Source organism: Vreelandella neptunia, assembly GCF_022489065.1.
Taxonomy (GTDB): domain Bacteria; phylum Pseudomonadota; class Gammaproteobacteria; order Pseudomonadales; family Halomonadaceae; genus Vreelandella; species Vreelandella neptunia_A.
The window spans coordinates 1-57,671 of record NZ_JAKVTW010000010.1; the positions used below are offsets into that span (position 1 = coordinate 1).

The following is a 57,671-nucleotide window of genomic DNA, read 5'->3' on the forward strand; positions in this document are numbered from 1 at the left end:
ATGAAAGCGAGTTGCTATTTGTGAAACTTCTAGCTCGCTGGATATCGAATGTTCTAACTAACAGTCTTAGCAGCGAGCGCCTCAGCAAGTTAACCGCGCAACTTCCCGGCGTCACTTATCAATTTCGCCGCTTTGTCGACGGACGCAACACCTTCCCCTTTAGCTCACCGCAAATTCAAGAGCTGTATGGCATAACACCAGCACAGGCCGCTGAGAATGCCACACCCGCCTTTGAACGGATACATCCCGACGACCTAGAAGCCATCCGTGTGTCCATCGAACACTCAGCAAATACACTCTCACACTGGCAGGCGACATACCGTGTTAAGCACGGAGAGAACGCATATCGCTGGATAATGGGCCAAGCCACCCCAGAGCGACTTATGGATGACAGCATCCTGTGGCACGGTTATTTGCAAGATGTGCACGAGCAAGAACAGGCACGCATAGCGTTAGAAAATAACGAAGCCCGCCTACGTGCCCTATTTGAGTTTTCACCCATAGGCATGGCGCTAAATGATGTTGAAACAGGTCAGTATATCGATTTAAACGACGCATTGATCGCACCGATGGGCTACACCCGCAATGAGTTTCTGGCATTGAGTTATTGGGATGTCACGCCCAAAACATATCAACCCGAAGAAGAGCAAGCGTTAACCAGTTTGAAGACAACAGGCCGTTATGGGCCTTTCGAGAAAGAGTATATCCGCAAAGATGGCAGCCTCTACCCGGTGCGGCTACAAGGCATGCTCAACCAAGAAAGCAATGGCCGACAAGTGATCTGGTCATTGATTGAAGACATCACTGAGCGGCGCAAGCTGGATAAAATGAAAGATCAGTTTATCGCTACCGTTAGCCATGAACTACGCACGCCCCTTACGTCAATAAAAGGCTCACTTGGCCTCTTAAATGGCGGGGCAGCAGGAAAGCTGCCGGATAAAGCACAAGCACTCGTCAGTACTGCCGAACGCAATGCCCAGCGGTTGGCCTTATTGATTAACGACTTATTAGATATGGAAAAACTGGTAGCAGGCAAAATGCCTATTAACTTAAGCATGCAGCTGCTGGCCCCACTATTAAATGAAGTCGTTGAATCCATACACGGGTATAGCGAACAGCATAATGTACTTATTCAAACGCCTGAAGTTTTGCCTACCGTTCAGGTTAAGGTTGATGGCCCTCGCTTAATACAAGCGCTAGCTAACCTACTCTCCAATGCCATTAAATTCTCTCCCGAGGGTGAATCCGTCGAGTTAAGCGTCGAATTACATGAAAAAACGGTAGAAATTTCAGTACGCGACCATGGCTCGGGGATTAACCCTGCATTTCGCGAAAAACTGTTTCAGCGTTTCTCTCAAGCGGACAGCAGCGATACCCGGAAATTACCTGGCACAGGCCTTGGCTTGGCGATTAGCCGAGAAATCTGCCAGCAAATGGGGGGAGAAGTTGGCTACCGCGACGCGATAGGCGGTGGAGCCAACTTTTATATTTTATTGCCTAAGGAAGACCAATAATGAAAGTCCCGCTAAGCGTTCGTATTGTGCTACTTGTGCTGATCACAAGCGGGATTTTAGTGGGGGGAATTGTGCTGACTGTTCAGAAGTTGTTGGTAAGCAACTACGAAACCATCGTGGCAGAGCGCGAATCCGCCGAAATAAACCGCTTAGCTTCTGAACTTGAATTATCTCAGCAGCAGCGGATTTTGGGCTTGGAGTCATTCGCACTGCGCTTAGTTACCGATGCAGGTCAACTACGCAGCGACCAAGAGCTGCAATCGCTATTGCAGCAGCCTTCTGTCGCCAGCGAGCTATTCCCTGATGGTTTGCTTGTGTTTAATGCTGGTGTCACGGCTATCGCAGAAAGCCGTCCTGTTCCAGGGCGTTTAGGGGCTAACTATTCCGACCGATTTCACTTTCAACTTGCCAGACAAACCAAAGAGTCAGTGATTTCCGAGCCGATTATGGGACGTACCACTGGGGTACCGCTGATTTCATACTTACAACCGATTTTGTCTTCCAATAACGAAATTATTGGCTATGCCAGCGGAATACTGGATCTCGCAAAGACGCCGCTACTTGCTTCGCAGAACTTAACCGAAACCGAATCTAGTACAACAACCATAGTTATTGACCCGCGACACCGCCTGTTTGTATCCATGCGGGAACGCTTTGACGCGCCCCAGCCCCTGCCGGATGAGGGCACTGACGCGTTAGTAGACGCCGCACTATCACTAAGCCCCGCAGGCACGGTGGTTGAGTATCAGCAGCAGCGCTATATCGTTGCCAGCCAACAGCTGGACTCAGTGGGCTGGATTGTGCTGCGCGCGCTGCCTTACAACGAGGCCATTGCCCCGGCCCAAGCCTCCTTCCGGCAATTTTTATTCATCGCACTGATAGCCATGGCACTGGTGGGGTTAATAGGGGCATGGGTGGCGAGAAGCCTAATGCGCCCATTAGAAAAAATGACTCGCCGCATTGATAGCATGGCCGACAATTCACGCTTTGATAGTGATTTTCAGGAACAGGGTGGCCCCGAAGTAGCCGCGCTGGCGCGCGCCATGAACCGCTTAGCCAATGAGCGGAAATCCGCAGAGATCGCTATTCATGAAGCTGAACGTTTTTTATACGGCGTGCTTGAAGCGGCTTCTGAAGTCTCCATTATCGCAACTGACAGTGCCGGCATCATCACAGCCTTTAATAAAGGTGCTGAGAATATGCTGGGTTATAGCAAAGAAGACATGGTGGGCAAACAAACGCCTGCCATGTTGCATTTGAAGAGTGAGCTAGATGTCAGGGCAGCCCAGTTAAGTGCTGAGTTAAAACGCCCTGTTGAAGGTTTTAAAGTGTTTGTGGAAAAAGCCGAACACCAAGGCTCAGAGACCCGGGGGTGGACGTACGTTCATAAGGATGGTCATTATGTACCCATTTCGCTGGTGGTTACCCCGATGAGAGATAGTGCCGGTAAAACTATCGGTTACTTAGGTATTGGTGAGGATATTACCGAGCGACAACGTGCTGAAAAGTTAAAAAATGAGTTTATATCGACTGTTAGCCATGAACTTCGCACTCCCCTTACCTCTATATCTGGAGCGCTGGGGTTAATGGTCGGCGGCGCATTTGGTGAGTTGCCCGAAAAAGCGCAAAAACTACTGACGACGGCCCACCGCAACAGCAAGCGTTTGGCTCTCTTGATTAATGATTTACTGGACATCGAAAAGATCGCGGCCGGTAAGCTGCATTTTGATATGCAGCGGCAACCTCTATTACCGCTGGTTGAACAAGCGTTAGACTCTAACCGCCATTACAGTAGTGACAGAGGCGTAACGCTTACCTTGGATTACAATGCCCCAGGTGCGCTTGTGAATGTTGACCAGCAGCGTTTGATGCAGGTGCTCGCCAATTTATTATCCAACGCGATTAAGTTCTCACCCGATGGGGGCGAGGTAATACTTAGGGCTGTTACGTCAGACAATAAGCTGATCGTCAGTGTTATTGATAGCGGCCCCGGCATTGCCGAGTCATTTTACAGTCAAATTTTTCAGCGATTTGCCCAAGCCGACTCGTCTGACACTCGTGCCAAAGATGGCACGGGTCTTGGGCTAGCCATTACGCGAGAACTAGTAGAACAGATGGGCGGCCGCATTGGTTTCGAATCCACCAAAGGAAAGGGGTCGCGCTTCTTCTTTGAACTACCCTTAATACAAACGGCGGCTAACACCTCTCTACAGGCCTTATTGACCTCTGACCAGCACCCAGCTCCCCATATTTTAGTGGTTGAAGATGATAGAGATGTAGCTAACTTACTCAGCATTATGCTCAGTGAAGCGGGCTATCAAGTCGATATCGCCTATAGCGGCTCAGAAGCATTAACCAGATTGCAACAAGCGCATTATGACCTGATTAGCCTAGACTTGATGCTACCCGACATCAGTGGGCTAAATATTATCCGTATACTGCGCGAGCAGCCCAATACCGCTGACCTACCGATAGTCGTGGTCTCCGCTAAGGTAGAACAGGGTCGTTTAGCCATCAACGGCGATGCTACCAACATTGACTGGTTAGCCAAGCCTATTGACCAACATCAGTTAATAGATATGGTTAAGCGAAAACTATCGACCCAACACGAACAATACCTCCGGGTACTGCATGTTGAAGATGACCTCGACTTACATGAAGTCGTATCCGCCATGGCTGGAGATTGTTTTACGTTTGAGGCAGCACATACCCTTAAAGATGCGCAAGTACGTTTAAAACAGCAGACATTTGACGTCGTGCTGCTTGATATAGGACTGCCTGATGGATCAGGGTGGGAGCTAGTGCCTCAGATCCGCGCTTGCCAGCCTGACGCAAAAGTAGTCATTTTATCGGGAGCCGATATGACTCACCAACAACATGACCAAGTTGAAGCCGTTTTGCTTAAATCTCGTTTGTCGACAGAGACGCTGATTGATGGCATCAATGCACGTATTCAAGAATCTCGTTCAACCAGAAGCACGTTCAAAAAATAGCCAGTCATTCTCTTCTGACTAAGCTCTGAGCGGCAGCGCGGCACCAATGGCAACAAAGATGCCGCCGCAGGTGCGGTTGAATCCTCGGCCCACGCGTTTTAACCAGTGACGGATGCGGTTGGCCATATTGGCGAGCAAGCCTTCCACTAAACATTCGATAGTCACGAAAGTGCCTGCCAGCACGAAAAACTGCAGCATCAAGCTGCCCTGGGGGTCGATAAACTGTGGTAAGAAGGCGCTGAAAAACAGCAACACTTTGGGGTTAGTAATTGAGGCCAATACGCCCTGTCGATATAGGTGCCACACACTCGTTTGGCTTACACTCATATCAATCTCACCGGTAATCGGTGGTGAACGCCATACTTGAATCCCCAGCCAAATCAGATAGGCCCCGCCGACCCATTTCAGCACCGTTAGCCATACCACCGATGACTTAAGCAGCGCTCCAATGCCAAACATGCACAAGGCAATAATCAGCATAAATCCGGTTGCACCACCGACAATGGTAAACAAGGTTTTACGGCTGCCATGCATGGCGCCATGGGTCAGCGCCAACAGGCCATTTGGCCCTGGCGAGAGCGATAGGCCAATGCAGGCGATAAAATATAAAAGCCAAGTGTCTAACAGCATCTTACTTAATGCCTCACCCGTGGAAAATGCGCGCGCAGTGCCAGCATGTCACCGTTGGTTGGCGTTTTCCATTCGATAATGCACAGACAATAAAACGCCTCCTGGGTGACGTATCCCCAGGAGGCGTTTGGCTTACTACGTTCGTGCGTCGTTCATGCGGTTACATAACGCTTAAGCGAAGACTTCAGTCCACTCGTTGCGCTTGGCCAGCAAATTGAGGGCTAGTTCCTGGGCGCCTTCCAAGCTATGGCTGGCGGCCCAGCCGCACTGCATTTCGTTGCAGGCGGGCACTTCGGTGGCGACGAGAACATCGTTCAGCGTCTGTTCGATGATAGTGATCACGTCATCATAGTCGTCGTGATTGATCATCGCGATATAGAAGCCGGTCTGGCAGCCCATCGGGCTGATATCGACCACTTTATCGGTATGGTTGCGGGAAAGCTCAGCCATCAAATGCTCAAGAGAGTGCAGCGCGGGCATCTCCATGTGCTCTTTGTTGGGCTGGCAGATCCGCAGATCATATTTGTGAATGCGGTCGCCGTTCTGGCCTTCTTTGATATCGGCTAAACGTACGTACGGGGCTTTGACCTTGGTGTGATCCAGGTTAAAGCTTTCGACGTTCATCTTTTTATCGGTCATGTTGGCTCCTTTTCCGTTCAGCTTCTGTTTAGCTCGTTGGCCTATTCTACACGCTTGGGTTATACCTTGGGCGCGTCAAAATTCCATGGCTCATCGGTGTAAACGCACACGTTAGCATCTTCGATATCGCCATCGGGTGACTCAACGTGCTTGGCGAAGAAGTCTTGAATCTCTTTGCGCTGGCAGTGCGCTTCGAACTCTTCACGGCTGGCCCAAATCTCGTGAAAAACGATTGGATAACTGGTGCCTTGAGCGAAAGGATTATCGATCTGACGCGTGACCGTATAGTGAACGCACGCATCTTCGCGGTGGGTATTTGGCTCTAATGACTGAAGCGCTTTAAACACCGCTTCTTCTTTACCTGGTTTGGGTTTAAAGCCAGCAACACAGTAAATTTTTTCTGACATTTCTATATCCTAAATCGTTTAGCGTGCGTCATTATGCGCTGTCATGTGGCTGGTTGACAGTCTAGCGGATAATGCGTTCAGCCAATGCTTCTAGATCGGTGACCGTCATATCAGGCTCAATACCCCATGGGTCGAAAGGTGCATCCGACCTGCGCCGTATCCAGGCGCTGCGTAACCCGGCATGGGTGGCGCCAATCACATCGAAGGGATTGCTGGATATTAGCCAGGTTTGCTCGGGGCGGGTCTCTAATCGCGTGCGCAAATGGGAATATACGGCGGGGTCCGGTTTAAAGCGCTTTACTTCATCCGCGCTGATAATGTCATCCATATGGCTTTCAACCCCCGCTCGAGTTAGTAGCTTAGTCACAGCATCAGCCGTGCCATTGGAAAACGCCACGCAGCGGATACCCGCATCGCGCAGTTGGTCGAGCGCAGGCACTACATCGTCAAACGCGGGTAGCTCGCCGTACACCGCCATCAAATGGTCGTGATCGTTATCAGCAAGCCCTGTTTGTAGCGCCCGATCAACAAACACCAGCGCCTCTCGGGTACACTCAGAAAAGGGAACATAGGCGCCCATTACTCCATGGCGAAAACTGTATTCGAGCTGCTTATCGCGCCAGCGGCGGGCGAACTCGCCTGCTTTAGAAGCATCCTTCAAGCGTCGTTCTAGCTCAACCGTGACTCCCTGGGTATCAATCAGCGTGCCGTATACATCAAAGGCTAATACCGGTTGCATCGTTGGCTACTCCTTGACTATCGAATGGCTTACAGCTGAATTCAGCATAAGGGTCTTAAGCATAGCTGGCCCCTTCAAAAACAAAAACGCCGCTGTACATGGCAGCGGCGTTGAAGAGGCTATACCGAGCTATCAGACGGTAAACGCAGCCTCTTGATGGCCGGTTTTTAAATCACCGGAGCGCACCAGTTCATCGGTGATACGGTCAATCGCTCGCTTGGCGCGGCCAACCATCTCATCCACTTCACCACGGTTAATGGTCAGTGGCGGCGCGAAGCCGAGAATGTCGCCTTGGGGCATAGCGCGGGCAATCAGGTTCTCTTCCATGGCTGCAGCAGCCACACGTGGGCCAACTTTTAGTGCAGGGTCAAAGTGCAGACGCTGATTGGCATCTGGCGAGAACTCCAGCGCCGCCATCAGACCAACACCGCGAACGTCGCCTAGCAGCGGATGGCCTTCGAAGTTAGTCTTCAACTGCTGCTGAAAATAGGCACCGGTTTCAGCGGCATTGCCCACCAGGTTTTCACGCTCGATAATATCCAGGTTAGCAAGCCCTGCCGCACAGCCCAGCGCGTGGCCTGAATAAGTCCAGCCGTGGCCGATGGGGCCGTATTCACCAGTGCCCTGCTCCAGCACTTGCCAGACTTTCTCACCCACAATCACGCCAGAAAGCGGTTGATAAGCACTGGTTAAGCCTTTGGCGATGGTGACCAAGTCAGGCTTCATGTTGTAGTGATGGCTGCCGAAATCGGAGCCGGTACGGCCAAAGCCGCATACCACTTCATCGGCAATTAGCAGCACATCGTACTTCGCCAGTACGGATTGAATCGCATCCCAGTAACCTTCCGGCGGCGGCACGATACCACCGGTCCCCAGCACCGGCTCACCGATAAAGGCGGCCACAGTATCCGGGCCCTCTTCCAGAATCATCGCTTCCAGCTTGTCGGCGCAGTAAGCAGAGAACTCAAGCTCGGTCATGCCATGCTGTTCGGCGGCGCGCAGGTAGTAGTGCGGCGCTTCGGTGTGGCGAATGGTATCAATCGGCAGATCGAAGTGGTCATGGAACGCTTTCAGGCCGGTCAGCGAGCCAGAGGCGATGCCTGAACCGTGATAGCCGCGCATGCGTGAGATGACTTTTTTCTTCTGCGGGCGGCCGAGCACATTGTTGTAGTAGCGCACAATCTTGAGCTGGGTTTCATTGGCGTCTGAACCGGACATGCCGTAGTAGACCTTCGACATGTTCATGCCAGCGATTTTCAGAATACGCTCGGAAAGCTCAATCTGCGGCTCGTTGGAGTGGCCTACGTAGGTGTGGTAGTAGGAAAGCTCTAGCGCTTGCTTATAGATCGCTTCAGCGACTTCGGTGCGACCGTAGCCGATATTAACGCAGTAAAGCCCAGCGAAGCCGTCGATAAACTCACGGCCATCCTTATCCACGATGTTGATGCCTTTACCGCCGGTAATAACGCGGCCTGGTGAATCGCCGTGGGCGAAATCACGCAGATGGGTAGAGGCGTGGAAAGTGACTTTACGGTCGCGTTCGATCAGATCCTGATGCAAGCTCATAGCGTTCTCTCTATACGGTAAACCTCCCCAGCGTTGGGGAGGGTGTTTTAAATTATTTTCGACTTGGCGACTAGCTGCCAGAGACTGAACCGAGCGCACCCAGGCAGTAGTACTTGGTTTCGAGATACTCATCGATGCCGGTAGCGCCACCTTCACGTCCAAGGCCGGACTGCTTCACGCCACCGAAAGGCACCGGCGGGCCGGTCATCTTCACCGAGTTGACACTGACCATGCCGTACTCCAATGCGCGCATTAGCTTCCAGATGCGGCGGATATCGTGGGTATAGATGTACGCGGCCAGGCCGTACTCGGTGTCGTTGGCCATTTCGATTACTTCGTCATCGGTGCTGTAAGCGGTAATACCGGCCACTGGGGCGAAGTTCTCTTCCCGCCACACTTTCATTTTTGGCGTTACGCCGGTCAGCATCACCGGCATAAAGAAGTTTTCGCCAGGTGCTTTGCTCTGGTCGCCGCCGATCATAGTAGCGCCTTTGGAGATAGCGTCATCAACAATGGCAGACGCTTTTTCCACTGCTTGGCGGTGAATCAGCGGGCCAAGATCAATCTCGCCCTGCAGGCCATTGCCCACGGTGAGGGCCGACATGCGCTCGCTGAAATGCTCGACAAACTCATCGTGGATGGATTCGTGTACCAGAATGCGGTTAGCGGCTAAGCAGTCCTGCCCGGCGGTTTGGAACTTGGCGTCGATTGCCGCAAAGGCTGCCTCTTTGGGATCCATATCCGGCCCAACGATAAATGGCGCATTGCCGCCTAGCTCCAAAGAGAGGCGTTTAACCGTATTAGCGCTCTGCTCGATCAGCAGGCGACCCACGCGGGTGGAGCCGGTGAATGAGAGTGCGCGAATACGAGACTCGCCACAAAGAATCTTCGAGACTTCCGCGGGGTCGCCTAGTACCACGTTGAAAATTCCTGCCGGAATTCCTGCCCGCTCAGATAGCTCCGCCAGCGCCAGCGCTGAAAACGGTGTTTCATTGGCAGGCTTGACGATTACCGGGCAGCCAGCAGCCAGCGCGGCGGCGGCTTTGCGGGTAATCATCGCCAGCGGGAAGTTCCACGGCGTAATCATCGCCGCGATACCCACTGGCTCTTTAATCGTACCCAGTGAGGCATTGGGAATATGACTGGGGATGGTTTCGCCGTAGGTGCGTTTGCCCTCTTCGGCGAACCAGCGCACGAAGCTGGCGCCGTACTCCACCTCGCCACGGGCATCGGGCAATGGCTTGCCCTGCTCTAGCGTCATGATGGTAGCGAGGTCTTCACGGTTGGCTTGAATCAGGTCGTACCAAGCCAGCAAGCGTTCACAACGCTCATCGGCACGCAGCGCCCGCCAGTGTACAAACGCGACTTCCGCGGCATCGACCGCTGCAGTGATCTGTTCGGCTTCCAGCAGCGGGATATGACCAATGGCTTCATTGGTGGCAGGATCGTAAACCGCTTCTTCGCGACCACCTTCGCCGTGGGTCCATTTACCGTTCACATAGGCGTACTGCCGGAACAGACGCGGATCTTCCAGGCGCTTGGCAAGCGTGGTCGATAGTGTGGTCATGGAAACCTCCCCTTAAATGCAGTCTGGCTAACCGAGCGCTGCAATAACTGTGTGGCATTGTCAGCAGGCTCATTGCCTTGCCGTTGAATGCACCCAGGTTAACGGAGAGTGGCCACGAAGTGTTTTTGAAAACCGAGACTTATCACGCGACTTTTTTTGTCAGCGGACGTTTGGCAGTGGTTTTTTCTGGTGAAGCATTCATTTAACGCATTGAGACGGCAACGCGACCCTCACGTACAACGCTAAACAATGATCATAAATAAATATTTCAGCGCCACATAGGTGATTTCTCGGTTAAGCTTGGCTTCTCTTTATTAAAGTTAGCCGCACTTGTATAGCAATGTGATTAAGTTATTGTTTGAAAAACTGTCTGAAAAACTGTTTGAAGAACTGTGAGAGGGTGACCGTGTTTCGACTTTCCTATTACCAGCAGCTCTCACAACATATCGGTTCAATGACGGTACGCCAAAAGTACGATATCGACCGCCACGATGTGCGTCTTCGGTCACTGCATTTGCATACGTCACTACTGGCACTGTTCTATTTTTCTTACACGCTGGTCGATATTTTCTTGCTACCTGATGTTGCTTTCCGTTCAGTGTTACTGCGCGCTCTCATCGTCGGGCCACCCACCGTCATGCTCTTTGCCTATTACAAGCGCCCTGTTTCGATACGCCGCAAAGAGCTGGCCGCCGTGTTGGTGGTATGCCTTGCTACCGTGGCGTGGTGTGCTGTACTGATCGGCTCCGAGAATCCGCACGTATTGGGCTACTTTTACGCGGGTTTGGTGTTTCTTATGGTGTTAACCATTGTTCTCATACCGCCTTTTGAGTACAGCCTCTACGGTTCGCTGTTTGTCTTCGCCTGCCTTTATGCCACGATCGGTTTTTTAGCCGGGACGGACCGCGGCTATGTAATGAACCATTTGGCGCTGAGTGTCCCCGTGCTGGTATTAACATTAATAGCCAATTACCGTTTTTGCGCAGAATCACTGCGGCTCTACTTGGAAAACGTGAGCGTCGAAACACTGCGCGAAGAGTTAGCCGCACGCAATGCCGAGCTTGAAAGAATTTCCCATGTCGACCCGTTAACAGGGCTTGCCAACCGTCGAGCCCTCGACAGACACGCCGCAGAGCTACAGCGACAACCACCCAGGCAAAGCTACCTTGCGGTTATTATTGTCGATGTGGACTATTTCAAAACTTTTAACGACTGCTATGGACATGCCGAAGGGGATCGCTGTCTACGCGCCGTTGCCCGTGCAATTCGCACCGCCTGCGACGCGGATGATGTGGTGTGCCGTTTTGGCGGCGAAGAGTTTCTTATTTTACGCTCAGAATATAGCCCAAGACCCCGCTGCGCCCTCGCTCTAGCGGAAAACATTCGTTATAAAGTAGCCAGTTTGGCTATTCCCCACCAACCCACTCAGGAGGGTAAGGTAACCGTAAGCGTGGGAGTCTGTAGCGGGCCATTCGACCCTGAAGCAGAGCTCGAAAGATTGATCAAAACTGCCGATATTGCGCTTTATGAAGCCAAGCGCGAGGGGCGTAACCGTGTGCGCTACGGCTCACATGCTACAGGTAACGCCCTTCCTCACTTTCCGATTTTTAGCCTTAATGCCGATAGCGCAACGTAGCTTGCCGCTTAAATATCGGTATCAATACCGATAGGCACCCGCTTAACGGTCTTTGTGACGATATAGGTAAAGTAGCGCTCGATACCGGCCTCGGACACCAGCCACTTATCCATCAAACGCTGGTAACTATCGATCGTGCGGGCTTCAAACTTCACTAGATAGTCAACGCCGCCCCCCACCGCCACACACTCGGTAACTTCAGGGGTTTGCATTACCAGGGTTTCAAAACGGGTGAAGCTTTCGGCGTTGTGTTGCTTGAGCTCGATCTGCACCCACACTGGGTTACGCGGCACCAACACATCGGCGTTGATGCGTGCGGTATACCCTTCGATCACCCCGGCTTTTTCCAGCCTTTTTACCCGCTCCCAACAGGGACTGACCGAGAGGTTGATCGCCTCGGCCAGCTTCGACTTGGTGATTCGCCCATCGCGGGAGAGGATATCGAGAATTTTCAGATCGTAACGGTCAAGTTTCATCATGCCGGGGGTTACGCCTCCAGGCGTTCAACAACATCGGCAATCACCGCCAGGGTATCCCCCATATTGATCAGTGAAGGCGCGCGGCGGGCCATCAGAATACCATCGCGCTCCGCTTTATAGGCGACCGGTTCGGTGCCGCTGCGGGTCATGTCGTACACATAGGCGATGGTTTGGCCTTTTTTCACCTCGTCGCCTAGCGCCACCAACAGCTCTAACACGCCGGAGTGCTGGCTCTGCACATAGCAGCTGGCATCGGGCATATCGAGATATATTTGTCCGCCATCAGGCATTTCCACTTCGCCCTCGACTAGCCCGTAGTGGATCAAGAAGTTGCGCACGCCGCGCTCGGCAATAGCGATGCTCTGAGGCGTAGAGGTGCCGCCGCCGCCCAGCTCAGTGGCGACAAACACTTTGCCCTGGCGTTCGCAGGCGGTATCAAAGAGTTTTTCCGCATCCAGCTCAAACATCACCATGGCGTAAGGGGCGCCGAAGGCTTTGGCGCCTTCAAGGGCCGACTGCTGCTGCGCTTTGTTATCCAACACGTGAGACGCACCAAACGGCAGAATATCCAGCGTGCGGCCGCCAGAGTGCAAATCCAGCACTACATCGCTCATGGGCACCAGCACGCGAGTAAAATAGTCGGCAATCTGCGGCGTAACGCTGCCGTTGGGGTCGCCCGGGAAGCTGCGGTTAAGATTGCCTTTATCCATCGGCGAGGTGCGCTTGCCTGCCATTACCGCCGGGGTGTTCATACACGGCACGATGATCACACGGCCGGTGACCTCTTCTGCCTTCAGCGTTGAAGAGAGCTTCAGCAGCGAAGTGATGCCTTCGTACTCATCGCCGTGGTTACCGCCAGTCAGCAGTGCCGTGGGGCCTTCACCATTTTTCACCACGGTCACGGGGATCATCACCGCGCCCCAGGCAGATACGTCAGTAGAGATGGGCAGTTTTAAAAAGCCGTGCTGCACGCCATCGGCCTCAAAATCCACGGTGGCTGAAATAGGACTTGGCCGCAGTTGGTTAGGTTGATCGGTCATTGAATGTTCCTTTGTTTACAAACCACTACTTTACAAACAGCTGGCGCGGAAAATTGGCCAGGGTTTCGCAGCCATCTTCGGTAATCAAGATGCTTTCGGTAATTTCCAAGCCCCAGTTTTCTTCCCAGAGCCCCGGCATAAAGTGGAACGTCATGCCCGGCTCCAGAATAGTGTCATCCGAGGGGCGTAGGCTCATGGTGCGTTCGCCCCAGTCGGGCGGGTACGAAATACCGATGGGATAACCACAGCGGGCGCCGCCGCGGTCAAAGCCGTATTTATCCATCGCCGCGCCCAGCGCCATGGCAATATCCGCCGTGCGGTTACCGGGTTTGGCCACTGCCAAGCCGTTTTCGATGCCTTCGAGCAGGGCTGATTCCGCACGAATAAAATCCATCGGCGGTGTGCCCAGAAACACGGTGCGCGACATCGGCGCATGATAGCGCTTAAACACCCCGGCAATCTCAAAGAAAGTGCCTTCACCTTTGCGAAACGGCGTGTCGTCCCAGGTCAGGTGCGGCGCGGCGGCATCTTTGCCGGTGGGCAGCATGGGCACAATAGCGGGATAGTCGCCGCCAAATACTTTGCCATTCTCATCTACAAAACCTTCGATGCCGACGCGGTAAATTTCCGACACCAGCTTACTTTTCGGCAGGCCGGGTTCAATCACTTCCAGAATACGCGTATGCATGCCCTCAACAATCTTGGCCGCAATACGCATATAGGCGATTTCCTGGGGCGATTTGATCGCCCGGCACCAGTTCACCAGGGCATTGGCATCCATAAAGCGCGCATGGGGCAGCTCTTTGAGCAGGCTTAGATAGGCCTTGGCGGAGAAGTAGTAGTTATCCATCTCCATACCCACGACGCCCAGGTGCCAGCCACGATCGGGCATGATCGACTGAGCCAGATACTCCATCGGGTGCATATCTGGATTTTGAACGTAGTAATCCGGGTAGTAGGTAATGTTATCGGGATCAATCCAGCAGGTGCGCAGGGCACCGTTGGCATCCATGCGCCGCCCGAACCATACCGGCTCACCTTCAAGGCCCACCAACACACACTGATGCACATAAAACGACCAACCGTCGTAGCCGGTCAGCCAAGCCATATTGGAAGGGTCACTGACGATCAATACGTCAATGCCCCGACTGGCCATTTCAGCACGCACTTTCCACAAGCGGGTAGCGTACTCTTCGCGTGTGAAAGGTAGGGAAACCTGAGTCATCGGGCAACTCGCCATTAAGGATCACCAAGAACCAGCGCGCTGCCTACTATGGGCACGCAGCACTGGGCCACAGGATCGACCTGGCCACCACCGATCAGGCGTCGGGGTTGCATCTGCTGCGGTTGCAGCAGGCCCGCCAATGTCGTCTTGACCCGATACTAGCACCCACCCTTGGTTAGCGGTCAAAGGCTTTATAACAAAAGTTACCCGAAAGATGAGAAAAAGCGCATATTTGTTAATCACATGCGGCCTGCCCCCTGCTTATTTAGCGGTTGCTTGGTGATTTTAACCGGCTGCGCAGTAGCTCAAGCACGGCGCGCTCATCGGGGCCAGTGAGCTCATCTTTTTCAAGTTCAGCTTTAATAAGCTGGCGGAAATGTTCCAGCGTGCGGCCATCCAGATAGCTTTCTACTACGCGTGGGTCGATATAGCTGGCTTTGGCGATACTCGGCGTATTGCCGAGTTTTTTGGCAACTCGCTCCACCGCTTGACGAACATTGTCCTGGCTGGTTTTTTCATTCTCCCCAAGCCCCAGCTCTTCCAACGCTAGCGCTGCGATAGACGTGCCTGCCCAGGTGCGAAAGTCTTTAGCGCTAAACGCCTCCCCCATAACTTCGTGGATATAGTCATTCAGGTCGTGGCTATCCACGCGCACCTTATTGCCGTCCTCATCGAAGTATTTAAAAATCTCGTAACCCGGTGTGTCATCCAATTCCGCCACCACGCTCGCCAGGCGAGCATCTTCGACGACGCGGTGCTGCGTTTGGCCACTTTTGCCCTGGTAGTCGAAAATCAGCTCGTCGCCATCAATGGTTAAATGCTTTGAGCGCATGGTGGTTAATCCATAGGAGTCATTCTGCTCTCGATAGCGCTCACTGCCGGGGCGAAAATAGGCACTATCGATCAGCCGCACCATACAGGCCAAGACCTTTTCGCGGGGCAACCCTTCAAGGGTGAGATGTTGGCCGGTAATCCGACGCATTGTCGTCAACTTCTGTGCAAACCCCACCATGCGATCAAACTTGAGCGCCTCGCGCTGCTCACGCCATTCAGGGTTATAGATATACTGTTTGCGACCGGCATCATCACGCCCAGTGGCATAGATGTGGTGGCGGCGATTGAGGACGATTTCTACATCGTGCCACGCAGGCGGAATCGCCAGCGACGCAATCCAACTGCGCCACGTTTTGTCCTCAAGGGTTTGACCGCTAGCGGTACGATAGGTAAATCCTTTGCCACGGCGGTGGCGCGTCACCCTACGAGGGGAGCGTGTGGTCATGGTAATGTCCTTTTTCCAGGGCCTGCCACGGAGCACGCACGGCGCACTCGTTAATAAGGTGATGAGGTCTTTCCTTTAGCTAAGAGCTGCGTCTCCCTTGCAGCACTAACCCTACCTCACCCATGATAGCTGCTAATCACAAACACGCGATGGAACCGGAGGCGAGATGAAGATTGTTGTGCATATTGATGAGGCGGAGCAGTGGCAAGCAGCGCTTTCTGAAGCGCTACCTCAGGCCACCGTGATGACCAGCGAGGCGCCAGCGGATGAGCGCAAAAACGCCGACTATCTCGCTGTCTGGAAAGCGCCCGCGCACCTGCTGCAAGAACAGACCCAACTTAAAGGCATCATTAATTTAGGCGCTGGGGTGGACTACCTATTGAAAACACCAGGGCTACCTCGCGACGTGCCGATCGTAAAATTACGCGATGCGGGCATGGGCGACCTAATGGCTGATTACGCCCTGTATGGCGTACTGCACTTCTATCGCAGCATGGACCGTTATGCGGAGCAGCAGCAAAGTGCCACTTGGCAACCTCAAGCGGTCGTCGAAAAATCTCAGTGGCCGGTAGGCGTGCTCGGCTTAGGCGCTATTGGCGGTTTTGTGGCCAGCGCGTTACAACAAGCCGGCTTCCCGGTACTCGGCTGGAGCCGATCCCCCAAGCAAATTAGCGGCGTACACTGTTTTCATGGCGATGACGGGCTAGCCGAGCTGCTAGGCCAGGTGCAAAGCTTAGTCACGATTTTGCCTGACACAGAGGCGACGAAAAACATCCTCAACGCTGAGCGTTTGGCCCAATTACCTAAAGGGGCTAGCGTGATTAACCCTGGTCGGGGCAGCTTGATCGATGAACAGGCGCTGTTAAACGCGCTGGGAAGTGCTACTCAGCCGGGCCATTTACGCGGCGCGCTGCTGGATGTCTTTCAAGAAGAGCCACTGCCCGCCGACAATCCGCTATGGCAACACCCTAAGGTGATTGTCACACCGCACATGGCAGCACCAACACCGCTGAATGATGCCATTGACCAGGTAATTTCCTATTTGCATGCCTTTGAATCGGGAGAAAAACTTTCCACTGTTAATCCGGATGCGGGCTACTGACGCGCTCCTCCACCTCCGGCTATACTAGCGCGCTGGGAACCAAGTGCTGGCTAAAGGCTCTTAGGAAGACACAAATTTTGGAGTAACGGCCTTGGTCAATATTTTCGCACGACCGCCTAGCCGCACGCTGGCAGGGCTTGCTTTGAGCCTTGCCGCTTTCTGCTCAAGTGGAATGGCATTAGCGGCAGACACGTTCAAAGACCCACAGCCATTTGAAGCCCAATACCGGCTTGAAGTACGCGGCTGGCCGGGAGCCACCATCACACACCGACTCTCCAAGGAAGGTGGTCACTGGTTAAGCGATATGGGCTTTTCAATTACGGTGGCCCGCGGTCAGGAGTTCAGCCGTTTCATGCTGAATGGCGACGATACCCAGCCGCTGCTCTTTAGTAGCAGTTATTCAGTGTTAGGCGTCGGTGACAGTTACCAGTTGAACGAACGAGATATTTCCAGCCTGGACCGGCAAACGGCACTGTTTGACCTATCCCGCCGGGCAGGTCACGAAAACTGCACCGAGAACGCTCCCTGCGAAATCGAGTTTGTCGACCATAAAGGTCGGGATGAGCACTTTCAGTACTATGTTAATGCCCCTGGAACGATAACGGTGCCTGCCGGAGAGTTCGAGGCGCTGAACGTATCGCTGATTGACATTGAGAAGCCTGACCGCCTGCTACAGCTCAGCTTTCATCCCGATTGGCCTGGTCTGATCCTTTCAGCCGTCTACCAAAAAGAGGGCCGCCGCGAAACGCAGCTGACATTAACCAACTTCAACCCAAACGGGGGCACGACGCCCTAAATGCTTTCGGGTTTATTGATTGTATTATTACCGCTTGTACTGGGTTATCTGGTTCGCATCCGCTCCAAGGGTTTACAGAACCTGATCAACCGCGCGGTTAACAGCTCGGTTTATTTGATACTGCTGTTTATGGGTATCAGCCTTGCCGGGCTCGAAGATTTGGGCAGTCAGCTCTCCCGCTTAGGGGGTAATGCACTGCTGTTGTTTAGCATCACCACACTGTTTAACCTGACGGCGCTATGGTGGCTCTCGCGTCGCCTATCCCTTCAAACAGGCAATTCCCCGGTGGTGAAAGACGCCCCCACCAGCAAGCTGGCCGCCATGCAGGGCTCATTACTGCTGGTAGGTGTGGTGGCAGGGGGCGTGACCTTTGGATTACTAACTGGCCCCATTCTTGGCGAAGCGCTGTTTACTACGGCAGATTGGCTCGCCGAATGGGTACTGTATTTGCTGCTGGCGCTGATCGGCTGCCAACTGCGCAACTCCGGCATGCCCCTGAAACAGATTTTGCTCAACCGTTTAGGCCTCGCCATTGCGATCACGCTCGCAGTGAGCTCGCTACTGGCGGGCCTAATCGCTGCCCCGCTGCTTTCGCTTAGCTGGAACGAGGGGCTGGCCATGGCTTCCGGCTTCGGCTGGTACTCGCTCTCTGCCATATTAATTGGCGACCAACTAGGCCCGCTAATGGGCGGCGTGGCGTTCTTCAACGACCTCACCCGTGAGTTGCTGGCATTTATCCTGATCCCATTGGTGATTCATCGCCATACCGCGCTAGCTATCGGTTACGGCGGCGCCACCTCCATGGATTTCACCCTGCCGGTGATTCAACAGCACGGCGGTGTGGCCTGCGTGCCCATCGCCGTGGTCAGCGGGTTTATTCTGTCGCTGCTCTCTCCACCGCTGATTCTGTTTTTTCTCTCGCTATCGGCATAACGACTGCGAGAAGAGGTTTTTTCACATTGCCTCTCTCGCAGCCAACCTAAACAATTAATAAGCAAGTAAAAGCTGGCATTTACTTTTGTTAAAAACTCACCTCAACCTTTTAAAAGCAAAGAAAAGCTCATCAAAGCCACCCTTCAAAAACCAACCTTTATCTTTTATTAAAATTCGAAGGTAACTCTTTAAAGCTAAAGTATTTAATTTCCTTTTAGCGAAAACACCCTTTGGCACTCGAACACGTTAAAGCCTAATTTAATACGCTTATTGATTTAGGTTATGGTTGCCTTTCGTTTAGCTAACCTATGATCTCTCAACTATAGTTCTTAAGTAGCGGTTTCCGATACAAAGCCTAGAGGCAGGGTAGCCTAGGGGTTTGAAGAGAAATAGCTAGTTAATAATGAGCTATCTAGTCAGACAATGTTGACCATGGTAATCCAGGGAGGTCGAGCATGGGTGATGTGGCTGTGGGCGAGGTTACTAACGATAAAAGTATATCGAAAGATACGGCAGAGAGTGACGTAAAAGAAGGGCCTAGACTTAAATCCACTTCTTTTAGTTATAACCAATCAACACCATCACCCCATTTAAATCAATCAGTAACCGATCATAATTACGACATTATTGATCGAAGCCATAAAGATAAACTCGACTCTTCACAACGTATTTTGTTTGTTACCACCGAAATTACCGATTTCGTTAAAGTCGGTGGCTTAGGTGATGTCTCTTCTGCACTTCCTAGAGCTCTGGCGGCACATCACGATGTGCGTGTCCTGATTCCAGCTTATCGGGAAATGGTTCAGTCAGATTATGACATTGAAACTGTTGGCCATTTGCCCGCTTTTGCAGGGTTGCCAGCCTGTGATGTTGGGCAGCTAACCTGCCGCGACGGGCTGATCGTTTATGTGCTGCTCTGCCCAGAACTTTATGAGCGTGAAGGCACGCCCTATGGCACCGGCTCAAGCGGTTATGGCGATGGTCAGGATGAAGGCTGGAAAGATAACGATATTCGCTTTGCCAGGCTATCACGGGCGGCGGCTGATATCGCCTTGGGTAAAGCGAGTTTAGATTGGCAGCCTCAGCTACTGCATCTCAACGACTGGGCGTGCGGCTTAGCGCCCGCCTATGTGCATTGGCAAGGGCACTCTATTCCAACCATTTTCACCATCCACAACTTGGCTTACCAAGGTGTATTTGATGCCTCGCGCCTGGAAGTACTCGGCATTCCCTACGACGCATTTAACATTCATGGCGTCGAATATTATGGCGATCTTTCCTTCATGAAAGCGGGCATCGTCTATGCCTCGCAAGTGACCACCGTCAGCGCGACCTACGCCCAAGAAATCACCACCCCTAAATTCGGCTGTGGGCTTGACGGGCTACTTCGTTGCAAAGCCGAACAAGGTTGCTTGAGCGGCATTCCCAATGGCATTGACGACTCCTGGGATCCACGCACCGATAGTCTCTTGATCCAAGCGTTCTCCTCTAACGATTGGCGCGGTAAGCGTGCCAATGCTGACTATGTTCGTCGTCATTTTGGGTTAACCCCCAGCCCAGGCCCATTGTTTGCAGTGATTTCAAGAATGGTGCATCAGAAAGGGCTTGACCTGACCATCGAAGCGGCGAAAGCCATTGTCCATGCCGGTGGGCAAATCGTCTTCATGGGCTGCGGTGAACACCACGTCGAGGAAGCCCTGCGCAAGCTGGCTATTCGTTTTCCTGGCGCTATCACAGCGTACATCGGTTTCGATGAGTACCAAGCTCGCTGCCTTTTCGCAGGGAGTGACTTTCTGCTAATGCCTTCACGCTTCGAGCCTTGCGGACTGAGCCAGATGTATGCCCAGCGTTTCGGCTCACTACCGATCGCTCACCGCACCGGCGGCCTGGCCGATACCATCGAAGACGGCGTGACCGGTTTTTTGTTCGACGACATGCAGTTTGGTAGTTACATGCATGCCATTCAGCGCGCCTTTGCCGTGTTCAGATCTACCGATCTTTTCAATGCCATGCGCGGAGCCGCGATGGCGGGGCGATATCACTGGAAACAGTCGATCGTCCCCTATAGCAAGTTGTACTTGCAGGCCCTTGAACAGGCAGGCAACGAGACGACACTGGCCCGGTGAAGGAGAGGATAAGCGATGCTTGAAAGGCCACGGCTCCAAAAAAAACAAGCGTTCCAACCCACCTTCGGCGCACAGGTCGTCGAGGAAGGTTTAACACGCTTCGTGCTCTGGGCGCCGAGCGCTCACCGGGTTGATGTAGAGGTTGAGGGGCTGCCCAGTGTCACGATGGATAAAAGCGATGACGGGTGCGCAACGGCCGAAGTAGCCTGTGGGCACGGTGCTCGCTACCGCTACCGTATATTTAATGAGAAAGACGATGAGGGTGATGAGCAGGGCAGCGTGGTTCCCGACCCCGCTGCCCGCGCCCAGGCCGGGGATATCAACGGTCCCAGTGTGGTGATCGACCCAAGTCACTACCAGTGGGAAAATGTCGACTGGCAAGGACGTCCGTGGCATGAAACCGTGCTCTACGAATTGCATGTCGGCACCCTGGGTGGTTTTAAAGGCGTGCGCCAACACCTCCCCCATCTAGCTGAATTGGGTATCACCGCCATTGAGTTGATGCCGGTCTCAGAATTTCCCGGTGCGCGTAATTGGGGCTATGACGGCGTGCTCCCCTACGCGGTTGAAGCCTCCTATGGCAGCCCCGATGACATGAAAGCCTTGATCGACGAAGCCCACTCCTATGGTTTGATGGTGTTTCTCGATGTTGTGTACAACCACTTCGGTCCCGACGGTAACTACTTAGCCAACTACGCCGACGCTTTCTTCCGAAAGGATCTCGTCACGCCCTGGGGGCCCTCCATCGATTTTCGTCAACCGATGGTACGCCGTTACTTCATTGATAACGCCTTGATGTGGCTTGAGGAGTACCAACTGGATGGCTTGCGTTTCGATGCTGTCCACGCCATTAGCGAGCAGGACTTCCTGGTCGAGCTGTCCGAAACAATACGTGCGCGAATAGCCCCCGAGCGGCATGTTCATCTGGTACTGGAGAACGAAGGCAATACCGCCAGCCTACTCAACCAACAGCAGTTTACTGCCCAGTGGAACGACGACTGGCACAACGTTTTACATGTATTGCTGACCGGCGAGCAGGAAGGCTATTACGGCGACTTTGTCGATGACGCTACCCCCCGCTTGGCCCGCTGTCTCAGTGAAGGCTTTATATTTCAGGGCCATACATCGCGTCATGGTCATTGCCGAGGAGAGCCCAGCGCCCATCTGCCGCCGACAGCCTTCGTCGCGTTTCTCCAAAATCATGATCAGACCGGCAACCGCGCCCTCGGCGAGCGGTTAAGTGTGCTAACTGATGCCGACTCACTGGCTGCCGCTGAGGTTTTACTGCTGCTGTCACCCATGATCCCGCTGCTATTTATGGGCGAAGAGTGGGGCTCCACGCAGCCATTCCTATTCTTCACCGAACACAATGAGGAACTCGCCCAAGCGGTTCGTGAAGGAAGACGGGCAGAGTTTGCCGACTTCAGCGCTTTTTTCGACGAACAGAGCCGCGAGCAAATACCTGATCCAAATGCACTAACCACTTTTGAAGCCTCTATTCCCGATTTTTCAATGCGGGAAACAACTCCTTATTCCGCTTGCCTTGCGCGCTATCGCACCCTGTTAGCGCTGCGCCACCTGCATATTGTGCCGCGTTTAGCTTGCGCCGAAGCACTAGGTGCAAAAGTGCTAGGCGACAAAGCAGTACTCGCTCGCTGGCGGATGAATGACGACACACAGCTGATGATAGCGCTCAATCTTAGCCAGCAGTCGGTGGCCACGCCCGGGCTGGGAGTAGGTCAGCTACTTTATGAAACCAGCGAAGGAGCCGCAAAGGCCGCCGAGAGTGGCAGGCTGCCTCCCCGCACTGCGGCTGCCTGGTTGCGCGATAACCCCGGTGAAGAGGAGGTGTGCGAATGAAAGCGTTGCTAAGGGAGCTAGCCGACGCGGCAGGTTTACTGCTTGAGTGGGAAAATAGCGACGGCGAGCCCTGCCAGCTCTCTGAGCAGGTTCAGCGTAACTTACTGGAAGTACTGGGCTATTCAACGCCCAGTGAGTCCGCCATGGAGGAAGGCTTGCAACGCCTGAAACGTCTGAATGCGCCGCAAAGCCCTGCAGAATGGCCACCGCTGCTTACCGCCGACTGTGGCACACCGATCATGCTGCCCTCGCCGCTATCTCCCGGCACCGCGTTTACATTGCAGCTTGAGCAAGGCGGTTCTCAAAAAGGCTACCTTGACGATGACGGTGCGGTGCCCAGTGTTACCGAGATTGGCTATCACCGGTTGCAGATAGCCGATACTGAATTGACCCTGGCCGTCGCACCTCACCAGTGCTATTCGCTTAGTGACGCCAGCGGCGAGTCTACGCCCAGGATGTGGGGATTGGCGGCACAGCTTTACGCGCTGCGGCGCCCCGGAGATGGTGGAATCGGCGACACCTTGGCGCTGGAGCAGTGCGTTGTGCATGCAGCCGAGCAAGGCGCCGATGCTCTGGCGATCAGCCCTACCCATGCCATGTTTAGCGCCGACCCTGAGCGCTACAGCCCCTACTCCCCCTCCACACGGCTCCTCTATAACGTGCTTTATAGTGCTGCGGAAACTCTGCTGGGCGAAACCTGCGTCCATGAGGCTCAGGCCCGCAATGGGCTTCAGGCTGAGTTGCGCCGACTGGAAGCAGATGACTACCTCGACTGGCCCGAAGCAGCCCGCGTCAAGCTCTCCTGGCTGCGCTATCTCTACGATGATTTCATGGAACGTGAAGATTATGAGGCCCAAGCCCTCCACCAAGAGATGCAGGCATTCCGCCGTGCGGGCGGTGAACTGCTGGAAGATCATTGCCGCTTTGAAGCTCTGCAGAGAGAACTCGGCCCCGGCGATTGGCGAGACTGGCCTGAAGAGCTTCGCGACCCAGCCAGTTTGACGCTTGCTCACTTCGCCGAAACCCGTACCGATGAAATAGGTTTTCATGCGTTCTTGCAGTGGTTAACCGCCGATGGGCTAGCCCGTGCCCAGCGTACCGCCCGCGAGAGGGGTATGGCGATCGGCTTGATCACTGACTTGGCGGTGGGGGCGGATGCCAGAGGCAGCCAAACATGGAGCCGCCCAACAGATATGCTGGAAGGTGTCTCGATCGGCGCCCCACCCGACCTATTCAATGCCAATGGCCAGGACTGGGGCCTCGCTGCTTTCTCGCCTTTTGGTCTGAAGCGCTCAGGCTTTCGTAGCTTCATTGACATGCTACGCAGTGCCTTCGCCCACGCTGGCGGGGTGCGGATCGATCATATACTTGGCTTAATGCGATTATGGCTCATTCCTCAGGGCGCGCCGCCTTTTGAAGGCGGTTACCTCAGTTATCCCCTGGACGACATGCTGCGACTAGTGGCACTAGAGTCCTGGCGGCATCGTGCCATCGTGATTGGGGAAGACCTGGGCACCGTCGCACCTGGCTTTCGCGAACGCCTTACCGCACGCGGCATATTGGGCATGCAGGTGCTGTGGTTCGAGCAGGATGAGGCGCACAACTACCTTCCCGCCAGCAACTGGAAACCCAACGCCATAGCAACCACCTCGACCCATGACCTGCCCACCGTGGCAGGTTGGTGGGCGGGGCGCGATATCGAATGGCGCAGCCACTTGGGGTTACTCAAGGAAACGCAGAGCGCCGAGAGCGAACAGCTAGCCAGGCGTCAGGAGCGTGCCAAGCTAGCCAGCTCCTTGGGCTTGCTAGGCGCGACGCCCACCACCGAGACACTAGAAGCGGCTGACATTCCTGCCTCGCAGGTACTCAATGCCTGCACGCGCCACCTGGCCGGCACCCCTGCGCCATTACTCATACTCCCGGTTGAGGACGCGCTGGGGCTTGAGGAGCAAGCCAACTTACCGGGTACGTTAGATGAGCACCCTAATTGGCGGCGGCGCTGGGCATCCCATGCCAATGACTTGCTGACATCCGATGAGGTTCGTCAACGGCTAGCGGCGCTGGCACATACACGCAAAGCCATCTCCCAAGGCAAACCATCACGATCCGGCCAATTTGGAAAATCGACCCATGAATGAAATCCTCGCCACTGTGCGGTTGCAGTTTCACCGCGACTTTACCCTAGCGGATGCCGAGCAGTGGGTAGACTATTATGCCAGCTTGGGGATCAGTCATATTTATGCCTCACCGCTACAGGCATCACGTACCGGTTCAACCCATGGCTATGACGGCATCGACCCAACGCGAATCGACCCCGAGTTAGGCGGCGAGGCAGCGCTTGAGCGCTTAGTGTCACGGCTGCGCTCGCGCGGTATGGGGCTAATACTTGATATTGTCCCTAATCACCTGGCAGTGGGTGGCTCACAAAACCGCTGGTGGCAAGACGTGCTGGCCTGGGGGAAAGAGAGCCCTTACGCCGACTTTTTCGATATTGACTTCGATCACGCGGACTCCTCGCTAGCCGGAAAGCTGCTTGTGCCGTTCTTGGGGGACCCTTACGCCGAGATACTTCATTCAGGCGAACTAGAACTCAGCTACGACGTCGATACGGCTGGCTTCCATGTTGACTATCACGAGCACCGCTTTCCCATCGACCCACGTCATTACGGCGATATATTGCGCTTTGCTGAACATAACGTGCTGCACGAACAAGCAGCTTTTTTCGATGCCCTTCTGCAACGTGATGACGCCTATACCGCCGCTGACGATGTGCGTTACCAGCTAAATAAGGTGATGGAATCCCCCGCTGCCCGTCAGTCACTCGATGAGCTCATGCCACTGTTTGACGGCGCCAACCCTAACGGTGCCATTCGCCTGCATAACTTGCTTGAACGCCAGCACTACCGCCTGGCGTGGTGGCGCACCGCCTCTGATGAGATCAACTGGCGGCGCTTCTTTGATGTCACCGAACTGGGCGGGCTACGCGTTGAAGTGCCGGAAGTGTTCGAGGCCGTTCACGCCCTGCCGTTCCGTTTGGTCGAAGCGGGCTGGATCGACGGCTTAAGGGTCGACCACGTCGATGGGCTTGCCGACCCTCGCGGTTATTGCCTCAAGCTGCGCCAGCGCCTGGATGAATTGCAGGCCAAGCGACCGTCCGATGTGCCTCACCAAATTGCTCTCTATGTAGAAAAGATTCTGGGCGATGGCGAAACGCTACATGACGACTGGGGAGTGGACGGTACCAGCGGTTATGAGTTTATGAACGAGGTCTCGGGAATACAGCACGACCCAACCAGCGTCGCACCACTGCGCGCGCTTTGGCAGGAGATCAGTGGCCGTGATGGTGATTTTTCAGCGGAGGTACGTCTGGCTAGGCGTGAAATACTGACGTCACTGCTGGCCAGCGAATTCAATGCCTGTGCCAACGCTCTGCATGCCGTCGCTCGCGCCCAGCTTACCAGTCGCGATATTAGCCTAGCGGCCATCAGCCGGGCACTGGAAGCATTAATCGTTCACTTCCCCATCTATCGCAGCTATGCCGATGAGGCCGGGCGCCCAGAGGCCGATGCTCCCTTCTTTGCTCAGGCGATGCGAGGTGCTCGGCAAGCGCTAAATCCGCCAGATATTGCGGTGCTCGAGGCGTTAGAACGCTGGTTAGGCGGCGAAGCGCCTTGCGATATTACTAAGGATGACGAGCGCCGACTGCGCCAGCGCGCCATTGTGCGCTTCCAGCAGCTCACTTCACCGGTCGCAGCCAAGGCAGTAGAGGACACGGCGGGTTATCGCAGTGCCGTATTAATCTCGCGTAACGATGTGGGTTTTGATGGCGAGCACTTCAGCCATTCTCCTGAGCACTTTCACGCGGCGAATCTCCGGCGCGCCCGCGAGTTTCCTCGCTCCATGGTGACCACCGCTACCCACGATCACAAGCGTGGCGAGGACGTTCGTGCGCGGCTGGCCGCCCTCAGTGAACACGCCACCTACTTTGCAACGCAAGTGGAACATTGGCGGCGGCTAGCAGCGCCACTGCGCCGCTCGTTGCCCGATGGCCCCGCCCCCTCGCCGGGCGATGAACTGATTCTCTACCAAGTGCTGCTAGGCGCTTGGTCGCCAACGCTTGTTCCGCGGAATAGCGACGCGATGCATACGTTTTTCCAACGGCTCACTCAATGGCAGCAAAAAGCGCTGCGTGAAGCCAAGTTACGCAGCCATTGGCTATGGCCAGATGATAGCTATGAGTCGGCCTCTCAAGCGTTCCTGGAAGAGTTACTGACAACGCCTGCCCTGCGCGATTCCATTGCAGAGGCAGCGCGCACTATCGACCTACCGGGCGCCCTCAACGGATTAGTACAGACAGCGCTGCGCCTGACCGTACCCGGCGTACCCGACCTCTACCAGGGGGGTGAATTCTGGGAAGACAGCCTGGTAGATCCTGACAACCGTCGCCCCGTCGACCATGCAGCGCGTAAGGCAGCACTGGAAGCGTCGCTGACGCCCACTGAAGCGCTATCCACGTGGCGTGATGGACGCGTAAAACAAGCGCTCATCGCTCGCTTGCTGACGTTACGCCAACGCTACCCGCAGCTGTTTATGCGTGGCGATTATCGCCCGCTTTCAGCAACGGGTGAGCATGCCGATCACTTGATGGCATTTACTCGGCAACACGCCGGTTACCAACTGCTAGTAGTGGTACCCAGGCTAACGTCTGCCCTGCTTGCCGATGCCGAGCATCCGCATATCCCTCCACACCACTGGAAAAATACTTCTCTCCAGCTGGAGTCCGGTGTTTGGCAAGGGGTATTGGCAGCGACCTCTCTTACGGTAGGTGACCAGAGCATTCCCATCGGGACGCTGCTCAAGGAGTTCCCCATTGGGGTTTTCCTGCGTGATGACGTCACTGAGGAGAGCGCTTGAGTTACCGCAACCACTGATCAACTTTGCTAAACACTGACTTTGCTAAACATTGAAAAGCACACTGGGAGAGCTGAGATGACTGACGAAGAACGCGTGCGGCAACTGGCCTACAGCATCTGGGAAGCGGAAGGACGCCCCGAAGGCCAGCAGCAGCGCCACTGGGATAGAGCGTTAAAGATCGTTGCCGCGGAGCAAGCAGCCGGTAATGACGCCGACCTGGAAGAAGTCGGCGAACCAGTGGACGAGACCCCCATTCTGGAGGAGGACTTGCCGCTGGAGGAGGATGAGGTAGGCATCCAGGAGAACCGTTTACCGCTGGAAGATCCCGACGGCGACCCGGCCTTCGATGAAGCTCCCTTTCGAGACGACACGTTCATAGGGCAGGACGTGCCGGTTCAGGATCGTGGGCATCCGCCCCAGACACCCACCGACCCTGAAGATACAGCGAACTCTATGGAACCGCTGCCTGAAGAGTCCGCCACGGTGGCACGTACTCGTCACCCGCGTCGTAGCAGCGACCCGCTGGCCGCTAGCAAAAACACGAGCACAACAGCCAAGACCACAGCTAAGAAAGCCGGTAAGACGGCAACGGCTAAAAAGACAGATGCCAAGACAGTGAAAAAAGCGACGCCAAAGGCGAAGAAAACCAACCCGCCCAAGGCAAGCGACCCCGATAGTTAGTTGTTAAAGATGTCGTGAAAAAACAGACGTTAAACGTTAGCCAACTCCCAAGTGCCCGAATGGCTCAAGGATGAATGCAATGAGTACAAGCAACGCCTCGCGGGACAGCGATAAGTCCGTTGCCGCCAACGAAACTCCAAGCGTTATGCGGCACGCACGTGTTCACGAAGGATCGTCGTTTCCGTTAGGGGCGACATGGGATGGGCTAGGCGTTAATTTCGCACTGTTCTCCGCGAATGCCACCAAAGTTGAGCTATGCCTGTTTGATGAAACCGGCGAACAGGAATTGGCGTGTGTTGAACTACCCGAATACACCGACGAAGTTTGGCACGGTTACCTGCCCGACGCCCGCCCCGGCCAGCTTTACGGTTACCGAGTACACGGACCTTACGCCCCTGAGGAAGGCCACCGCTTCAACCCTAATAAACTGCTACTCGACCCATACGCCAAGCAGATTGTGGGTGACGTTAAATGGGATGAAGCACTGTTTGGATACACCATCGGGCATCCCGACGGCGATCTAAGTTTCGATGAGCGTGACAGCGCACCGTTTATGCCGCGCTGCCGCGTGATCGACCCGGCCTTTACCTGGGGACGCTCGCGGGATGTACAGCTGCCTTGGGATCACACCATTGTTTATGAGACCCATGTGCGCGGCTACACCATGCGCCACCCGGCGGTGCCTGAAGCGCTACGCGGAACCTTTGCCGGTTTGATGGTCAACGATGTGGTTGACTACATCCGCTCGCTTGGCGTTTCGTCGGTTGAGTTACTGCCGATCCACGCCTTCGTTGATGATCAACGCCTGTTAGAGCAGGGGCTGCGCAATTACTGGGGCTACAACACGCTCGGTTTTTTCGCGCCGCATTCGCGCTATATCTCGGGTGAGAGCATCAATGAATTTAAAGAGCTGGTAGCGCGTTATCATGCCGCCGATTTAGAGGTCATCCTCGACGTGGTTTACAACCACACCGCCGAGGGCAACGAACTAGGCCCCACTCTTTCTCTTAAAGGCATCGACAACGCCTCTTACTATCGGCTGATGCCCGATGAACCGCGCTACTACATCGACGACACCGGCACGGGTAACACCCTTAATCTGAGCCATCAGCGTGTGCTGCAAATGGTCACGGACTCGCTGCGCTATTGGGCCACGGAGATGCGTGTCGACGGTTTCCGCTTTGACTTGGCGACCATCCTTGGCCGCGAACCCCACGGCTTTGACGAGGGAGGCGGCTTTCTCGACTCCTGCCGCCAGGATCCTATCCTCAGCCAAGTCAAACTGATTGCCGAACCTTGGGACTGCGGCCCCGGCGGCTATCAGGTCGGTGGCTTTCCGCCGGGCTGGGCAGAGTGGAATGACCAGTTCCGCGATACGGTGCGTGCTTTCTGGCGCGGCGATGAAGGGCAGTTACCGGAGCTTGCAACCCGGCTAATGGCATCGGCTGATTTCTTCAAACGGCGCGGACGGCGGCCATTCGCCTCGGTTAACTTCGTCACTGCCCACGATGGCTACACCCTTTACGATCTGGTGGCCTACAACGATAAGCATAACGAGGCGAACGGCGAGGAGAATATGGATGGCCATGGCCACAACTTATCGTGGAACCATGGCGTCGAGGGCCCTACTGACGATGAAGATATCCAAGCACTTCGGCTGCGTCAGATCCGTAATTTGATCGCCACCACGCTGTTCTCCCAAGGCACGCCGATGCTGCTGGCGGGCGATGAACTTCTACGCACCCAGCAAGGCAACAATAACGCCTACTGCCAGGATAACGAGATCAGTTGGGTGGATTGGAACCTCGATGGTGACGCCCACGCCATGATCGAGTATTTGCGGCGGGTAATTGAGCTTCGGCTGCGCTACCCCATCCTACGTCGAGGTCGCTTCCTTTCCGGTGAATACAACGAAGAAATGGGGCTCAAGGAAGTGACTTGGCTGGCCCCTGATGGTGCTGAAATGGATGTTGAGCGCTGGGAAGATGCCGAATCACGTACCCTCGGCCTACTGCTTGACGGCCGCGCTCAGCCTTCCGGCATACGCCGTGCGGGGGCCGATGTCACCTTGCTGCTGATTTTCAACGCCCACCACGAGTCAGTCGCTTTTCAACTCCCCGAAGCACCGAGCGGCAGCGGCTGGTTATGCCGTCTCGACACCAGCAAAACCATTGACGAAGCCCCGTTCCAGCGCGGCTTTGGTGAAGAACATAAGATGGAGAGTCGCTCACTGGCCCTGCTAGAGCTCGTGCAGCACGACGAAGGCGCCGTTACCTAGACATGAGGCGGCGCGGATACCTTCGTTGTCGTTTTCGCGCTGCAAGGAGAAGCATGCGATGAGTTCACCTGTCTATCCCACGTCCGGGGATCTCCCGGCACAGAGTCAACACCAGAGCCATGGTCTCGCGGCCACCCATGCTCCACGCATTGCCATTGAAGCCATCACCCCTTCCCTGGATCAAGGGCGCTTTGCGCCCAAGGCGATCGTGGATGAAGCGGTCGTGGTCAAAGCGACGATCTTCGCCGACGGCCACGATATGCTGGCAGCTGCGCTCTGTTGGCATGACGATGAGGGGCAGCAACAGCGCGTTCCCATGCGACAAGTAAAGCCATTGGGGCTCGACGTGTGGGAGGGCCACTTTACGCCCCAGCGGGTGGGCCGCCATGGCTTTATTATCGAAGCCTGGTGGGATGTCTACGCCACTTACCACCACGAACTACTAAAGAAACACCAGGCAGGCGTTCCCATTGAGCTTGAACTCGAGGAAGGCAGACGGCTAATTGAACGAGCCGCCGAGCGAAGCGCAGAAGTGCTCAATGCGTCGCTGGCGGCGATCCTTGAGCAATTTCGCCTTGCTCAACAAGAAGCCGATCTCGTTGCGCTACTTTTAAGCAGCGAGACGGTTAAATTGATGCAGGAAGCGGATAATCGACCGCACTTAACCCGAAGCGATGTCCTCTACCCGCTAGATGTTGAACGTCTAAAAGCACGTTTCGCTAGCTGGTACGAACTCTTCCCCCGTTCGGAAACCGACGATCCCAATCGCCACGGCACGTTCAAGGATGTCCACAGGCGGCTACCGTTGATCCGCGATATGGGCTTTGACGTGCTCTATTTCCCGCCTATCCACCCTGTCGGGCGAGCACATCGCAAAGGGCCTAACAACACCCTCATCGCTGGGCCAAGCGATCCAGGCAGCCCTTACGCTATTGGCAGCGAAGAAGGCGGGCATGAGGCCATCCACCCTGAGCTAGGCACCCGCGAAGATTTCCGCGATCTGGTCCGCGTTGCCGAAGACCACGGCCTGGAGATAGCGCTCGACTTTGCCATTCAGTGTTCACCGGATCACCCCTGGCTCAAGGAGCATCCTGGCTGGTTCTCCTGGCGGCCCGACGGCTCGATTCGCTATGCCGAGAACCCGCCTAAGAAATATCAGGATATTGTCAACGTCGACTTCTACGCCGAGGAGGCAATTCCCTCACTCTGGCTTGAACTGCGTAACGTGGTTCAAGGCTGGGTGGATGAAGGCGTGAAGATTTTTCGCGTTGATAATCCGCACACCAAGCCACTGCCCTTTTGGGAGTGGCTAATTGCCGATATTCGCCAACGTGACCCCGATGTGATTTTCCTGGCCGAAGCGTTTACCCGCCCGGCCATGATGCTGCGCCTGGGCAAGCTGGGTTTCACACAGAGCTATACCTATTTCACCTGGCGCCATACCAAGGCGGAGTTAACCGAATATTTCACGCAGCTCAACGAATCGCCACTGCGGGACGGCTATCGACCCAACTTCTTCGTCAATACACCTGACATCAATCCCTACTTCCTGCAGTCGTCCGGTCGTGCGGGATTCCTGATTCGCGCGGCGCTGGCCACCATGGGATCAGGATTGTGGGGCATGTACTCCGGCTTTGAACTCTGCGAAGGCGCACCGGTACCCGGCAAGGAGGAGTACCTCGATTCAGAGAAGTACCAGCTTCGCCTGCGCGACTATAGCGCCCCCGGCAACATCATCTATGAGATCGCCCAGCTCAACCGAATCCGGCGCGAGAATCCGGCGCTGCATAGCCATCTTGGGCTGACTTTCCATGCAGTACACAACGACCGTTTATTGCTCTTCGCCAAGCGCACTTCGCTAAACGACGAGGCCATATTAATCGCCGTCAATCTTGATCCTTTCGAGCCTCAGGAGGGCGCATTTGAATTGCCCATGGCGCTATTCGAACTTCCCGATGAGGCGGCCCTGCATGTGGAGGATCTTATGAGTGGTCGTCAATGGACCTGGCATGGCAAATGGCAAGCGATGCGGTTAGACCCCGCCGTCATGCCATTCGCCATTTGGCGTCTTCGCCCGGTTCACTAGTTTCCAGTTTATTAGCTACCGGTTTACTAGCTCCCGGTTTATTAACAACGGTCTTGGCTTGGAAGCCGCTAGTTCATGTCAATTTTGACCTAATGATCAAAGCAGAGAGGGTAAGCCAATGATGGATGCCAGCAGCGAAACACACGCCGTCGAGGCGATGGATTTCCTCGATGACCCACTCTGGTATAAGGATGCGGTGATTTACCAGGTACATGTGAAGGCCTTCTTCGATGCCAACGACGACGGTATCGGCGATTTCGAAGGCTTGATTCAGAAGCTGGACTATATCGTCAGCCTCGGTGTTAACACGATATGGATACTGCCGTTTTACCCGTCACCCCGGCGCGATGACGGCTACGATATCGCCGAATACACTGGTGTGAGCCCTGACTACGGCACGCTCGATGACGCCAAGCGCTTCATCCAGGAGGCCCACCAGCGCGGGCTGCGCGTGATTACCGAGCTGGTCATCAACCACACGTCCGACCAGCATGAGTGGTTTCAGCGCGCGCGTCAGGCGCCGGCCGGCTCACCGGAGCGGAATTTCTACGTATGGTCGGACACCGACCAGGCCTACGCCGGCACGCGCATTATCTTTCTGGACACCGAATCCTCCAACTGGACTTGGGACCCGGTGGCCGGCGCCTACTTCTGGCATCGTTTCTACTCCCATCAGCCGGATCTCAACTTCGACAACCCCGTGGTACTCGACGAGATTCTTAAGGTCATGGCGTACTGGCTGGACATGGGGGTGGATGGCCTGCGCCTGGACGCCATACCGTATCTGGTCGAGCGCGAAGGCACCAACAACGAAAACCTGCCCGAAACCCACGTGGTACTCAAGAAAATCCGCGCGGTACTCGACGAGCGCTACCCCGACCGCATGCTGCTCGCCGAAGCCAACCAGTGGCCCGAGGATACCCGGCCCTACTTCGGCGATGGCGACGAGTGCCACATGGCGTTCCACTTCCCTTTAATGCCGCGCATGTACATGGCACTGGCTCAGGAAGACCGCTTCCCAATTACCGATATTCTACGTCAGACGCCTGAAATACCGGCCACCTGCCAGTGGGCGATCTTCTTGCGTAACCACGACGAACTGACCCTTGAAATGGTGACCGATAAGGAGCGCGACTACCTCTGGAATCACTACGCCGCCGACCGTCGGGCTCGTATTAATTTGGGCATTCGTCGTCGATTAGCGCCCCTGCTGGAACGCGACCGGCGGCGTATTGAGCTGCTTAACAGCTTGCTGCTCTCCATGCCGGGCACGCCGGTGCTCTATTACGGCGACGAGATTGGTATGGGTGACAATATCTATCTCGGCGACCGTGACGGCGTGCGAACGCCCATGCAGTGGTCGGTGGATCGCAACGGCGGCTTCTCCCGTGCCGATCCGGCCAAGCTGGTGCTGCCGCCCATTATGGACCCGCTTTACGGCTACCAGACGGTGAATGTGGAAGCGCAAATTCGCGATTCCCATTCGCTGCTTAGCAACATGCGGCGGCTACTGGCGGTACGCAGCCAGCACCGTGCTTTCAGCCGCGGCACCATGCGGCCGCTCTACCCCTCCAATCGGCATATTCTCGCCTACCTACGCGAGATGACACTCGATAATGGCGAGACAGAAACACTGCTATGCGTGGCCAATGTGGCCAGCACAGCTCAGGCCGTGGAGCTCGACCTTTCCGCGTTTGCCGGTCAGGTGCCGGTAGAAATGGTCGGCGGAAGCGCTTTTCCACCGGTGGGTAAACTGGCGTACCTGCTGACGCTGCCTCCCTACGGATTTTTCTGGTTCTTGCTGGCCCCAGCTACCGCCATGCCGGAGTGGCATGTTCCTGTACCAGAGCCCATGCCAGATTTCGTTACGCTGATTATCAAAAAGCGCCTTGAGGAGATTTTTGAAGAGACGCCCAGGCGGTTATTAGAACGCGAGACGCTGCCCAGCTACCTGCCCAAGCGGCGTTGGTTCGCCGCCAAGCAGGCCCGCATTGAGGAAGTCCATTTACACGCCACTGCCAGCCTTGAGCACGGCGGGCACTTACTGCTGTTCAGCGAACTAGAGGTCAAACATGGCCAAGGCAGCGAGCGCTACCAACTGCCGCTGGCTTTTCTGAGCGAAGATGAGCAAAGCAATCCTCTACCGCAACAGCTCGCCATGGCACGGGTGCGTCGTTTCCACGAAGTCGGGCTGCTAACCGATGCCGTCACCCTGGATGCCTTTACGCTGGCGGTACTGGAAGGCATGCGGCTCGGCAGAGTGCTGCCTTATGAGAAAGGAGAAATCCATTTCTTGCCCACCGCTGCCTTCGCCGAACTGACGCTTCCCGAGCATCCTGAGGTAGTGCAGCAGAGTGCCGAGCAATCCAATAGCTCGGTGATCATCAACCATCAATTAGTGCTCAAGCTGTTTCGACGCTTGGAGCCGGGCACTCATCCCGAAGCGGAGATCGGCAGTTACCTGACTGAGCGGGGCTTTAAGCATACCGTGCCCTTGTTCGGCGTGGTAACCCGGCTCGAAGAGGGAACCACGCAGACGCTCATGGTTCTGCAAGGCTTCATCGACAATCAGGGCGATGCTTGGTCATGGACGCGCACCAAGCTGGAACGGGCCATTCGTGAAGCGGTGGCAGACGACGAACGCGCAAGCGAGTCAAAAGCCGAAGCCCGCTACGGTGCGTTCGAGGAGTTGGCAGAGTTTGCCACGACACTGGGGCGCCGGCTGGGTGAGCTACATATGGTGCTGGCGACGCCCAGCGACGACCCAGCATTTGCCCCCGAAGTTGCTGACGCCTCCCATGTCCAGCACTGGACACAGCGCGTGACACAGCGCGTTGAGGAAGCGCTGAACGTGCTAGAGCAACACAAGAACACCGCCAGCGAAGCCGAGCAGCAACTTGCCGATACCATTTTGGCGCGTCGTTCCACGCTAGTGAATGCTATCAACATGATGGCGGCACTCGCCGAAGGCAGCTTGCTCACCCGCATCCATGGCGACTTGCATCTTGGTCAGGTACTGGTGGCCCATGACGATGCCTACATCATCGACTTTGAAGGCGAACCAGCCAGGCCCTTGGAAGAGCGTCGTGCTAAGGATAGCCCGCTGCGCGATGTGGCTGGCATGTTGCGCTCCTTCGACTACGCCTATGCCAAGGTGGAAGAAGCCCGGCCCGGCGACCATGAAGGCGCCGATACGCACACCGACACCAGCCACGCGGTGGTGGAACAGTACCTGCTCAAAGGTCGCCAAGCCTTTCTCAACGCTTATTGGCTGGCCACCATGGACATGCCCCACGAGTGGAAGCAAGCCAGTGGAGCCGCTGCGGCGGTGGATCTGTTCGTGCTGGAAAAGACGGCTTATGAAATCGCCTACGAAGCCGCCAATCGCCCAGAATGGCTGGGTGTGCCGTTGCACGGCCTAGCCGCTCTCATCGAGCAACTCACCCCAGGAGAGCCACATGAATGATGCTATTCACACCCGACCCCTTCTGGATCGCAGCTTGTGGTTGACTGAGGATGACGCCAGGGATCTAGCGCAAGGAACCCATCGCGATCCCTTCGCCATCCTCGGTATTCACAGTGATGGCAAAGGGCAGTTCTTACGGGTCTTCCTACCCGGCGCAGTGGGGGTTGATGTTCTCGACCGCGAAGGTGGCAGTGTGCGTTGCTGCCTGACGGGCATGCAAATCCCTGGTCTGTTCGCTGCCCGACTACCCCATGCGGCTCCCTATCTGCTGCGAATTCGCTGGCCCCAAGGCGAACAGCTAACCGAGGACCCGTATAGTTTCGGCCTGCTACTGGGCGAAATGGATCTCTACCTGCTAGGCGAAGGCAATCATCGACAGCTGGGGCACTGCCTGGGTGCCCAGCCTATGACTCTGGAAGGCGTTGATGGTGTGCGCTTTGCGGTCTGGGCACCGAATGCCCAACGCGTCTCCGTGGTGGGGAATTTCAATAGCTGGGACGGCAGACGACACGTCATGCGCCTGCGTATCGCCGCCGGGGTGTGGGAATTATTCGTTCCGCGCCTCGGCCCCGGGGAAGCGTACAAATATGAGATTATCGAGGCCACCGGGGCCATTGGTCTACGTGCCGATCCTGTCGCGTTGGCCACTGAACCGCCCCCCTCTACCGCCTCAGTAGTGGCCGACACCGCGCCCTTTACTTGGCATGACGACGCATGGCTCGCCCAGCGGGGGAAAACCCATGATCCGTCTCGGCCAATGAGCATTTACGAAGTGCACGCTGCCTCCTGGCGCAAACATGGCGGCGACAACGGCGAGCTCTATAGCTGGCGCGACCTGGCCGAGCACTTGATACCCTATGTGTTGGAGATGGGGTTCACCCACGTTGAGCTACTGCCCATCATGGAGCATCCATTTGGTGGCTCCTGGGGTTATCAGCCTCTAAGCCAGTTTGCGCCCAGTGCCCGCTTCGGCAAGCCGGCCGATTTCGCCTACTTCGTTGATGAGTGCCACCAATCGGGGCTGGGCGTCATTCTCGACTGGGTGCCCGCCCACTTCCCCACTGACCCCCACGGCTTGGCGCGTTTTGATGGCACCGCTCTGTACGAATATGAGCACCCTTTTGAGGGCTTCCATCAAGATTGGGACACCTACATCTACAACCTGGGCAGACGGGAAGTGCATGGTTTTATGCTGGCTTCGGCCCTGCACTGGCTGCGGCATTTCCATGTCGATGCACTGCGCGTCGATGCCGTTGCCTCAATGCTCTATCGCAACTACTCCCGCAACGAAGGAGAGTGGATACCTAACCGCTTTGGTGGCCACGAGAACCTTGAGACGATCGACTTCCTGCGCCATCTTAATGACGTCATCAACGAGGAAGCCCCCGGTACGATTGTGATCGCCGAGGAGTCTACCGCTTGGCCGGGTGTCACTCAGCCGACTAATGAGGGCGGCCTGGGTTTTGCCTATAAATGGAATATGGGCTGGATGCACGACACGCTGGAATACATCGCCAAGGATCCGGTATACCGTCCCTACTCGCATCACGACATGACCTTTCCCATGGTCTACGCTTTCTCCGAACGCTACGTGCTGCCGATTTCCCATGACGAGGTAGTCCACGGTAAAGGCTCACTGATTTGCAAGATGCCCGGAGACGAGTGGCAACAGTTTGCCAATCTGCGAGCCTATCTCTCCATTATGTGGTCGCAGCCCGGCAAAAAATTATTGTTCATGGGCTGTGAGTTCGGGCAGTGGCGGGAGTGGAGCCACGACCGTGAGTTGGACTGGTCGCTGCTCGCTGAGCCCCGCCACGCGGGCCTTCATCGTTTGCTTAGCGACCTTAACCGCTGTTACGGGGCGCTACCCGCCCTGCACGAATGTGATAGCGAACCTCAGGGGTTTACCTGGGTCGTGGGCAATGACAACACCAATAGCGTCTTTGCCTGGTTGCGCTGGAGTGCCTCCGGTGAGCCGCTGCTGGTCGTTGCCAACATGACACCAGTGCCACGCCTGGGTTATCGCCTGGGCGTACCTCGTGCCGGTGGTTGGGAAGAGCGCCTCAATAGCGATGCAGAATGCTATGGCGGCTCCAACATGGGCAACCTGGGTCGGCTGACGGCTGAAGACTCCCCGCTGCATGGGCAGATTGCCAGCCTGGAACTGACCCTGCCGCCACTAGCGGTACTGCTGCTAAGCCCGGCCGAAACCCCATGACCAAGTAAATAGCCGAGATACTTATCGGAGCACGTAAAAGTGAAGGCCCTGACTCGATACTGAATCAAGGCCTTCACTGTATAACCAGCACAACCTACTCTTTCTTTCGCTGTGGGGTTAGCGAGAGCGGGCATTCATTGGTTAGGATAAACGGCGTTGTCTGTTTAACTACCCGTCGCTTCACTGCCCAGGATGCCCTACCCACATGCTCAACGGAATTTGGTTAAGCTTCTTCGTCGCTGCCTTCGCGGCCTCCCTCTGGCAGTGGCTGGTGGGTGGCGATAGCGAGGTATTTGCGCGCTTGGTGCAGTCGCTGTTCGATATGGCGGAAGTCAGCGTCAATATTATTTTGGTGCTGTTGGGCACCATGACGTTGTGGCTGGGGTTTCTTTCAATTGCCGAAAAGGCGGGGTTGATTCGTCTGCTAGGGCGCGTGCTTGACCCGCTGTTCTGTCGTTTAATGCCTGAGGTGCCCCGCGGTCACCCCGCCATGGGGCTAATCAGCATGAACTTCGCGGCCAATATCCTTGGGCTGGATAACGCTGCCACGCCAATCGGCATTAAAGCAATGCACTCGCTGCAAACTCTCAACCCCAGTAGCGACACCGCCAGCAATGCGCAAATTCTGTTTTTGGTGCTCAACACCTCGTCGCTGACGCTACTGCCGGTTACGATTTTTATGTACCGCGCCCAGCAAGGCGCTGCCGACCCTACCCTGGTGTTTTTGCCTATTCTGCTGGCCACCACCGCGTCAAGCCTAGTAGGACTTTTGGCCGTTTCCATTATGCAACGCTTAAAGCTCTGGCAGCCGGTGGTACTGGCCTATTTGGTGGTTGCTGCCTTGGCGTTGGGGCTATTAATCACTACGTTGGCCGGCATGTCCGCCCAGGCGCTGGCGGCAGCCTCTACGCTGGTCGGCAACCTGACACTGTTTAGTATTGTGATGATGTTTCTGGTGGTCGGGGCGCTGCGCGGGGTAAAGGTGTATGACGCCTTTATCGAAGGGGCCAAAGAGGGCCTGAGCTTTACCATCACGCTGCTCCCCTACCTGATTGCCATGCTGGTGGCGGTTGGGGTATTGCGTGCCAGCGGCGTGCTCGACGCTGGGCTAAGCGGCATTCGCTGGCTGGTCGAGGGCTTCGGTTGGGACACCCGCTTTGTAGATGCCCTGCCTACGGCGTTTGTGAAACCCCTTTCCGGTAGTGGCGCCCGCGCCATGATGATCGAAACCATGGACACCTTCGGGGTCGACAGTTTCGCGGGGCTGCTGGCGGCCACTATGCAAGGCAGCACCGAAACCACCTTCTATGTTCTTGCGGTCTACTTCGGCGCCGTCGGTATTACCCGTATCCGCCACGGCCTTGGCTGCGCGCTGGTGGCTGACTTAGCCGGTGTTACGACGGCCATTGCCGTGTGCTACTGGTTTTTTGGATAGTGGCTGTAACGCTCGTATTTCACAGCATGTCTGCCACACTTACCGACGGCGTACGTTTAGATGCCAGCGGGAACTGGCGATTTGAGTACTTTACACCATTACTGTAAATGCTTCGTATGGAGTGAGTCAGCTTCGCATGGATTGCGGAGCCTTATCGAGACTACAAGGAGAGTAACCAATGGGAATTAGTACTGCGTTTGTGGCGCTCGCCGCGTTTTTCTGGGGAGTGTCCGGCGGGATTGGCAGCATACTGATGGACAGTGGCTGGGCTCCTTCCGTCGTATCATTCTATCGTGGGTTTGTCGGGCTGCTTTTCGTACTTGTCTGGTTGCTGATTCGACCACGTAGCAGTGGGCTCTCGAACCGTAAGTTATGGCTCTGGGCTGCTATCGCAGGCTTAGGGGTAGCAGGCAACTTCTCTTTCTATTTCATAAGTATCGAGCACGGTAGCGTGGCTGTGGCTGCCACACTGATGTATTGCGCCCCGGTGTTTGTTTATCTCATATCATTTGCGCTAAAGCTTGAAAGACCCACAGTTTCAAAGTGGGCAGCCATCGCTCTCGTCATGGTTGGTATTGTCTTGCTGACAAAGCTTCACGAAGTAGGCGCCAGCGGTTTATCCCTGATCGGTATAGGAACTGGGCTACTCGCGGGGCTCTCCTACGCGGTATTCATTTTCGGCTTTAAATATGCGGCTCCCCATGGCAGCCCCCAAGCCATACTTTCGATTGCCTTCGCAGTGCTTTCCATCGTGCTCATATTGCCAAGCGATATTGACCAAACCGTGAGCGTTTTAGGCTCACCACAATGGCCCTTGTTCTTAACCCTGGGCGTACTCGGGGCAGGCCTATCGTTTGTGTTTTATATCATCGGCCTGAAACATACTGCGCCGGCCCTAGCCTCGATGATAGCAATGGTGGAACCCGTCACCGCAACCCTATTTGGCTTCTTACTCTTAGATGGAAGCCTCGACGTTATTCAAATGATTGGCATGGGGTTGATACTCATCACCGTAACGACGCTAAGCGTTATTTCTAGCAAGGCTAGTAAATCATAGCCAAGCACTCAGAGCTTCTCAGCAATGCGTTGGGCTAGCTTATGAATAAAAGGGCCGCTGATAAACGCGATGATTCCGGCGGCTGGCCACGCTAAGAACCAAGCGTGCATCCAAAGGCTAAAGAAATTGGAATGCGCACCAATATTTACGAATGTGATCCAGGCAGACATGATCAGTGATAGCGTAAATGACATAAGAATTGCGAAGATAATTCTGTGTTTCATGGAAGTCCTTAACTACCGTTTCACATGCATCAAGCTAAAAAGTCTATATTTCAGGCATCCAACCTACTCTGCTGATGCACTAGCACCAGCAGAGTAGGTTAATAATCATCGTGTCTGATTGATGCTTAAATACTAGCTTTTGCCGCCCGTGCCGCGTGAAGCTTCTTATAGCTTTCGATCAAGCGCTGGTGGCGTTCAAGGCCTTCCAACTGCATGTTGGTTGGTGTAAGGCCGTGGAAGCGCACTTCCCCATTCACCGAGCCAACAACAGCCGCCATGGTCTCTTCACCGAACATGCGCTGGAAGTTGTATAGATAGTCTTCAAGTTCCAGCTCGTCGTCCAGGACAATTTCCAGCACCGCATTCACTGCCTGATAGAACAAGCCGCGCTCGACGGTGTTGTCGTTGTACTGGAGGAACATCTGCACACAGTCCAGCGCCTCTTCATGACGCTGCAGCGCCAGATAGACCAACAGCTTCAGTTCCAGAATGGTTAGCTGGCCCCACTCAGTGTTTTCATCAAACTCGATACCAATTAGGGTGATGATATCGGCGTGGTCATCCATCTGGCTCTCTTCCAACCGCTCAACCAGATCAGTGAGCTGATCGTCGTCTAGGCGGTGCAGATTGAGGATATCTTCGCGGTAATCCAGCGCCTTATTGGTGTTATCCCAAATCAGATCTTCGATGGGATAGACCTCGGAGTAGCCCGGCACCAGAATGCGACAGACAGGCGCGCCCAAATCTTCGTGAACCGCCATGTACACTTCTGCACCTAGCTCTTCAAAAATGCCAAACAATGTTTCGGCTTCTTCATCATTGCTGCCCGAGAAATCCCACTCGCTGAACTCGAAGTCAGGCTTGGCACTAAAGAAACGCCAGGAGACCACGCCCACCGAGTCGATAAAGTGCTCAACAAAGTTGTTGGGCTCGGCCACGGTTTGTGAGTTAAAGGTCGGCAGCGGTAGATCATTCAGGCCCTCGAAGCTGCGGCCCTGAAGTAGCTCAGTCAGACTGCGCTCCAGCGCCACTTCGAAGCTGGGATGAGCACCAAAGGAAGCAAACACACCGCCGGTGCGCGGATTCATCAGGGTGACACACATGACCGGAAACTGCCCGCCCATGGAGGCATCTTTGACCAACACCGGAAACCCCTGAGCTTCCAAAGCGTTGATGCCTTCGACAATGCTGGGATATTTCGCTAGCACACTCTGCGGCACATCCGGCAGGGTGAATTCTTGCTCAAGGATTTCCCGCTTTACCGCCCGCTCAAAGATTTCCGAAAGGCACTGCACCTGGGCTTCCACTAGGGTATTGCCCGCGCTCATGCCGTTACTCAGGAACAGGTTTTCGATCAGGTTGGACGGAAAGTAAACCGTTTCGCCATCGGATTGGCGCACATAAGGCAGAGAGACAATGCCCCGGTCTTCGCGGCCCGAGTTGGTATCGATCAGGTTGGAGCCGCACAGCTCGCCTTCCGGGTTGTAGATCGCCAGGCAGTGCTCGTCGAGAATCTCCGCAGGCAGTTCATCGTTCGGGCCCGGCTTGAACCACTTCTCATTGGGGTAGTGAACGAATTCGCTATTCGCGATCTCTTCGCCAAAGAACTGGTCGTTGTAAAAGAAGTTGCAGCTCAGGCGCTCGATAAACTCGCCCAATGCCGAGCACAGCGCGCTCTCTTTGGTGGCGCCTTTACCGTTGGTAAAGCACATGGGGGCAGCCGCATCGCGAATATGCAGCGACCAGACGTGAGGCACGATGTTGCGCCAGGAGGCGATTTCGATCTTCATGCCGAGGTCGGCCAGTATCCCGCTCATATTGGCGATGGTCTGCTCCAGCGGCAGGTCCTTGCCCTCGATATAGGTGCTGCCTGCTTCCGGGGTGCCCATCAATAGCGCCTGGGCGTCTTCGTCGATGTTTTCGACTACTTCGATCTGGAACTCGGGGCCGGTCTGGACGACTTTCTTCACCGTGCAGCGGTCAATGGAGCGCAGCATGCCTTCGCGATCCTTTTCCGATATATCTTCTGGCAGCTCGATCTGTATCTTGAAAATCTGCTTGTAGCGGTTTTCCGGGTCGACAATGTTGTTTTGCGACAGGCGGATATTCTCGGTGGGAATATTCCGTGCGTTGCAGTACACCTTGACGAAGTAGGCAGCGCACATGGCCGATGAAGCCAGGAAATAGTCAAACGGCCCAGGCGCCGAGCCGTCGCCCTTATAGCGAATTGGCTGGTCGGAGATGACCGTAAAATCGTCGAACTTGGCCTCCAGGCGGAGGTTGTCGAGATAGTTAACTTTGATTTCCATGAGCGGGCGTCCGGGGTAATGAGTGTGCCTGGGCGGTTAAATACATAAGCCGGTAGGCGAATGGCAGCCATTATCCAGTTTTTTACCCGATTCGTCTTGGGCAGTCGCTTTATTCGCCTATTCACCACCGAGCAAAAACGGCAGCGCTTCCTCAAGCAGTAGTTCGGGGACCTCCTCGGCGATGTAGTGGCCGCATGGAAGCGCTTTGCCATCTACCTGGGCGGCTACCTTGCGCCATTCAGCCAAGGCATCGAAGCAGGCTTCAATGGCCCCTTCGGCGCCCCACATCACTTTTAGCGGGCAGGTGATTTTTACGCCCGCGTCGATATCCGCCTGATCGTGTTCTAAATCAATCGTGGCGCTGGCGCGATAGTCTCCGCAGATACCGGTGGCCGTACCGGGAAGCGCAAGGCAGCGTTCATACTCAGCTAGCGCTTCCAGTGAGAAAGGCGCCATACCGGCACTGCGGGCGCCCATCACGCTTTTCAGGTATTGGGCAGGGTCGCTCTGAATCAACATTTCCGGCAGCGGCTGAGGGCGAATCAGGAAGAACCAGTGCCAATAGCTACGCGCAAAGGCCTCCGTGGTGCCGCGATACATGGCCAGCGTGGGGGCAATATCTAATAGCACCATACGCTCTACGCGCTCAGCGTGGTCAATCCCTAAACGGTGAGCGACCCGCGCGCCTCGGTCATGGGCCAGCACTTTGAAATGCTCAAAACCGAGCGCGCTCATTAGCTCGGCCATATCGTTCGCCATGGCACGCTTGGAGTAATTAAGGTGCTCGGGGTCATCAACAGGCTTACTGCTGTCGCCGTATCCGCGCAGGTCGGCTGCGATAACGGTGAAGTGCCGGGCAAGCTCCTCTGCGAGTTTGTGCCAAATCACGTGAGTCTGAGGGTGGCCATGAAGCAGGAGCAGTGCCGGACCACTGCCGCCCATTCGAAAAGCGATCTCGACGCTATTAACGTGGCGCGTCTGTTTTTCAAACCCTTCAAACATGATGAGCTCCTAACTTATGTCATAACGAATCAATTCAGCCTGCGCTGATATTACGCAGCAGAGTTCTTTTTAATAAAACAACATCCGGGCATGATGGTGCCACTTATCGTTAACAAGAGAACTACTATGAAAGCGTTCGCCTTTACTCAAAGCCTGGCCATCGACCATCCTGATGCACTTCAAGAGATTGAGTTACCTATCCCAGCACCAGAAGCCCACGACATTCGCGTTGCAGTTAGTGCGATTTCCGTAAACCCGGTGGATGCCAAAGTGCGTAACAGCGCCCTGCTAGAAAGCGGCGAGCCGCGTGTGCTGGGTTATGACGCAGTGGGTATTGTGGATGCCATTGGCAGCGCTGTTACGCGTTTTCAGCCGGGTGATCGCGTATGGTACGCGGGCAATATTGCTCGCCAGGGCTCTAACGCTGAGTTTCAACTGGTCGATGAGCGCATCGCCAGCCTAGCTCCGAAAAGCCTTTCTGACGCCCAAGCAGCCGCTCTGCCGCTAACTGCCATTACCGCCTGGGAACTGCTGTTTGACCGGCTGGAGCTGGGCACGCGCAATACTCAAGGTAAAACCTTGTTAGTGGTTGGCGCTGCGGGTGGCGTGGGCTCTATTTTGATTCAGCTTGCTAAACAGCTCACCGATATTACCGTGATCGGTACGGCGTCCCGACCCGAAAGCCAAGCATGGGTGACGTCATTAGGCGCTGATGCGGTGATTGATCATCACCAGCCGCTGGATGAAGCGCTGATCGCCGCAGGCTACGAGCAGGTGGATATGGTGATTAGCCTCAATCAAACCGATCACCACTTTGATGCGATCATTAAGGCGTTAAAGCCGCAAGGCAAGCTGGCACTGATTGATGATCCTGAGCTGATTGATGTGCGTAAGCTAAAAATGAAAAGCGTGTCACTGCATTGGGAGCTGATGTTTACCCGCCCGCTGTTCGCGACGGACGATCTCGCCAAGCAGCATGACCTGCTCAGCGAAGTAGCAGCTATGGTCGATGACGGTCGGCTAAAAACTACCCTAGGCGAGGTATTGGGCCCCATCAGCGCCGAGAACTTAAAACGTGCGCACGCCCTGATTGAGAGCAACAGCACGATTGGCAAACTGGTCTTGGAAGGCTTTTAATACGCGCTCAACGTCACGTCCATCGCTGGCTATGGCGATGGGCGTACCAGTACTTGCTGGAACAGGATCGTTTCAAACTGCTCCATCGGCTCGACGGATTTAAGCGTTTTGGCACGCAAAATGGCACCTTCCCAACCGGTAAGAATAAAGCTGGCAAGCGCCTCGGGTGCGGTGTGGCTGGCAATATCACCTCGCGCCTGTGCATCCTGCAGGCATCGCACGAAGCGCTGTTCCCAGCGCTGCAGCACGAGGTTTAACGCATCGCGGAAGGTGTCGCTCTGGCCTGAAAGCTCTTGGCCAAGGTTGCCAATCAAGCAGCCTGTGGCATGATCGCACTCGTGCATATGGTCACGGCCAGCCGCGAAGTACCGTTTCAGGCGCTCAAGTGGCGGCGTATCACTATCTTCCAGCAGTGCCACCAGGGTTTCTTCATAAGTAGCCGCAAAGCGCTCAATCACCGCCAGCCCGAAATCCTCTTTACTGGAGAAGTAGTGATAAAAGGAGCCTTTGGGTACATCGCAGGCCTTTAAAACGGCATTAATACCCGTCGCGTTGTAGCCCTGCTGACTAATCAGCTGGGCGCCACTATCAATTAATTTGTCGCGGGTTACATTGTTTTTCATACGATTAAAGTAGACCAGTCAGTCTATTGGTATCAAGTGAGTGCCAAGTAAATGTTAATTGCATGTTATTTGCACATTGTTTGACTAATGGCTGCTTAACAATGCGTGATGCTAGCATCATACGCTTATTTTTCTGGAATTTTCGCCCTAGCCAACGGATGACGCGCGGTAATGATACCAAAACGCTCCTTTTCCCCCTCTTCCTCGTCTTATCAACGAGGCCGCGTTCGTTTAGGTGCCGTGGCTGCATTGTTGATTCTTGTCGGCACCCTCGTGCTCGCTTGGTGGATCATATCTCAGCCACCCCGCATCGCGCGCACAGCGCCGCCGGAACCTCTACCTACAATGGTAGACGTAATGACCGTTACCGCGACGGCCCAGGCCCCTAATCTCTACGGTTTTGGTCGTGTCGAAGCAGAGCAAGAGGCGATGCTGGCAAGCCGTGTGGCAGGTCAGTTAGAGCGTTTTGCTGAGGGCGTCGTGCCTGGCCAAGTCGTCGAGCAGGGCGCAGCCGTGGCCTTTATAGATCAAGCTGACTTAGCGTTGACACTGGAAGATGCCCAAGCACAGCTGGCCAATGCTCAGGCGCTGCTTGCTTTAGAGCAGGCAGAGCAGCAGCGCGCCCGCAGTGAGTATGAATCTTTTGGTCGTCAGCTCTCCGCTGAACGCCAAGCGCTGGTTTTGCGAGAACCACAGCTGCGCCAAGCGCAAGCTGAACTTACCCAGGCACGCGTGGCACGCGATCAGGCGGCACTGAATGTTGAACGCGCCACCCTCACCGCTCCCTGGCGGGCGATGGTGCAAGAACGCTTGGTAGGCGCCGGCAGCCTGCTTAGCCAAGGAACAGAAGTGTTGCATTTGGTGGGGGTAGAGCAGTTTTGGGTGCGCGCATCACTGCCCGGCGAATGGATGGAGTGGTTGGAAGCGGGCAGCAACGTCACCTTAACCAGCCGTGGCTGGCCCGAAGGCGCGACACGCGAAGGCACGCTAGTGTCAATGCTCCCCAGCCTGGAAGAGAATGGCCTGCAGGCACAGGTACTCATCGCGGTGAACGATCCCCTTGCGCTAGAGAGTGAAGGCTCTGCCCTGCGCCTGGGCGATGTTCTGCGCGCGTCCTTTCAACCAGCCATCCAAGAGCAGCTTCTCTCCCTGCCCTCAGCAGCACTTCGCCCGGGTGACGTAACCTGGCGAGTAGACGAGGAGAACCGCCTGCGCCGTACGCCCGTCACGCTGGCCTATCGCGGTGAAGAAGACGCTTTGATTCGCAGCGGCCTTGAAATTGGCCAGCAGGTGGTTACGGCGGGCTTGGCGCAACCCCGTGAGGGCCAGCTAGTCCGCATTCGGCGGCCCAATGACACCCCGGCTCAAGCGGGAGATGAATCGGGAGACGAATCATGAAGGCGCCACGTGGCCCACTGGCATGGATGGTCGACCACGGGGTAGCGCCTAACTTACTGATGGTGCTGTTTATCGTCGGCGGCTTAATGGCCTCGCTGGCGATTAAAAAAGAGGTGTTCCCCGAATTCGACACCGAAGTCGTTCAAGTGACGATTAGCTACCCCGGCGCCACGCCGGAAGATGTTGAGCAGAGCCTACTACTACCCGTAGAGGCGGCGATTGCCGATGTCGAAGGCATTGATGAGCTTACCGCCACGGCCAGCGAAGGGAGTGCTAACGTTAGCGCCACACTGATAGATGGCATTGATGTGATGCGCGTCTATCAGGATATTCAGCAGGCGGTGAATGCTATCACCACGCTGCCCAGCGCCGCCGATCCACCACGTTTCACCTTGGCGGGGCGGTCGCGCAGCGTGCTCAGCCTGCAGGTGTATGGCCAAGTCGGCCTAGAGGCGCTGCATGACGCAGCCGAAGATGTGCGTGGCGAGCTGCAAGCCACTTCAGGCATTTCCCGAGCGGAGCTCTCCGGTAACCGCGAGCGGGAGATTCAAGTCCATCTGGATGAAGAGGCCATCGAGCGCTTTGGCCTGGATCACCAGGAGCTGGCTAGCCGCATCGCCGAAGAGGCGCTGGACCTTGCCAGTGGCCAGTTAACCACGGCCGAAGGTGAATGGTTGATCCGCTACCAGGGGCGGCGTAACAGCGCCGAGGCCTTTGCGGAGCTGCCGATTCTGACCAGTACCCAAGGGGCCCCCATTACGCTGGGTGAGATCGCCAGAGTGAGCGACGGCTTTGCTGAAACGGACCGTGAAGAGTTCTACAACGGCCAACCCGGTCTCTCCGTCGATGTTTATCAGATTGGCGACCAAACCCCGACCAGTATCTCAGAAGCCGTCAACGGTGAGCTTGAGCGCCTACGCACAGGCATGCCGGAAGGCGTTAGCCTGGATATTTCCCGCGACAGCTCAGAAGTTTACGAAGACCGTCTCAGCCTGCTGTTAAAAAATGCCTGGATGGGCCTAGCGCTAGTCTTGGTGCTCATGGCGCTGTTTTTGGAAGCGCGGTTGGCGTTCTGGGTCACACTGGGTATTCCGACGGCGTTTCTAGGGGCGATGCTGTTTCTACCCTGGATCGGCGTCTCGCTCAATATGATGTCGATGTTCGCCTTTATTATCGCCCTAGGGATTGTGGTGGATGACGCCATTATCGTTGGCGAAAATATCTACAGCTATCGGGAAGAGGGCTACTCGCTGCGCGATGCAGCGGTCAAAGGCGCCAGCGAGATCGCCACGCCGCTTACGTTCGCGATTCTGTCCAATATCGTCGCCTTCCTGCCGCTGCTGTTTTTACCCGGCTTTTTGGGGCTGATTTTTGCCACCGTTCCGGTGGTGGTAGTGACCGTCTTTCTGATCTCCTGGCTGGAAGCGCTCGTCATTCTGCCCGCCCACCTAGCGCATAGCCGCAAACCGCGCCAAACCCCGGCGTGGCAGCGCCCTCTTGAAGCGCTGCGACAACGCCTTCAGGGCGGCTTGCACCATTTCACTTATCGCCAGTTTGAGCCTTTCCTACAGCGCGCGCTAAACCAGCGCCTGCTGAGTATTTCGCTGGGCATCGCTATTCTGCTAATCGCCCTCTCCTGGGCGATGAGCGGGCGGCTAGGCTTCTCGCTGATGCCGAGGGTTGAGTCGGATCAGGTGCAGGCCTCGGTAACGTTGCCCATTGGCAGCAACATCAGCGTTAGCCGCGAGCTTAGTCAACAGCTGCTAGACGCCGCCGATGCCCTCAGCGATCGCGAAGAGACCCTCAGCTTTAGCAGTTCACGCAGCCGCCTGGACGGCGAAAGCCTGGAAGTGCGTTTAGATATTGCCAGTGAGAGTTTAGAGGCTTGGCCACCGTCGCGGATTGCCCGAGAGTGGCGCGACCTGACCGGCGATCTACTTGGCGCCCAGTCGGTGCGTTTTGAAGCGGACGTCGGCGGTCCCGGTAGCGGTGCAGCACTCAGCCTGCGCCTCTCCCACCCGGACACCCAGGTATTGGAAGCCGCCGCCGAACGCTTGGCAGAAACCCTGGGCGGCTATGGACTTACCGATATCGACAGCGGCCTGGGCGACGGTAAACCGCAGCTAGAGATGCGCCTTTCTGCTGAGGGACGCGCCTTGGGGCTTACAGGTACAAACCTAGCCCAAGCCCTGCGTGGGCCACTGCAAGGTGCCACGGCGCTTGAGCAGTACGTCGGGCGCAGCGAAATCAGCGTTGAGGTTCGCTTGCCCAACGACAACCGTGACAGTCTGAACGAACTCTACCGCATGCCGGTGCGCACGCCCGATGGCTTGAGTGTGCCACTGTCGCGTGTCGCTGATATCACCATTAGCCAAGCCTCCAGCAGCCTTGAACGCATTAATGGGCGGCGGATTATTACCGTGACTGCCGACTCGGAGAGCGATCTGGCGATCAACCAAGTGCTTGCGACGCTCCAGGAAGAGGTGTTCCCCAATCTGGAAGCGACCTGGCCAGGGCTTGAGGTCAGCATGGGCGGTCGTCAGCAGGACACCGCCGACAACTTGGCAACGCTAAAAACCTCCATGTGGCTAATGATTGCCGCCCTTTACGCCCTGCTCGCTATTCCCTTCAGAAGCTATTTGCAGCCGCTGCTGGTGCTGGCCGCCATCCCCTTTGGCATTGTTGGTGCCGTCGCGGGGCATATGATTATGGGCTTTGGGCTTTCGATTATCAGCCTGCTCGGTATGTTGGCGCTCTCCGGCGTGGTCATTAATGATGCGCTGGTACTGATAGACTACGCTAACCGTAAACGCCGCGAAGGCATGGGCGCCCGGGAAGCCATCGTGGCAGCGGCCACGCGTCGACTGCGGCCAATCATGATGACCACGCTAACGACCTTTTTGGGTCTGGCACCGATGATTTTGGAAACCTCGCGGCAGGCGCGCTTTATGATCCCTATGGCGATTTCACTGGGCTTTGGCATGCTGTTCGCCACCGCGATTTTGCTGATTCTGGTGCCCTGCCTCTATCTCGGCATGGAGAATGTACGCGAGCGGTTTAGTGCGCCCCGCCAGCCCGCACTGGGTAAAAATCAGCTAGAGAAAAATGCGCCTAATCAAGAAGAGGGAGCTCATTAATGGCTGTGCTCACCGCAATACGCCAATGGCGGCCCTCCCGGCTAGGGCTCAAGCTGTTTGTGATTATTCTTAGCGTCAATGTGGCCATCTCAGCCAGTATGTTTCTGGCGGTCTCCTACAGTATTGACCGCGGCTTTCTCGACTATCTCAATCAAGCTCAGGAGCGCCGCGCCGCGCTGCTGGCAGATGGTCTTGTTACTCGCTGGGAAACCCAGCAGAGCTGGGAGTGGCTAGAGCAGTCACCGGAACGCTGGCCGTTTATCGTTCGCTTTGAGTTGGGCCAAGAGCATCGTGACCGGCCTTCACCGTTAGGCGAAGCGCGCGATTTCAGCTTGCGTGCGCAAGATGGCCGCTTTGTAGTTCCCCCCCATAGCGGGCGCGAAAACTCTGGCAACTGGCACTGGTTGCCACTGGAAAGCGGCGACACCCAAATTGGGTCGTTGGGATTCCGGCCTCCTCGGGAGATGATGGAGCGCATGGAGAGCCGCTTTCTGGAGCGCCAGCAGCGTAACCTAGTGCTTATCGTCATATCACTCTGCGTGGCATCGCTGCTACTGGCGGGCGGGCTCTCCTGGTGGCTTGGGCGTCGCACACGGGCTCTCGCGGGTGCCACGCTGCGCCTCACCGAAGGTGACTATCATACTCGGCTACCGGAACGCGGCCGCGACGAGCTCTCACGCCTAGCGCGTGATTTCAATGTGCTTGCCGCCACGCTGGAAGCCAGCCGCGATGCCCGCGCCCGCTGGGTATCAGATACGGCCCATGAGCTGCGCACGCCGCTGGCGGTACTGCGCGGAGAGATCGAAGCCATGCAGGATGGCATTCGGCCCCTGAATCAGGAGAACCTCGGCTCACTCGCCCAAGAGGTGGGTCAACTAGAGCGTCTAGTGGCAGATTTACGCCTACTTTCACAAAGCGACGCGGGCGCGCTGGATATTCAGCTTGCGCCGATGGATCTTAGCGATTGCCTTTCCAGCCGATTGGCCGACGCCGACCGCTGGTTAGTCGAAAGTGGTTTAACGCTGACGGAACAGATAGAGCCTGGCATCAAGATTCGCGGCGATGCCCAGCGCCTGCGCCAGCTGTGGAACAACCTGCTGGATAATAGCTGCGCTTACACCCAGCCACCGGGCGAACTCCGCGTCACGCTCACCACTCAACAGGGGATGGCAGTGGTCACTTGGGAAGATAGTACGCCGGGCGTGCCGGAGGGTGAGCTTGCACGCTTAACCGAACGGCTGTATCGCGTGGAAGGTTCGCGCAGCCGTGCTAGCGGCGGCAGTGGCTTAGGGCTCTCCATCGCCAGCGCTTTGGTTAACGCACATGGTGCAACGCTGGCGCCTTCTACCTCAACGCTAGGTGGACTGCGCTGGACGCTTCGCTTTCCTCTAATGAAAACTATTTAATGTTTCAGGGCTTATGTTTCCAGGGCTTATGCATTAAGAACAGATGTTTTAGAAACTGATATTTTAAGAGCTGATATTTCAAGATCAGTTAAGCCATGCTTTCCCGTTCACTGCTAAGCGAGTCTACCGCTATGTCTCATGCCGCCTCTTTGCTCGTTGTTGAGGATGAACCGAAGATCGCCCGCTTAATGGCGGACTACTTAACCACCCATGGTTTTGAGGTGACAACACTAGGCCATGGTGATGAAGTGATACCTTGGCTGGAGCAGCACTCCCCTGCTTTGGTACTACTCGATATTATGCTGCCGGGTAAAGATGGCCTCACTTTGAGCCGGGAAATTCGCCAGCAGTGGCCCTCCATTGCCATCATCATGGTCACCGCCAAGGTAGAAGAGGTTGACCGCTTGCTAGGACTGGAGCTGGGTGCGGATGACTACATCTGCAAGCCGTTCAGCCCCCGTGAAGTCGTCGCTCGGGTCAAAGCCGTACTGCGCCGTAGCCAGGCAGTGGCCGATACCCCAAACACGGCGCAAAACGCCCCGGTGGTGTTAAACGAAGACGGCTGGCAAGCGCTCGCTTATGGGCAGGATTTAGGCCTGACCGCAGTGGAGTTTCAGTTATTACGCGTCATGATGCAGGCACCGGGGCGTATCTTCAGCCGCGAACAGCTGATGGACCACATGTACCGCGACAACCGCATCGTTTCAGAGCGCACCGTGGACAGCCACATCAAAAAACTGCGCAAAAAGATCCACGAAACGCTCCCCGAACTTGAGATCATCCGCTCGGTATACGGGGTCGGTTATAAGTATCAGCCGGAGGGCTAGGGATTTACCTGCCGATTGAGAAACGCGATGCCTGCATCAATTGCTCCGCCGCGCAGTAGAAAGCTGGCAAAGTGGCCGCGCCAGCGCTGCAAGTAAAGTTCACTTTCGATGTTATTGACTTGCAGGGCTTGATAGAAGTCCGTGGCGTGATCCACCGGCACTAATTGATCCCATTTGCCGTGGAATAGGAAGAACGGCGGGGCCTGAGGGGTTATTTGCCAGGCAGGCGATGCTAACCGGTACGCCTCGGTCTCTTCTGCACGGGTGCCGCCGATAAAATCAACCACCAGCGGCCCGTCATCAAACTTCAGTAAATCACTGGGAAGACCACCGGCCAGCACGGCGGCTAAACGGCTCTGTGTACCGCCGTAGGGCTCAGCTAACGGCCCTTCTACCCCGGCGAGCGCCAGCAAACTGACTAGATGCGCGCCAGATGAAAACCCCACCCCAACAATGCGGTTTGTATCCACCTGCCACTCATCGGCATTGGCATGAATCCAGGCCATGGCCTGCTGCAAATCATGTAGCTGGCTAGGGAAGCGATACTCCGGTGCAAAGCGGTGCTCTATATTGACTGCCACATACCCCTGCCCAGCCAACTGTTCAGCGATGCCCTGCATATCTTCAGGTGTGCGGTTTCGCCATCCGCCGCCGTGTACTACCAATGCCGCCGGTCGAAGCGTATCTGCTGGGCCATCAGGTAGGTAGACATCCGCGTTTAACGCCTGCGGCCAATCGTCGGGCGTGTAGGTACTAGGCGCCAAACGGGAAAATGGCTGGGATTCACGCAGCGAACTGCTTTTAACGGCAGGTTCGCCCTGGCTTACGTGCTGCGAAGCGCTGCACCCGCTCAGTAGTAAGGCAATTGCCCCCAGGCCGGTAACGCGGCGCAGTTTAGTCAACGCGCCACGCTGCTGGCACACGCGAAGTTGCTCGGTTCGCGACATTATGATGCTCCTTGATAACTAGGTGACCCCTCACCTACCGACTACGACCTGCAACAATCCAATAAGATCATGATTGTTGCACACTATCTGCAAACGGTTTGCACTGCGTCTAGCGATACTGGCATCGTCAACTCACCAGGAGAGAACTTATGAATATTTCAAATGCTAAGAAACTGTCAATTCGCCAACTGTTCGCCCCAGCTCTGCTAGCGATCGCCATTGCGCCGCTAGCACTGACCGCTCAGGCGGATAACCATGGTGACCACGAAGGTCGCGGCGCGGATCGCGAGCGCATGGAAGAGCGCATGGAGGAGCGTCGCCAGGAAGTGTATGAGCGCGCCGAGATCTCTGAAGAGAAGCAGGCTGAGCTCAACGAAGCTCACGCTGAGCACCGTGAAGCGATGCACGCACTGCGTGATGAACATAAAGAGCGCGTTGCTGAAATCCTTTCAGATGAAGAGCAGGAAGCACTGCGCACCGCCATGCGCGAAGCCCATGAAGAGTATCGGGGTAAGCATGGCAAACGTGGCCACCACGGCGACAACGAAGACAGCGCTGATAGTGAATAAGCGTTGAGTACTTTTTAAACGCTAGCATTAACGCCCGGTTCGCCGGGCGTTAATGCGTCTGGAATATTGTTTTTAGATCGATAGCGTTGTGTCGATTCAACCTATGAGAGGAGAGGTAAACTTGAAGGGAAAGGCTTAATCGCGTATTTTATTTGAACGTTCATTCAAAATAAAATCTTGTCTTAACCATCACCTTCAACAACAGGAGTCCGCCTGCATGGCGAAAGACAACCCTATTCTCCCCTCCCGCGATCGCCTTAACCCCGTAGTGTTCCACGGTAGCGTGGCAGGCATTGTGATTTTCTTAGTGCTCACTATGCTGTTTACCGAGCAAGCTGGCGCTTTCTTTGATGCAGGCCTTGCCTGGGTGAGCAAAACCTTTGGTTGGTACTACATGCTCGCTATCGTGGCGTACCTGGTATTCGTGGTCGCGATTGGCATGTCGCGCTTTGGCAGCATTCGTCTTGGGCCTGATCACTCCCGGCCTGAGTTTTCGCTACTCTCCTGGTCGGCCATGCTGTTTGCCGCGGGTATTGGTATCGATCTGCTGTTCTTCAGCGTTGCTGAGCCGGTTGCGCACTATTTGGCACCGCCGGATTTAACGCCGGAAAGCCAGGAAGCGATGCGTAACGCCGTCGTTCAAACCTATCTGCACTGGGGGCTCTCCGGTTGGGGGCTGTACGTGTTGATGGGTATGGCGCTGGCGTACTTCAGCTACCGGCACCGTTTGCCGCTGGCGATTCGCAGCGCGCTCTACCCGATCCTCGGTAAGCGTATTCACGGCCCGATTGGCAACGCGGTAGACATTACCGCAGTAATATCCACTGTGTTTGGTATTGCTACCAGCTTGGGTATCGGGGTGATGCAGTTGAATTACGGCCTCACCTATATGTTTGGTGTGCCGGAAACCCTCACCGTGCAGGTGATTTTGATTGTTCTGGTGGTCGTATTAGCGACGATTTCTGTAGTGACCGGCGTTGAGAAAGGCATTCGCCGCTTATCAGAGTTCAACATGCTGCTGGCATTGGCGCTAATGCTGTTTGTCCTCTTTTCGGGCGACACCCTGATGTTGCTGGATAAAGTGGTCAACAACGCCGGTGATTATTTATCAGGCTTTGTGGGCGCCAGCTTTGATACTTACGCCTTCGCCGATGAGAGCGCCCAAGAGTGGAAGATGTGGTGGACGATCTTCTTCTGGGGCTGGTGGATTGCCTGGACGCCGTTCGTAGGCCTATTCCTGGCGCGTATCTCCCGTGGCCGTACCATTCGCGAATTCGTCGCTGGCGCCTTGTTTATTCCGCTGGCCTTTATGATGGTGTGGATGTCGGTCTTCGGTAACAGCGGTATTGAGCTAGTGGCCAACCAAGGCGTTGCCGAGCTAGGTGAACAGGCGCTTAACACGCCGCAAACGACGCTCTATACGCTGCTTGAATACTATCCTTATGTGGGTCTTACCGCAGCTGTCGTCACCGTCTTGGGCATTGTGTTCTTTATCACCTCAGCGGATTCCGGTGCGCTGGTACTGGCCAACTTCACCTCGATTTTGAGCGACGTGAACCACGATGCGCCGGTGAAGCTACGCATTTTCTGGTCGGCAACGATCGGTTTGATCACCATTGCCTTGCTAATGGCCGGTGGCTTAAACGCTTTGCAAAGTGCCGTGGTCATCACCGCTCTGCCTTTCTCGCTGGTGATTTTCGCTGTAATGGTAGGCATGTATAAAGCCCTGAAAATGGAAGGAAGCAAGGCCGATGCGCGCCGCATGATTGCCGGTGGCGCCCCCGGCGGCGACTGGAAGGAGCGCTTGGATCGCGCCTTGGATACCTCCAACCGTGCGGGTGCCGCTGCGACGATTGAGCACTCTATTCGTCCTGCGATGACACAGTTTGCCCAAGAGCTTGAAAGCCGCGGCCAAACCGCCAATGTGACCGAAGAGCACCTAGAGGGTGAAACGCTGCCCAACTTGATGCTCCAGGTCGATTTTGGTGAAGCCACCAGCTTTGTCTACCAGGTGTGCCCGCACCGCATGCGTACACCAAGCTTCATCCCGGCGGACGATGACTTCTATGTGCGCTTGGATGTATACCTAGCAGAAGGCGGCCAGGATAAAGACCTTAACGGCTACACCCGTGGTCAGGTGATAGGTGATTTGGTCTGCGAATATGAGCGCCATCTGCACTTCCTGACGCTTGCGGGCCAGCAGATGGGCCATGTGCAGGCAATGCCTGGCACCATCGGCGAACCGCCCGAAGATTCCCAGATGTAATAGCTTCAACGTTAAAGCAAACACAATCCCGGCCTCTGTGCCGGGATTTTTTTTGTGCGCGAACGACTCCGCGACTAACGACTTGTTGTGAAAATACAGGGGTAGGCGTAGCGTAAAGAACTGATTTTCCTGTCGTCTATGAGGCTTGCCTATGTCCCGCGCACATCGACCCTCGGGGTACGTTTTCCCGATGCCTGGCAGTGCGTTACTCAACGCCTGGCGTGAAGGTTATTCGCTGGGCAAATTAAAGCGCGACGTAATGGCGGGGCTTACGATTGGCGTGGTTGCCGTGCCGCTTTCCATGGCGCTGGCAATTGCCACTGGCGTGCCGCCCCAACACGGGCTCTACACGGCCATTGTGGCAGGGGCGGTGATCGCGTTAACCGGCGGCTCACGATTTAATATATCCGGACCTACCGCCGCTTTTGTGGTCATTCTCTTCCCGATTGTCGCCAACCATGGCTTGGGTGGGCTGCTGATTGCCACCTTCATGGCGGGCGCTATTTTGGTCGCGCTGGGGCTTTCGCGATTGGGCAGTTTGATTCAGTACGTACCCTATCCCGTCATACTTGGCTTTACGGCGGGCATCGGTGTGGTAATTGCGCTGCTACAGCTGCCTGACTTTTTGGGTTTGGCGGGGGTCGAGCTGGGCGATAGCACCCTGGATAACCTGCTACTGATTGGCCAAGCGCTGCCCACGCTGTCGCTGGCGGAGATCAGCGTCGGACTTGTCACCTTAGCAACACTGCTGGTTTGGCCACGCTTAAATACCCCGATACCTGCCCCGCTAGTAGGGTTAGCGGTGGGTACGCTGGCAGCCTCGCTACTGCTAATGAGTGGCGTTGAGGTCGATACGATCGCCTCGCGGTTTAGCTGGGAGTTTCAGGGTGAAAGCGGCAGCGGCATTCCGCCCTTTGCGCCTAGTTTCGTGGCGCCTTGGCACCTACCCGGTGCAGATGGCACGCCGCTTGAAATCGACTTTGCGTTGATTCAAGCGCTGCTGGGCCCGGCGCTGGCGATCGCTTTACTCGCTGCGATTGAATCGTTGCTTTGCGCCGTTGTCGCCGACGGCCTAACCCGCACCCGCCACGACCCCAACGCCGAACTGATTGGCCAAGGGCTCGGCAATCTGGTGGTGCCCTTCTTTGGCGGCATTACTG

General features: G+C 55.6%; 40 protein-coding genes (1 of these 40 running past the window's edge). 25 read left to right on the forward strand and 15 right to left on the reverse strand.

Translation table 11 applies throughout. The features are described from left to right. The coding region (locus tag MLE19_RS13560) for a PAS domain-containing sensor histidine kinase (RefSeq protein ID WP_240718695.1) at nucleotides 1–1,514 on the forward strand (1,514 nt) is incomplete at its 5' end. Beyond that, nucleotides 1,514–4,507: a response regulator gene (locus MLE19_RS13565; RefSeq protein ID WP_240718696.1), complete on the forward strand. Its 2,994-nt coding sequence runs from the start codon at nucleotides 1,514–1,516 to the stop codon at nucleotides 4,505–4,507. The genes MLE19_RS13560 and MLE19_RS13565, both read left to right, overlap by 1 nt. 18 nt (nucleotides 4,508–4,525) lie before the next feature. Here MLE19_RS13565 and MLE19_RS13570 read toward each other — a convergent pair whose 3' ends face one another. The 6 genes from MLE19_RS13570 to MLE19_RS13595 all read right to left on the reverse strand — a co-directional run bounded on the left by MLE19_RS13570 (nucleotide 4,526) and on the right by MLE19_RS13595 (nucleotide 10,055). Further along, nucleotides 4,526–5,137: a LysE family translocator gene (locus tag MLE19_RS13570; RefSeq protein WP_240718697.1), complete on the reverse strand. Its 612-nt coding sequence runs from the start codon at nucleotides 5,135–5,137 to the stop codon at nucleotides 4,526–4,528. A gap of 171 nt (nucleotides 5,138–5,308) precedes the next feature. Beyond that, a complete protein-coding gene (locus tag MLE19_RS13575; RefSeq protein WP_240718698.1) occupies nucleotides 5,309–5,776 on the reverse strand; it encodes an S-ribosylhomocysteine lyase in 468 nt (155 codons plus the stop codon). A gap of 59 nt (nucleotides 5,777–5,835) precedes the next feature. After that, complete coding sequence (locus tag MLE19_RS13580) at nucleotides 5,836–6,183, reverse strand: putative quinol monooxygenase (RefSeq protein WP_240718699.1); 348 nt, start codon at nucleotides 6,181–6,183, stop codon at nucleotides 5,836–5,838. Nucleotides 6,184–6,244: 61 nt separating this feature from the next. Beyond that, entirely contained in the window at nucleotides 6,245–6,922 is a 678-nt protein-coding gene (locus MLE19_RS13585; RefSeq protein WP_240718700.1) for a haloacid dehalogenase type II, read from the reverse strand. A 132-nt stretch (nucleotides 6,923–7,054) separates the two neighbouring features. Next, on the reverse strand, nucleotides 7,055–8,488 hold the full coding sequence (locus MLE19_RS13590; RefSeq protein WP_240718702.1) for an aspartate aminotransferase family protein: 1,434 nt from the start codon (nucleotides 8,486–8,488) through the stop codon (nucleotides 7,055–7,057). A 70-nt stretch (nucleotides 8,489–8,558) separates the two neighbouring features. Next, nucleotides 8,559–10,055, reverse strand: coding sequence for an NAD-dependent succinate-semialdehyde dehydrogenase (locus MLE19_RS13595; protein ID WP_240718703.1), 1,497 nt, complete (start codon nucleotides 10,053–10,055; stop codon nucleotides 8,559–8,561). Between the two features lie 406 nt (nucleotides 10,056–10,461). On the opposite strand from MLE19_RS13595, the gene MLE19_RS13600 reads away from it, so the two are divergent. Then, on the forward strand, nucleotides 10,462–11,691 hold the full coding sequence (locus MLE19_RS13600) for a GGDEF domain-containing protein (RefSeq protein ID WP_240718704.1): 1,230 nt from the start codon (nucleotides 10,462–10,464) through the stop codon (nucleotides 11,689–11,691). A gap of 8 nt (nucleotides 11,692–11,699) precedes the next feature. Here MLE19_RS13600 and MLE19_RS13605 read toward each other — a convergent pair whose 3' ends face one another. The 4 genes from MLE19_RS13605 to MLE19_RS13620 form a co-directional block, all read right to left on the reverse strand. Beyond that, nucleotides 11,700–12,170 (reverse strand): Lrp/AsnC family transcriptional regulator, encoded by a 471-nt coding sequence (locus tag MLE19_RS13605; protein ID WP_240718705.1) that lies wholly within the window; start codon nucleotides 12,168–12,170, stop codon nucleotides 11,700–11,702. Nucleotides 12,171–12,178: 8 nt separating this feature from the next. Further along, nucleotides 12,179–13,210, reverse strand: coding sequence for a N(2)-acetyl-L-2,4-diaminobutanoate deacetylase DoeB (gene doeB / locus MLE19_RS13610; RefSeq protein ID WP_240718706.1), 1,032 nt, complete (start codon nucleotides 13,208–13,210; stop codon nucleotides 12,179–12,181). A gap of 25 nt (nucleotides 13,211–13,235) precedes the next feature. Next, complete coding sequence (gene doeA / locus MLE19_RS13615; protein ID WP_240718707.1) at nucleotides 13,236–14,435, reverse strand: ectoine hydrolase DoeA; 1,200 nt, start codon at nucleotides 14,433–14,435, stop codon at nucleotides 13,236–13,238. 265 nt (nucleotides 14,436–14,700) lie between these two features. Beyond that, a complete protein-coding gene (locus tag MLE19_RS13620) occupies nucleotides 14,701–15,714 on the reverse strand; it encodes a DNA topoisomerase IB (protein WP_240718708.1) in 1,014 nt (337 codons plus the stop codon). A gap of 166 nt (nucleotides 15,715–15,880) precedes the next feature. Between MLE19_RS13620 and MLE19_RS13625 the strand changes: the two genes are divergently transcribed. From MLE19_RS13625 to MLE19_RS13690, 14 genes are all read left to right on the forward strand, one after another. After that, complete coding sequence (locus MLE19_RS13625; RefSeq protein WP_240718709.1) at nucleotides 15,881–16,816, forward strand: 2-hydroxyacid dehydrogenase; 936 nt, start codon at nucleotides 15,881–15,883, stop codon at nucleotides 16,814–16,816. A gap of 91 nt (nucleotides 16,817–16,907) precedes the next feature. Then, entirely contained in the window at nucleotides 16,908–17,612 is a 705-nt protein-coding gene (locus MLE19_RS13630) for a hypothetical protein (protein ID WP_240718710.1), read from the forward strand. Then, complete coding sequence (locus MLE19_RS13635; protein WP_240718711.1) at nucleotides 17,613–18,545, forward strand: lysine exporter LysO family protein; 933 nt, start codon at nucleotides 17,613–17,615, stop codon at nucleotides 18,543–18,545. 455 nt (nucleotides 18,546–19,000) lie between these two features. Continuing rightward, nucleotides 19,001–20,671: a glycogen synthase GlgA gene (gene glgA, locus MLE19_RS13640; protein ID WP_240718712.1), complete on the forward strand. Its 1,671-nt coding sequence runs from the start codon at nucleotides 19,001–19,003 to the stop codon at nucleotides 20,669–20,671. A 15-nt stretch (nucleotides 20,672–20,686) separates the two neighbouring features. Beyond that, complete coding sequence (treZ, locus tag MLE19_RS13645; protein WP_240718713.1) at nucleotides 20,687–22,531, forward strand: malto-oligosyltrehalose trehalohydrolase; 1,845 nt, start codon at nucleotides 20,687–20,689, stop codon at nucleotides 22,529–22,531. Beyond that, nucleotides 22,528–24,669 carry a 4-alpha-glucanotransferase gene (gene malQ / locus MLE19_RS13650; protein WP_240718715.1) on the forward strand — a complete coding sequence of 714 codons (2,142 nt, stop codon included), beginning with the start codon at nucleotides 22,528–22,530 and terminating at the stop codon, nucleotides 24,667–24,669. Before treZ ends, malQ begins: the two co-directional genes overlap by 4 nt. Further along, nucleotides 24,662–27,445 (forward strand): malto-oligosyltrehalose synthase, encoded by a 2,784-nt coding sequence (gene treY / locus MLE19_RS13655; protein WP_240718716.1) that lies wholly within the window; start codon nucleotides 24,662–24,664, stop codon nucleotides 27,443–27,445. Before malQ ends, treY begins: the two co-directional genes overlap by 8 nt. A 75-nt stretch (nucleotides 27,446–27,520) precedes the next feature. Then, complete coding sequence (locus MLE19_RS13660) at nucleotides 27,521–28,126, forward strand: DUF2934 domain-containing protein (RefSeq protein ID WP_240718718.1); 606 nt, start codon at nucleotides 27,521–27,523, stop codon at nucleotides 28,124–28,126. A 79-nt stretch (nucleotides 28,127–28,205) separates the two neighbouring features. Continuing rightward, nucleotides 28,206–30,404 (forward strand): glycogen debranching protein GlgX, encoded by a 2,199-nt coding sequence (gene glgX, locus MLE19_RS13665; protein WP_240718719.1) that lies wholly within the window; start codon nucleotides 28,206–28,208, stop codon nucleotides 30,402–30,404. Between the two features lie 58 nt (nucleotides 30,405–30,462). Continuing rightward, nucleotides 30,463–32,490, forward strand: a complete 2,028-nt coding sequence (locus MLE19_RS13670) for an alpha-1,4-glucan--maltose-1-phosphate maltosyltransferase (protein WP_240718720.1) — start codon at nucleotides 30,463–30,465, stop codon at nucleotides 32,488–32,490. Between the two features lie 118 nt (nucleotides 32,491–32,608). Continuing rightward, nucleotides 32,609–35,956, forward strand: coding sequence for a maltose alpha-D-glucosyltransferase (treS, locus tag MLE19_RS13675; protein ID WP_240718722.1), 3,348 nt, complete (start codon nucleotides 32,609–32,611; stop codon nucleotides 35,954–35,956). Then, on the forward strand, nucleotides 35,949–38,174 hold the full coding sequence (glgB, locus tag MLE19_RS13680; protein ID WP_240718723.1) for a 1,4-alpha-glucan branching protein GlgB: 2,226 nt from the start codon (nucleotides 35,949–35,951) through the stop codon (nucleotides 38,172–38,174). The genes treS and glgB overlap by 8 nt, the downstream gene beginning before the upstream one ends. A gap of 205 nt (nucleotides 38,175–38,379) precedes the next feature. Next, nucleotides 38,380–39,609 (forward strand): spore maturation protein, encoded by a 1,230-nt coding sequence (locus MLE19_RS13685; protein ID WP_240718724.1) that lies wholly within the window; start codon nucleotides 38,380–38,382, stop codon nucleotides 39,607–39,609. 178 nt (nucleotides 39,610–39,787) lie between these two features. Continuing rightward, on the forward strand, nucleotides 39,788–40,666 hold the full coding sequence (locus tag MLE19_RS13690; RefSeq protein WP_240718725.1) for a DMT family transporter: 879 nt from the start codon (nucleotides 39,788–39,790) through the stop codon (nucleotides 40,664–40,666). Nucleotides 40,667–40,674: 8 nt separating this feature from the next. Here MLE19_RS13690 and MLE19_RS13695 read toward each other — a convergent pair whose 3' ends face one another. From MLE19_RS13695 to MLE19_RS13705, 3 genes are all read right to left on the reverse strand, one after another. After that, nucleotides 40,675–40,890 carry a DUF2798 domain-containing protein gene (locus tag MLE19_RS13695; RefSeq protein WP_306420917.1) on the reverse strand — a complete coding sequence of 72 codons (216 nt, stop codon included), beginning with the start codon at nucleotides 40,888–40,890 and terminating at the stop codon, nucleotides 40,675–40,677. A 125-nt stretch (nucleotides 40,891–41,015) separates the two neighbouring features. After that, the gene (locus MLE19_RS13700; RefSeq protein WP_240718726.1) at nucleotides 41,016–43,199 is read right to left on the reverse strand and encodes an OsmC domain/YcaO domain-containing protein; all 2,184 of its coding nucleotides are present in this window, start codon (nucleotides 43,197–43,199) and stop codon (nucleotides 41,016–41,018) included. 117 nt (nucleotides 43,200–43,316) lie between these two features. Next, nucleotides 43,317–44,201 carry an alpha/beta fold hydrolase gene (locus MLE19_RS13705; protein ID WP_240718727.1) on the reverse strand — a complete coding sequence of 295 codons (885 nt, stop codon included), beginning with the start codon at nucleotides 44,199–44,201 and terminating at the stop codon, nucleotides 43,317–43,319. A 126-nt stretch (nucleotides 44,202–44,327) separates the two neighbouring features. On the opposite strand from MLE19_RS13705, the gene MLE19_RS13710 reads away from it, so the two are divergent. Further along, nucleotides 44,328–45,338 (forward strand): zinc-binding alcohol dehydrogenase family protein, encoded by a 1,011-nt coding sequence (locus tag MLE19_RS13710; RefSeq protein ID WP_240718728.1) that lies wholly within the window; start codon nucleotides 44,328–44,330, stop codon nucleotides 45,336–45,338. Between the two features lie 29 nt (nucleotides 45,339–45,367). Here MLE19_RS13710 and MLE19_RS13715 read toward each other — a convergent pair whose 3' ends face one another. After that, nucleotides 45,368–45,961, reverse strand: coding sequence for a TetR/AcrR family transcriptional regulator (locus MLE19_RS13715; protein WP_240718730.1), 594 nt, complete (start codon nucleotides 45,959–45,961; stop codon nucleotides 45,368–45,370). 171 nt (nucleotides 45,962–46,132) lie between these two features. Here MLE19_RS13715 and MLE19_RS13720 point away from each other — a divergent pair, with 171 nt between their 5' ends. The 4 genes from MLE19_RS13720 (at nucleotide 46,133) to MLE19_RS13735 (ending at nucleotide 52,729) form a co-directional block, all read left to right on the forward strand. Beyond that, the gene (locus tag MLE19_RS13720) at nucleotides 46,133–47,359 is read left to right on the forward strand and encodes an efflux RND transporter periplasmic adaptor subunit (RefSeq protein ID WP_240718731.1); all 1,227 of its coding nucleotides are present in this window, start codon (nucleotides 46,133–46,135) and stop codon (nucleotides 47,357–47,359) included. Next, the gene (locus tag MLE19_RS13725; protein WP_240718732.1) at nucleotides 47,356–50,496 is read left to right on the forward strand and encodes an efflux RND transporter permease subunit; all 3,141 of its coding nucleotides are present in this window, start codon (nucleotides 47,356–47,358) and stop codon (nucleotides 50,494–50,496) included. The genes MLE19_RS13720 and MLE19_RS13725 overlap by 4 nt, the downstream gene beginning before the upstream one ends. Further along, nucleotides 50,496–51,902, forward strand: coding sequence for an ATP-binding protein (locus MLE19_RS13730; RefSeq protein WP_240718735.1), 1,407 nt, complete (start codon nucleotides 50,496–50,498; stop codon nucleotides 51,900–51,902). Before MLE19_RS13725 ends, MLE19_RS13730 begins: the two co-directional genes overlap by 1 nt. Nucleotides 51,903–52,033: 131 nt before the next feature. Continuing rightward, on the forward strand, nucleotides 52,034–52,729 hold the full coding sequence (locus MLE19_RS13735) for a response regulator (RefSeq protein WP_240718736.1): 696 nt from the start codon (nucleotides 52,034–52,036) through the stop codon (nucleotides 52,727–52,729). Here MLE19_RS13735 and MLE19_RS13740 read toward each other — a convergent pair. Next, on the reverse strand, nucleotides 52,726–53,676 hold the full coding sequence (locus tag MLE19_RS13740) for an alpha/beta hydrolase (protein WP_240718738.1): 951 nt from the start codon (nucleotides 53,674–53,676) through the stop codon (nucleotides 52,726–52,728). The genes MLE19_RS13735 and MLE19_RS13740 overlap by 4 nt on opposite strands. 149 nt (nucleotides 53,677–53,825) lie before the next feature. Here MLE19_RS13740 and MLE19_RS13745 point away from each other — a divergent pair, with 149 nt between their 5' ends. From MLE19_RS13745 to dauA, 3 genes are all read left to right on the forward strand, one after another. After that, on the forward strand, nucleotides 53,826–54,245 hold the full coding sequence (locus tag MLE19_RS13745) for a hypothetical protein (RefSeq protein WP_240718740.1): 420 nt from the start codon (nucleotides 53,826–53,828) through the stop codon (nucleotides 54,243–54,245). A gap of 217 nt (nucleotides 54,246–54,462) precedes the next feature. After that, a complete protein-coding gene (gene betT / locus MLE19_RS13750) occupies nucleotides 54,463–56,511 on the forward strand; it encodes a choline BCCT transporter BetT (RefSeq protein WP_240718741.1) in 2,049 nt (682 codons plus the stop codon). A 151-nt stretch (nucleotides 56,512–56,662) separates the two neighbouring features. Next, on the forward strand, nucleotides 56,663–57,671 hold the 5' portion of the coding sequence (gene dauA / locus MLE19_RS13755) for a C4-dicarboxylic acid transporter DauA (protein WP_240718742.1). 728 nt of this gene lie beyond the right edge of the window; 1,009 of the gene's 1,737 nt are visible here — the first part of the coding sequence; its start codon is at nucleotides 56,663–56,665; its stop codon lies beyond the right edge, outside the window.

Coding starts and splice junctions, on each gene's coding strand:
- MLE19_RS13565 (WP_240718696.1), top strand. CDS start 1,514: ATGAAAGTCCCGCTAAGCGTTCGTATTGTGCTACTTGTGCTGATCACA.
- MLE19_RS13570 (WP_240718697.1), bottom strand. CDS start 5,137: ATGCTGTTAGACACTTGGCTTTTATATTTTATCGCCTGCATTGGCCTA.
- MLE19_RS13575 (WP_240718698.1), bottom strand. CDS start 5,776: ATGACCGATAAAAAGATGAACGTCGAAAGCTTTAACCTGGATCACACC.
- MLE19_RS13580 (WP_240718699.1), bottom strand. CDS start 6,183: ATGTCAGAAAAAATTTACTGTGTTGCTGGCTTTAAACCCAAACCAGGT.
- MLE19_RS13585 (WP_240718700.1), bottom strand. CDS start 6,922: ATGCAACCGGTATTAGCCTTTGATGTATACGGCACGCTGATTGATACC.
- MLE19_RS13590 (WP_240718702.1), bottom strand. CDS start 8,488: ATGAGCTTGCATCAGGATCTGATCGAACGCGACCGTAAAGTCACTTTC.
- MLE19_RS13595 (WP_240718703.1), bottom strand. CDS start 10,055: ATGACCACACTATCGACCACGCTTGCCAAGCGCCTGGAAGATCCGCGT.
- MLE19_RS13605 (WP_240718705.1), bottom strand. CDS start 12,170: ATGATGAAACTTGACCGTTACGATCTGAAAATTCTCGATATCCTCTCC.
- doeB (WP_240718706.1), bottom strand. CDS start 13,210: ATGACCGATCAACCTAACCAACTGCGGCCAAGTCCTATTTCAGCCACC.
- doeA (WP_240718707.1), bottom strand. CDS start 14,435: ATGACTCAGGTTTCCCTACCTTTCACACGCGAAGAGTACGCTACCCGC.
- MLE19_RS13620 (WP_240718708.1), bottom strand. CDS start 15,714: ATGACCACACGCTCCCCTCGTAGGGTGACGCGCCACCGCCGTGGCAAA.
- MLE19_RS13625 (WP_240718709.1), top strand. CDS start 15,881: ATGAAGATTGTTGTGCATATTGATGAGGCGGAGCAGTGGCAAGCAGCG.
- MLE19_RS13635 (WP_240718711.1), top strand. CDS start 17,613: ATGCTTTCGGGTTTATTGATTGTATTATTACCGCTTGTACTGGGTTAT.
- glgA (WP_240718712.1), top strand. CDS start 19,001: ATGGGTGATGTGGCTGTGGGCGAGGTTACTAACGATAAAAGTATATCG.
- treZ (WP_240718713.1), top strand. CDS start 20,687: ATGCTTGAAAGGCCACGGCTCCAAAAAAAACAAGCGTTCCAACCCACC.
- malQ (WP_240718715.1), top strand. CDS start 22,528: ATGAAAGCGTTGCTAAGGGAGCTAGCCGACGCGGCAGGTTTACTGCTT.
- treY (WP_240718716.1), top strand. CDS start 24,662: ATGAATGAAATCCTCGCCACTGTGCGGTTGCAGTTTCACCGCGACTTT.
- MLE19_RS13660 (WP_240718718.1), top strand. CDS start 27,521: ATGACTGACGAAGAACGCGTGCGGCAACTGGCCTACAGCATCTGGGAA.
- glgX (WP_240718719.1), top strand. CDS start 28,206: ATGAGTACAAGCAACGCCTCGCGGGACAGCGATAAGTCCGTTGCCGCC.
- MLE19_RS13670 (WP_240718720.1), top strand. CDS start 30,463: ATGAGTTCACCTGTCTATCCCACGTCCGGGGATCTCCCGGCACAGAGT.
- treS (WP_240718722.1), top strand. CDS start 32,609: ATGATGGATGCCAGCAGCGAAACACACGCCGTCGAGGCGATGGATTTC.
- glgB (WP_240718723.1), top strand. CDS start 35,949: ATGAATGATGCTATTCACACCCGACCCCTTCTGGATCGCAGCTTGTGG.
- MLE19_RS13685 (WP_240718724.1), top strand. CDS start 38,380: ATGCTCAACGGAATTTGGTTAAGCTTCTTCGTCGCTGCCTTCGCGGCC.
- MLE19_RS13690 (WP_240718725.1), top strand. CDS start 39,788: ATGGGAATTAGTACTGCGTTTGTGGCGCTCGCCGCGTTTTTCTGGGGA.
- MLE19_RS13695 (WP_306420917.1), bottom strand. CDS start 40,890: ATGAAACACAGAATTATCTTCGCAATTCTTATGTCATTTACGCTATCA.
- MLE19_RS13700 (WP_240718726.1), bottom strand. CDS start 43,199: ATGGAAATCAAAGTTAACTATCTCGACAACCTCCGCCTGGAGGCCAAG.
- MLE19_RS13705 (WP_240718727.1), bottom strand. CDS start 44,201: ATGTTTGAAGGGTTTGAAAAACAGACGCGCCACGTTAATAGCGTCGAG.
- MLE19_RS13710 (WP_240718728.1), top strand. CDS start 44,328: ATGAAAGCGTTCGCCTTTACTCAAAGCCTGGCCATCGACCATCCTGAT.
- MLE19_RS13715 (WP_240718730.1), bottom strand. CDS start 45,961: ATGAAAAACAATGTAACCCGCGACAAATTAATTGATAGTGGCGCCCAG.
- MLE19_RS13720 (WP_240718731.1), top strand. CDS start 46,133: ATGATACCAAAACGCTCCTTTTCCCCCTCTTCCTCGTCTTATCAACGA.
- MLE19_RS13725 (WP_240718732.1), top strand. CDS start 47,356: ATGAAGGCGCCACGTGGCCCACTGGCATGGATGGTCGACCACGGGGTA.
- MLE19_RS13730 (WP_240718735.1), top strand. CDS start 50,496: ATGGCTGTGCTCACCGCAATACGCCAATGGCGGCCCTCCCGGCTAGGG.
- MLE19_RS13735 (WP_240718736.1), top strand. CDS start 52,034: ATGTCTCATGCCGCCTCTTTGCTCGTTGTTGAGGATGAACCGAAGATC.
- MLE19_RS13740 (WP_240718738.1), bottom strand. CDS start 53,676: ATGTCGCGAACCGAGCAACTTCGCGTGTGCCAGCAGCGTGGCGCGTTG.
- MLE19_RS13745 (WP_240718740.1), top strand. CDS start 53,826: ATGAATATTTCAAATGCTAAGAAACTGTCAATTCGCCAACTGTTCGCC.
- betT (WP_240718741.1), top strand. CDS start 54,463: ATGGCGAAAGACAACCCTATTCTCCCCTCCCGCGATCGCCTTAACCCC.